The organism is Pseudomonas sp. AIG, from assembly GCF_977020205.1.
Map to the genome: position 1 here is coordinate 1 of NZ_CDROCK010000033.1, position 57,671 is coordinate 57,671.

51 protein-coding genes (1 of these 51 running past the window's edge) are annotated in these 57,671 nt (G+C 54.6%); 13 read left to right on the forward strand and 38 right to left on the reverse strand.

The genetic code is table 11. From position 1 onward, the window contains the following. From ACWR1S_RS18825 to kdpF, 6 genes are all read right to left on the reverse strand, one after another. Positions 1-666, reverse strand: a 666-nt coding sequence (locus ACWR1S_RS18825; RefSeq protein WP_454564540.1) for a response regulator, incomplete at its 3' end; no start/stop codon positions are given. Between the two features lie 48 nt (positions 667-714). Continuing rightward, positions 715-3,366, reverse strand: coding sequence for a DUF4118 domain-containing protein (locus ACWR1S_RS18830; protein WP_454564541.1), 2,652 nt, complete (start codon positions 3,364-3,366; stop codon positions 715-717). Between the two features lie 130 nt (positions 3,367-3,496). Then, complete coding sequence (kdpC, locus tag ACWR1S_RS18835; protein ID WP_454564542.1) at positions 3,497-4,042, reverse strand: potassium-transporting ATPase subunit KdpC; 546 nt, start codon at positions 4,040-4,042, stop codon at positions 3,497-3,499. Positions 4,043-4,386: 344 nt separating this feature from the next. Beyond that, positions 4,387-6,444 carry a potassium-transporting ATPase subunit KdpB gene (gene kdpB, locus ACWR1S_RS18840; protein WP_454564543.1) on the reverse strand — a complete coding sequence of 686 codons (2,058 nt, stop codon included), beginning with the start codon at positions 6,442-6,444 and terminating at the stop codon, positions 4,387-4,389. A 10-nt stretch (positions 6,445-6,454) separates the two neighbouring features. Then, entirely contained in the window at positions 6,455-8,149 is a 1,695-nt protein-coding gene (gene kdpA, locus ACWR1S_RS18845) for a potassium-transporting ATPase subunit KdpA (RefSeq protein ID WP_454564544.1), read from the reverse strand. Between the two features lie 8 nt (positions 8,150-8,157). Next, a complete protein-coding gene (gene kdpF / locus ACWR1S_RS18850) occupies positions 8,158-8,247 on the reverse strand; it encodes a K(+)-transporting ATPase subunit F (RefSeq protein ID WP_007899818.1) in 90 nt (29 codons plus the stop codon). A gap of 400 nt (positions 8,248-8,647) precedes the next feature. Here kdpF and eat point away from each other — a divergent pair, with 400 nt between their 5' ends. From eat to rffA, 6 genes are all read left to right on the forward strand, one after another. Then, the gene (gene eat, locus ACWR1S_RS18855) at positions 8,648-10,012 is read left to right on the forward strand and encodes an ethanolamine permease (protein WP_454564545.1); all 1,365 of its coding nucleotides are present in this window, start codon (positions 8,648-8,650) and stop codon (positions 10,010-10,012) included. A gap of 363 nt (positions 10,013-10,375) precedes the next feature. Further along, positions 10,376-11,326, forward strand: coding sequence for a glycosyltransferase family 2 protein (locus tag ACWR1S_RS18860; protein ID WP_454564546.1), 951 nt, complete (start codon positions 10,376-10,378; stop codon positions 11,324-11,326). Then, positions 11,310-12,197 carry a formyltransferase family protein gene (locus ACWR1S_RS18865; protein WP_454564547.1) on the forward strand — a complete coding sequence of 296 codons (888 nt, stop codon included), beginning with the start codon at positions 11,310-11,312 and terminating at the stop codon, positions 12,195-12,197. Before ACWR1S_RS18860 ends, ACWR1S_RS18865 begins: the two co-directional genes overlap by 17 nt. Before the next feature lie 29 nt (positions 12,198-12,226). After that, the gene (locus ACWR1S_RS18870; RefSeq protein ID WP_454564548.1) at positions 12,227-12,622 is read left to right on the forward strand and encodes a GtrA family protein; all 396 of its coding nucleotides are present in this window, start codon (positions 12,227-12,229) and stop codon (positions 12,620-12,622) included. Positions 12,623-12,718: 96 nt separating this feature from the next. Further along, positions 12,719-13,375 carry a class I SAM-dependent methyltransferase gene (locus ACWR1S_RS18875; protein ID WP_454564549.1) on the forward strand — a complete coding sequence of 219 codons (657 nt, stop codon included), beginning with the start codon at positions 12,719-12,721 and terminating at the stop codon, positions 13,373-13,375. A 36-nt stretch (positions 13,376-13,411) separates the two neighbouring features. Then, positions 13,412-14,551 (forward strand): dTDP-4-amino-4,6-dideoxygalactose transaminase, encoded by a 1,140-nt coding sequence (gene rffA, locus ACWR1S_RS18880; protein ID WP_454564550.1) that lies wholly within the window; start codon positions 13,412-13,414, stop codon positions 14,549-14,551. Between the two features lie 151 nt (positions 14,552-14,702). Here the strand turns inward: rffA and ACWR1S_RS18885 are convergent, their stop codons facing one another. Next, positions 14,703-15,839, reverse strand: coding sequence for a hypothetical protein (locus ACWR1S_RS18885; protein ID WP_454564551.1), 1,137 nt, complete (start codon positions 15,837-15,839; stop codon positions 14,703-14,705). 359 nt (positions 15,840-16,198) lie between these two features. On the opposite strand from ACWR1S_RS18885, the gene ACWR1S_RS18890 reads away from it, so the two are divergent. Together ACWR1S_RS18890 and ACWR1S_RS18895 are read left to right on the forward strand one after the other, a co-directional pair. After that, the gene (locus ACWR1S_RS18890) at positions 16,199-16,366 is read left to right on the forward strand and encodes a DUF2897 family protein (protein WP_007908505.1); all 168 of its coding nucleotides are present in this window, start codon (positions 16,199-16,201) and stop codon (positions 16,364-16,366) included. Positions 16,367-16,503: 137 nt separating this feature from the next. Beyond that, positions 16,504-17,058, forward strand: a complete 555-nt coding sequence (locus ACWR1S_RS18895) for a TetR/AcrR family transcriptional regulator (RefSeq protein WP_038364332.1) — start codon at positions 16,504-16,506, stop codon at positions 17,056-17,058. Here ACWR1S_RS18895 and fabF read toward each other — a convergent pair. The 29 genes from fabF to mtnA form a co-directional block, all read right to left on the reverse strand. Then, a complete protein-coding gene (fabF, locus tag ACWR1S_RS18900; protein ID WP_454564552.1) occupies positions 17,055-18,329 on the reverse strand; it encodes a beta-ketoacyl-ACP synthase II in 1,275 nt (424 codons plus the stop codon). The two genes, ACWR1S_RS18895 and fabF, sit on opposite strands and share 4 nt — an antisense overlap. 22 nt (positions 18,330-18,351) lie before the next feature. Beyond that, a complete protein-coding gene (locus tag ACWR1S_RS18905; protein WP_454564553.1) occupies positions 18,352-19,155 on the reverse strand; it encodes an SDR family NAD(P)-dependent oxidoreductase in 804 nt (267 codons plus the stop codon). A gap of 212 nt (positions 19,156-19,367) precedes the next feature. Further along, the gene (locus tag ACWR1S_RS18910) at positions 19,368-19,703 is read right to left on the reverse strand and encodes a ComEA family DNA-binding protein (RefSeq protein WP_454564554.1); all 336 of its coding nucleotides are present in this window, start codon (positions 19,701-19,703) and stop codon (positions 19,368-19,370) included. A gap of 110 nt (positions 19,704-19,813) precedes the next feature. Then, complete coding sequence (locus ACWR1S_RS18915) at positions 19,814-21,808, reverse strand: polysaccharide biosynthesis protein (RefSeq protein WP_454564590.1); 1,995 nt, start codon at positions 21,806-21,808, stop codon at positions 19,814-19,816. Positions 21,809-21,915: 107 nt separating this feature from the next. Next, positions 21,916-22,944: an MraY family glycosyltransferase gene (locus tag ACWR1S_RS18920; protein WP_454564555.1), complete on the reverse strand. Its 1,029-nt coding sequence runs from the start codon at positions 22,942-22,944 to the stop codon at positions 21,916-21,918. Then, the gene (locus tag ACWR1S_RS18925; RefSeq protein WP_454564556.1) at positions 22,941-23,909 is read right to left on the reverse strand and encodes a UDP-glucose 4-epimerase family protein; all 969 of its coding nucleotides are present in this window, start codon (positions 23,907-23,909) and stop codon (positions 22,941-22,943) included. The genes ACWR1S_RS18920 and ACWR1S_RS18925 overlap by 4 nt, the downstream gene beginning before the upstream one ends. 239 nt (positions 23,910-24,148) lie before the next feature. Then, positions 24,149-25,348 (reverse strand): hypothetical protein, encoded by a 1,200-nt coding sequence (locus ACWR1S_RS18930; protein WP_454564557.1) that lies wholly within the window; start codon positions 25,346-25,348, stop codon positions 24,149-24,151. Next, the gene (locus ACWR1S_RS18935; protein WP_454564558.1) at positions 25,338-26,582 is read right to left on the reverse strand and encodes a class I SAM-dependent methyltransferase; all 1,245 of its coding nucleotides are present in this window, start codon (positions 26,580-26,582) and stop codon (positions 25,338-25,340) included. Before ACWR1S_RS18935 ends, ACWR1S_RS18930 begins: the two co-directional genes overlap by 11 nt. Positions 26,583-26,591: 9 nt before the next feature. Next, entirely contained in the window at positions 26,592-29,162 is a 2,571-nt protein-coding gene (locus tag ACWR1S_RS18940) for a glycosyltransferase family 2 protein (protein ID WP_454564559.1), read from the reverse strand. Positions 29,163-29,172: 10 nt separating this feature from the next. Beyond that, complete coding sequence (locus ACWR1S_RS18945) at positions 29,173-29,922, reverse strand: ABC transporter ATP-binding protein (RefSeq protein ID WP_454564560.1); 750 nt, start codon at positions 29,920-29,922, stop codon at positions 29,173-29,175. Continuing rightward, on the reverse strand, positions 29,919-30,716 hold the full coding sequence (locus tag ACWR1S_RS18950) for an ABC transporter permease (protein ID WP_454564561.1): 798 nt from the start codon (positions 30,714-30,716) through the stop codon (positions 29,919-29,921). The genes ACWR1S_RS18945 and ACWR1S_RS18950 overlap by 4 nt, the downstream gene beginning before the upstream one ends. Further along, positions 30,717-31,211: a GNAT family N-acetyltransferase gene (locus tag ACWR1S_RS18955; RefSeq protein ID WP_454564562.1), complete on the reverse strand. Its 495-nt coding sequence runs from the start codon at positions 31,209-31,211 to the stop codon at positions 30,717-30,719. Beyond that, the gene (locus ACWR1S_RS18960) at positions 31,208-32,335 is read right to left on the reverse strand and encodes a DegT/DnrJ/EryC1/StrS family aminotransferase (RefSeq protein WP_454564563.1); all 1,128 of its coding nucleotides are present in this window, start codon (positions 32,333-32,335) and stop codon (positions 31,208-31,210) included. The genes ACWR1S_RS18955 and ACWR1S_RS18960 overlap by 4 nt, the downstream gene beginning before the upstream one ends. A gap of 103 nt (positions 32,336-32,438) precedes the next feature. Beyond that, complete coding sequence (gene rfbA / locus ACWR1S_RS18965) at positions 32,439-33,320, reverse strand: glucose-1-phosphate thymidylyltransferase RfbA (RefSeq protein ID WP_454564591.1); 882 nt, start codon at positions 33,318-33,320, stop codon at positions 32,439-32,441. A gap of 2 nt (positions 33,321-33,322) precedes the next feature. Next, on the reverse strand, positions 33,323-34,222 hold the full coding sequence (rfbD, locus tag ACWR1S_RS18970) for a dTDP-4-dehydrorhamnose reductase (RefSeq protein WP_454564564.1): 900 nt from the start codon (positions 34,220-34,222) through the stop codon (positions 33,323-33,325). After that, entirely contained in the window at positions 34,219-35,277 is a 1,059-nt protein-coding gene (gene rfbB / locus ACWR1S_RS18975; protein ID WP_454564565.1) for a dTDP-glucose 4,6-dehydratase, read from the reverse strand. Before rfbB ends, rfbD begins: the two co-directional genes overlap by 4 nt. Before the next feature lie 4 nt (positions 35,278-35,281). Beyond that, positions 35,282-36,361, reverse strand: a complete 1,080-nt coding sequence (locus ACWR1S_RS18980; RefSeq protein WP_454564566.1) for a glycosyltransferase family 2 protein — start codon at positions 36,359-36,361, stop codon at positions 35,282-35,284. A gap of 377 nt (positions 36,362-36,738) precedes the next feature. Next, complete coding sequence (locus tag ACWR1S_RS18985; protein ID WP_454564567.1) at positions 36,739-37,659, reverse strand: glycosyltransferase; 921 nt, start codon at positions 37,657-37,659, stop codon at positions 36,739-36,741. 221 nt (positions 37,660-37,880) lie between these two features. After that, the gene (locus tag ACWR1S_RS18990) at positions 37,881-38,120 is read right to left on the reverse strand and encodes a lipopolysaccharide assembly protein LapA domain-containing protein (RefSeq protein ID WP_454564568.1); all 240 of its coding nucleotides are present in this window, start codon (positions 38,118-38,120) and stop codon (positions 37,881-37,883) included. Between the two features lie 30 nt (positions 38,121-38,150). Then, entirely contained in the window at positions 38,151-38,447 is a 297-nt protein-coding gene (gene ihfB, locus ACWR1S_RS18995) for an integration host factor subunit beta (protein WP_003189779.1), read from the reverse strand. A 152-nt stretch (positions 38,448-38,599) separates the two neighbouring features. After that, positions 38,600-38,878, reverse strand: coding sequence for a hypothetical protein (locus tag ACWR1S_RS19000; RefSeq protein ID WP_454564569.1), 279 nt, complete (start codon positions 38,876-38,878; stop codon positions 38,600-38,602). 205 nt (positions 38,879-39,083) lie between these two features. After that, positions 39,084-40,769: a 30S ribosomal protein S1 gene (rpsA, locus tag ACWR1S_RS19005; protein ID WP_454564570.1), complete on the reverse strand. Its 1,686-nt coding sequence runs from the start codon at positions 40,767-40,769 to the stop codon at positions 39,084-39,086. A 119-nt stretch (positions 40,770-40,888) separates the two neighbouring features. Further along, complete coding sequence (gene cmk, locus ACWR1S_RS19010; protein WP_201237307.1) at positions 40,889-41,578, reverse strand: (d)CMP kinase; 690 nt, start codon at positions 41,576-41,578, stop codon at positions 40,889-40,891. Continuing rightward, positions 41,575-43,782, reverse strand: coding sequence for a bifunctional prephenate dehydrogenase/3-phosphoshikimate 1-carboxyvinyltransferase (locus tag ACWR1S_RS19015; RefSeq protein WP_454564571.1), 2,208 nt, complete (start codon positions 43,780-43,782; stop codon positions 41,575-41,577). The genes cmk and ACWR1S_RS19015 overlap by 4 nt, the downstream gene beginning before the upstream one ends. A 28-nt stretch (positions 43,783-43,810) precedes the next feature. Further along, positions 43,811-44,923, reverse strand: coding sequence for a histidinol-phosphate transaminase (gene hisC, locus ACWR1S_RS19020; protein ID WP_454564572.1), 1,113 nt, complete (start codon positions 44,921-44,923; stop codon positions 43,811-43,813). Between the two features lie 13 nt (positions 44,924-44,936). After that, positions 44,937-46,031, reverse strand: a complete 1,095-nt coding sequence (gene pheA, locus ACWR1S_RS19025; RefSeq protein ID WP_007908404.1) for a prephenate dehydratase — start codon at positions 46,029-46,031, stop codon at positions 44,937-44,939. After that, positions 46,031-47,116 carry a 3-phosphoserine/phosphohydroxythreonine transaminase gene (gene serC / locus ACWR1S_RS19030; RefSeq protein WP_454564573.1) on the reverse strand — a complete coding sequence of 362 codons (1,086 nt, stop codon included), beginning with the start codon at positions 47,114-47,116 and terminating at the stop codon, positions 46,031-46,033. The genes pheA and serC overlap by 1 nt, the downstream gene beginning before the upstream one ends. Positions 47,117-47,347: 231 nt before the next feature. After that, positions 47,348-50,122, reverse strand: a complete 2,775-nt coding sequence (gene gyrA / locus ACWR1S_RS19035; protein WP_454564574.1) for a DNA gyrase subunit A — start codon at positions 50,120-50,122, stop codon at positions 47,348-47,350. Positions 50,123-50,545: 423 nt separating this feature from the next. After that, positions 50,546-51,622 (reverse strand): S-methyl-5-thioribose-1-phosphate isomerase, encoded by a 1,077-nt coding sequence (gene mtnA, locus ACWR1S_RS19040; protein WP_454564575.1) that lies wholly within the window; start codon positions 51,620-51,622, stop codon positions 50,546-50,548. Between the two features lie 108 nt (positions 51,623-51,730). Here mtnA and ACWR1S_RS19045 point away from each other — a divergent pair, with 108 nt between their 5' ends. The 5 genes from ACWR1S_RS19045 (at position 51,731) to ACWR1S_RS19065 (ending at position 56,601) form a co-directional block, all read left to right on the forward strand. Beyond that, positions 51,731-53,065, forward strand: a complete 1,335-nt coding sequence (locus ACWR1S_RS19045) for a TRZ/ATZ family hydrolase (RefSeq protein ID WP_454564576.1) — start codon at positions 51,731-51,733, stop codon at positions 53,063-53,065. A gap of 58 nt (positions 53,066-53,123) precedes the next feature. After that, entirely contained in the window at positions 53,124-53,822 is a 699-nt protein-coding gene (gene ubiG, locus ACWR1S_RS19050) for a bifunctional 2-polyprenyl-6-hydroxyphenol methylase/3-demethylubiquinol 3-O-methyltransferase UbiG (RefSeq protein ID WP_007908399.1), read from the forward strand. 4 nt (positions 53,823-53,826) lie between these two features. After that, entirely contained in the window at positions 53,827-54,498 is a 672-nt protein-coding gene (gene mupP / locus ACWR1S_RS19055; protein WP_123453128.1) for an N-acetylmuramic acid 6-phosphate phosphatase MupP, read from the forward strand. Between the two features lie 74 nt (positions 54,499-54,572). Further along, positions 54,573-55,313, forward strand: coding sequence for a YciK family oxidoreductase (locus tag ACWR1S_RS19060; RefSeq protein WP_085710824.1), 741 nt, complete (start codon positions 54,573-54,575; stop codon positions 55,311-55,313). Positions 55,314-55,674: 361 nt separating this feature from the next. Then, positions 55,675-56,601: a GGDEF domain-containing protein gene (locus ACWR1S_RS19065; protein WP_454564577.1), complete on the forward strand. Its 927-nt coding sequence runs from the start codon at positions 55,675-55,677 to the stop codon at positions 56,599-56,601. 129 nt (positions 56,602-56,730) lie between these two features. Here the strand turns inward: ACWR1S_RS19065 and ACWR1S_RS19070 are convergent, their stop codons facing one another. Beyond that, a complete protein-coding gene (locus tag ACWR1S_RS19070) occupies positions 56,731-57,492 on the reverse strand; it encodes a TenA family transcriptional regulator (protein ID WP_439848452.1) in 762 nt (253 codons plus the stop codon). Positions 57,493-57,571: 79 nt separating this feature from the next. Further along, on the reverse strand, positions 57,572-57,671 hold the final stretch of the coding sequence (locus tag ACWR1S_RS19075; RefSeq protein ID WP_454564578.1) for an EAL domain-containing protein. 2,360 nt of this gene lie beyond the right edge of the window; the window shows 100 of its 2,460 coding nt (coding positions 2,361-2,460); the start codon falls outside the window, past its right edge; its stop codon occupies positions 57,572-57,574.

Below are 57,671 nucleotides of genomic sequence, written 5' to 3' on the forward strand. Positions count from 1 at the left end.
AACCCCTGCCTCGGTTACGATAAACCGCGGCCGCGTCGGGTCATCCGCCAGTTTCTGCCGTAAATGCCCCACCACAATCCGCAGATAATGGCTGTCCTCAGTGTGCGTCGGTCCCCAGATATCCTTGAGTAACTGCTGCTGGGTAATCACCCGCCCCGGATGCCGCGCCAGTTGCGCCAGCACCGCATACTCCTTGCGAGTCAGCGCGATTTCGACACCGTCGAGCAACACCCGCCGATAAGCCAGATCCACAGTCAACGGGCCAAAGCTCAGCGCCGCCTGCTGGGCCTCCCCCGCCGGCGCCTGACGCAACAAGGCGCGAACCCGCGCGAGAAATTCCTGTATGCCGAACGGCTTGGTCACGTAGTCATTGGCGCCGCCATCCAGCGCCTCGACCTTCTGCCCTTCGCTGGCGCGCACCGACAGCACCAGCACCGGCGCCGTGGCCCACTCGCGAAACTCGCGCAGCACTTGCTGGCCGTCCATGTCCGGCAAGCCGAGGTCGAGCACCAGCAAGTCCGGCTTGTTCAGCGCGGCCTGCGCCAACCCTTCCGCACCGGTGCCGGCCTCGAGCACTTTGTAGCCTTGGGAAGCGAGGCTGATGCGCAGGAACTTGCGGATCTGCGGTTCGTCGTCGATGACCAAAATGGTCGCGGTCTGGCTCATGAATTCACATCAACACAAAAGAGTGGCAAGAGAGTAGCGCAGTCGCCATCAGGCTTCATCGTCCATCCCCGGTTGCGTCTGCAACGGCAAGTGCAAGGTGATGCAAGTGCCGCGCCCGTCGATGCCGTCGGCGACACTGATGCGACCGCCGTGCGCACCGACCATGCCCTGACAGATCGCCAGGCCCAGGCCGGTGCCCTGGCCGCCGCGATCACCGCGGGCAGCGGTGTAGAACATGTCGAAAATCTTCGCCCGCTCGTCCTCGGGAATCCCCGGCCCCTCGTCGCTGACCGAGAAGAAAATCTCTTCATCATTCACTCCCGCGCTGAGTTGCAAACGACCGTGAACGGGTGAGAAACGCGCTGCGTTTTCCATCACGTTGACCAGCGCCTGTTCGATCAACGCGGCATGCACGAACAACAGCGGCAACTCGCTCGGCACATCGGTGCTGACCTGCAACGGCGCGAGCACCGCGCGCAGGCGATTGAGCGAACTGCCGACGATGTCGGCCGGCGACACCCAGTCGCGCGCCAGCTTCAGCGCACCGTGGCCGAGACGGGTCATGTCGAGCAGATTCTGAATGTAGCGATCGAGGCGTTCGGCTTCATCGCGGGTGCCTTCGAGCAGTTCACGACGATCCTCCAGCGGGATCGCTTCGCCGAGGGCCAACAGGCTGTCGATGCTGCCGCGCATGGCGGTCAGCGGCGTGCGCAAGTCGTGGGACACGGAGGCCAGCAAGGCACTGCGCAGTTGTTCGGTTTCACCGTGCAGACGCGCGGCTTCCAGATCATCGGCCAACTGCGCGCGCGCCAACGCTTGGGCGAGCGGTTGACTCAACGCGGTGAGCAAACGCCGACGCTGACCGCTCAAGGTCTGGCCTTCTTTGGCGCAGACACCGAGCAGCGCCAGCGGCCCGTCTTCGACTGACAGCGGCCACCACCACCAACGTCCGAACGGCAACGTGCCGGTGCCCATGCCCGCCGGTTGATCGTGTTGCCAGGCCCAATCGGCGGCGGCGCGCTCGGACTCGGTAAACTCCAGCGGCCCGCCGGTCTCGACCTTCCAGCCGCCCTGCCCGTCACGATTGAGCAGGCACAGTTGCAGATCGCTCCAGCCATTGAGGTGTTGCGCGGCGGCGCTGACGACGGCTTGGCGGTCGGTCGCGGCGGTGAGTTTGCGCGACAGGTCGAGCAGCTCGGTGGTTTCTTCCTGGGTGTCGCGCAAGGCTTGCAATTGTCGACGCTGACGCGCCGCCAGATTGCCGGTGAGCGCTGCCATCAGCAGGAAAAACAACAGGGTCAGCACGTCTTCTTCGCGCTGAATGCTGAAGGAAAAATTCGGTGGGATGAACAGAAAATCGTAGGTCAGAAACGACAGCGCCGCACAGGCCAGCGCCGGGCCGAGACTGCTGCGCACCGCGACCAGCAACACGGCCGCGAGGAACACCAGCGAGATATTCGGCAGTGGCAACACACTCGATACCGCCCACGCCAAAGCACTGGCCAACAGCGTGGCAACCAGCGCCAGCGCATAGTCGAACCACACCAGTGTCAGCGGGTTACGCGGGCGCGACTGCGGGTGTTCATGATCGTTGTCGAGGACGTTGATTTCCAGGCCATGGGCCTGACGCAACAGACGCGCGGCCAAGCCACCACCGAACAGTCGACGCCGCCAACTCGGCCGGGACTGGCCGACCAGCACCAGACTCGCACGACGCTCGGCGGCATGCTGGACCAAGGTTTTCGCGACTTCACCGGCGCGCAATAAAACCACTTCACCACCGAGGCGCTCCGCCAATTGCTGAGCGCTTTGCAGACGCAAGCGTGATTGCTCGTCGCGCACCGCACCGTTATCGACATGCACCAGACTCCACGGCAGATGCCGGCGCTGGGCAACGCGACTGGCATGCCGAACCAGGCGTTCGGCCTGCGCATCGCCATCGACGCCAACCAGCAATCGGCCACGCACCGCCGGGGCGGCCTGACCGAGTTGGCGATAGCCTTGGGCGAGATCATTGTCGACTTGCGCGGCGGCGGTTTGCATCGCCAGTTCGCGCAATGCGGTGAGGTTGGTCTGGGTGAAAAACGCATCGATCGCCGCGCGCGCCTGCTCCGGCACATAGACCTTGCCTTCGCGCAGACGCTCGAGCAATTCGCGTGGCGGCAGGTCGATCAGCAGCAGTTCGTAAGCCTCTTGCAGCACCCAGTCCGGCAGGGTTTCGCGCACCTGCACGCCGGTGATGCCGCGTACCTGATCGTTAAGACTTTCAAGGTGCTGGACGTTGACCGTGGTGAACACGTCGATGCCGGCGGCGAGCAGTTCCTGAATGTCTTGCCAGCGTTTATCGTGACGACTGCCGGGGGCGTTGCTGTGGGCCAGCTCATCGACCAGCACGAGCTTCGGTTTGGCCGCGAGAATGCCGTCGAGGTCCATTTCTTCGAGCATCACGCCACGGTATTCCGAGCGCACCAGCGGCTGTTGCGGCAAGCCGCCGAGCAACGCTTCGGTTTCGGCGCGACCGTGGGTTTCGACCACCCCGGCGAGGACTTTCACGCCCTGACGCAATTGCGTGTGGGCGGCCTGAAGCATGGCGTAGGTCTTGCCGACACCGGGGGCGGCGCCGAGGAAAACCTTGAGGCGGCCACGGCCGTCACGGGGCAGGTCTGCTAACAGCGCGTCGGCGCGGCCGGAGTCGCTCATGCTTGATGCTCTCTCTTCCTGATGTTTATGCGGTGTCTATGATGGCCCCTTCGCGAGCAAGCTCGCTCCCACATTTGGAACGCGTCCTCCTGTGGGAGCGAGCTTGCTCGCGAATGGCCGCGCCGCCGATCTACAATTTTTCCAGTGCCATGTTCAGCGCCAGCACATTCACCACTGGCGGTCCCACCAGCGGCTGTTCGATGTGCGCATCGAGCAGTTGCTGCAAGGTCGACACCGGCAGGTTTCGCGCTGCCGCGACTCGCGCCAGTTGATAGGCAATTGCCGCCGGTGGCAAGTGTGGATCGAGGCCGCTGCCGGAGGTGGTCAGCAGGGCCAATGGCACTGGGCCTTGGCCGGGAACCTGGAGTTTGTTGGCGTCGTCGATCACGCGGGTTGCCAGTGCCGGATTGCTCGGGGCCAGGTTGCTCGCGCTGCTGGAAACGGTCGCAAACGCACCGGCGGAGGGCCGTGGATGGAACCACGTATCGCCGACAAAATCCTGGGCGATCAGCGACGAGCCACGGACTTTGCCGTCGGCATCGTGGACCAGACTGCCATTGGCCTGCTCGGGGAATGCGACCTGCGCGATACCGGTCACTACCAGGGGATAGGCGACGCCGGTGACCAGGGTCATCAGCACCAGCAGGCTCAGGGCGGGACGTATCATTGTGGACATTTCATAATCCTCGAATTCGTTGGGCAAACTTGGGTGGGGTGTCAGGGAGATCTTTTCCCCCTCACCCCAGCCCTCTCCCCCAAGGGGGCGAGGGGGAAAGGGAGCCGATTTGTGTGCTTTTCAGAACTTGCGTTCGGCTCGGTATTTCAAGTCGGTGTAGCTCACGCAACCACCTCAATCAGTCCCCTCGCTATAAGTGCGCGAGGGGAAAGGGAGCTGATTTCTGCGCACTTCAGAACCTGAGTTCGGCTCGGTATCTCAAGTCGGTGTAGCTCTCCCAATCACTTCGGTCAGTCCCCTCTCCCTCTGGGAGAGGGTTAGGGTGAGGGGCTGCGATGTCAGCCTCACACCAGATGCAGCGCCGTGAGCAGCATGTCGATCGCCTTGATCCCTACAAACGGCACCAGAATCCCGCCCAATCCATAGATCAACAGATTGCGACGCAGCAACGCCGCCGCACTCGCCGCCTGCACGCGAACCCCGCGCAACGCCAGCGGAATCAGCACAACGATGATCAAGGCGTTGAAGACGATGGCCGAGAGGATCGCGCTCTGCGGACTGGTCAACTGCATGATGTTCAGCACGCCCAGTTGCGGGTAAATAGAAGCGAACAGCGCCGGCAGAATCGCGAAGTATTTGGCCACGTCGTTGGCGATGGAAAACGTCGTCAACGCACCACGGGTCACCAGCAATTCCTTGCCGATCTGCACCACGTCGAGCAGCTTGGTGGGGTCGCTGTCGAGGTCAACCATGTTCGCCGCTTCGCGCGCCGCTTGTGTGCCGTCGTTCATCGCCATGCCGACGTCAGCCTGAGCCAGCGCCGGGGCATCGTTGGCACCATCACCGCACATCGCGACCAAACGACCGTCGTTCTGCTCATGACGAATCCGTGCGAGTTTTTTCTCCGGGGTGGCTTCGGCTAGGACGTCATCAACGCCTGCTTCAGCAGCGATGGCGGCAGCGGTCAGCGGGTTGTCGCCGGTGACCATTACGGTGCGAATGCCGAGTTTGCGCAGTTCGGCGAAACGCTCGCGAATGCCCGGTTTGACCACGTCCTTGAGGTGAATCGCGCCGAGCAGTTTGCCATCGGCACAGACCAGCAATGGCGTGCCGCCGCTTTGGGCGATCTTGTCGATTTCCCGCGACAGGGCTGGGGCCAGATCCGAGCGTTTTTGCCCGAGGAAACTCAACAGCGAATCCACTGCACCTTTGCGGTAGACACGGCCCTGATAGTCGACACCGGACAAACGGGTTTCAGCGCTGAACGGCACGGCGGTCAGGGTTTCCAGCGCCGGCTCAGGCTGCGGATTCAAACCGCGCAAGTACTCAACGATGGATTTACCTTCAGCGGTTTCATCGGCCAGCGAGGCAAACAACGCACCTTCAGCCAGCTCGCGACCATTCACACCCGGCGCGGCATACACCGCGCTGCAACGACGGTTGCCGAAAGTGATGGTGCCGGTCTTGTCGAGCAACAGCACATGCACGTCACCCGCCGCTTCCACGGCGCGACCGGATTTGGCGATCACGTTCAGACGCACCAGACGATCCATGCCGGCAATACCAATCGCCGACAGCAGACCACCAATGGTGGTCGGAATCAGCGTAACCAGCAGTGCCACGAGGAACACCAGCGGCAGGCTGCCATTGGCGAAATGGGCGAACGGTTGCAGGGTCACCACCACCAGCAAAAAGATCAGGGTCAGGCCGATCAGCAGGATATCCAGCGCCACTTCGTTCGGGGTTTTCTGGCGGTTGGCGCCTTCGACCAACGCGATCATTCGGTCGAGGGTCGATTCACCGGGATTGACGGTGATCTTCACCAGCAACCAGTCGGACACCAGTCGCGTGTTGCCGGTGACGGCCGAGCGGTCGCCGCCGGATTCGCGAATCACTGGCGCCGATTCACCGGTGATCGCCGCTTCGTTGACTGCCGCGATACCTTCGATGACTTCGCCGTCACCGGGGATCATCTCCCCGGCTTCGACGCGCACCACGTCGCCTTTGCGCAGGCTCGCCGCGGGCACGACCTGAAAGCTGCCATTGGCCTGTTTGCGCCGTGCGCTGAGGCCTTCGCTGCCAGCCTTGAGGCTGTCGGCGCGGGCCTTGCCACGACCTTCGGCCAAGGCTTCGGCGAAGTTGGCGAACAGCACGGTGAACCACAGCCACAGGGCGATTTGTGCGGCAACAAACGTCGGCACATCGGCGTCGGGAATGAAGCACAGCACGGTGGTGAAAATCGCCGTCAGCTCAACCACCAGCATCACTGGCGAACGCTTCAGCTGCCGAGGGTCTAGCTTGACGAAAGCTTGCAGCAGCGCCGGCCGCCATAGGGCCGAGATCGCGGTTTTCGCTTGTTCCGGCGCCTTGACGGCGGCGGGTTTGATTGCGGGCATATTCATCGATAAGTCCTCAGAAACCCATGCTCAGATGTTCGGCGATAGGGCCGAGCGCCAGAGTCGGCAGGAAGGTCAGGCCGCCCACCAGCAAAATGGTCACGGTCAACAGCGTCACGAACAGCGGGCCGTGGGTCGGGAAACTGTTCTGGCCGATCGGCGCGGTTTTCTTCATCGCCAGACTGCCGGCCAAGGCCAGTACCGGAAGGATGTAACCGAAGCGACCGATCAACATGCCCAGGCCCAGCATCAGGTTGTGGAACGGCGTGTTCGCGCTCAGACCACCGAACGCCGAGCCGTTGTTGGCACTCGCCGAGGTGTACGCGTAAAGCAACTGGCTGAAACCGTGCGGGCCGGGGTTGCTGATGGTCGCCGCCGCACTGGGAACTGCGGCTGCAATTGCACCGAGCACCAGCACGCCAACCGGCATCACCAACAGGGTCACGACCAGCAGTTGCACCTCACGCGCTTGGAGTTTCTTGCCGAGGTATTCCGGCGTACGCCCGATCATCAGACCGGCGAGGAACACTGCGATCAGCACGTTGAGCAACATGCCGTAGAGCCCGGCACCGACGCCGCCGAAGATCACTTCGCCGACCATCATGTTGACCAGCGCGACCATGCCGCTGAGCGGATTAAGGCTGTCGTGCATGGCGTTGACCGAACCGTTCGAAGCCGCCGTCGTCGTCACCGACCACAGCACGGTGGCGGTGGTGCCGAAGCGCGCTTCTTTACCTTCCAGCGGTGCGGTCTGTTCAACCGCAGCGTTGTTCAGCGTCGGGTTCGGCTGATATTCAGCCCACAGCGAGGTCGCGCCGCCGATCAGGAACAGCGCGAGCATGCAGGCGATGATCGCGCGGCTCTGACGCAGGTCTTTGACGTAGTGGCCGAAAGTGAACACCAGCGCCACCGGGATCAGAATGATCGAAGCGACTTCAAACAAGTTGCTCCACGCGGTCGGGTTCTCGAACGGATGCGCCGAGTTGACGCCGAAGAAGCCGCCACCGTTGGTGCCCAGTTGCTTGATCGCAATCTGACTGGCGGCCGGACCGAGCGGGATCACTTGATCGACGCCCTGCATCGTCACCGCGTTCACATATTGCGCGAAGGTTTGCGGCACGCCCTGCCAGACCAGATACAGCGCCAACAACAGGCACAGCGGCAGCAGGCCGTAGAGGGTGGCGCGGGTCATGTCGACCCAGAAGTTGCCGAGGGTTTTCGTCGACTTGCGGCCGATGCCACGGCACAGCGCAACCAGCACCGCGAGGCCGGTGGCGGCGCTGACGAAGTTCTGCACGGTGAGGCCGACCATCTGGCTCAGGTAGCTGAGGGTCGCTTCACCGCTGTAGGACTGCCAGTTGGTGTTGGTCATGAAACTGACCGCGGTGTTGAACGCCTGGGTCCATTCCTGGCCCGGCAGATTCTGAGGATTCAGTGGCAAGTGATCCTGGAACAGCAGGATCGCGAACAGCAGCAGGAACCCGGCGAGGTTGAAGGCCAGCAGCGCCAGCGTGTACTTCTGCCAGCTCTGTTCCGCCTGCGGATCGACCCCGGCGATGCGATAGCAACCGCGTTCGACCGGGCCGAGAACCGGCGTCAGCCAGGTGCGCTGACCTTCCATCACCTTGTAGTAGAAGCGCCCGAGGAACGGCGCCGGCAGCAAGACCAGCGCAAAAAACGCGAGGATCAGCCAATAGTCATAACTGTGCATAGCCGCTCCTAGTTCCGATCCGCGCGCAACAGCGCAACCAACAGATAAATGAACAGCCCCACTGCCAATAGCAGTGACACCCCGTCCAGAACGCTCATGGAAGATCTCCGTGTTACGGCGTATTGCCGCGTGTGCAGGCATTGTCGGAAAGGAGGCTGTAAAGGAACGAGAGCGAGGGTGTTGGCTGTGCATAAAGAAAGCGTAAAGAGTGGGTTTATGCGGGCGTTACAGCAGGTTTTTGCGCCGTCAGGCCGGGCCTCTTCGCGAGCAAGCTCGCTCCCACATTTTGAAATGCATTCCCCCTGTGGGAGCGAGCCTGCTCGCGAAGACGGCATAACCGCCAACATCGCACCCAACTGGCGCACAAAAAACACCCATCCAGCGGCGAACATCCCCGATACGACAGCTTTCAACTCATTACGACTTGTTTCAGCGCACTGGCACGCCCACTGCAAACGCCCTCCCCCGAGCTTTCCAAACCGTTCAGGGAGCAACCGCATGAACACACAACTCAAACCCACACTGGGCACCTTGCACCTGTGGGGCATCGCCGTCGGGCTGGTGATTTCCGGGGAATATTTCGGCTGGAGCTACGGCTGGGGTGTGGCCGGAACACTAGGATTTCTGGTGACTTCATTCATGGTCGCGACGATGTACACCTGCTTTATCTTCAGTTTCACCGAACTGACCACTGCTATTCCCCATGCGGGTGGGCCGTTTGCCTACAGCCGACGCGCCTTCGGTGAAAAAGGTGGATTGATCGCAGGCCTGGCAACGCTGATCGAATTCGTCTTCGCGCCACCGGCCATTGCCCTGGCCATCGGCGCTTACCTGAATGTGCAGTTTCCGGCGCTTGATCCGAAACACGCAGCAGTCGGCGCCTATATCGTCTTTATGGGTTTGAACATTCTGGGCGTGAAGCTTGCGGCGACTTTCGAATTGATCGTCTGCGTACTGGCCGTCGCCGAATTGCTGGTGTTCATGGGTGTGGTCGCGCCGGCGTTCAGCTTCAGCAACTTCGCCCTCAATGGCTGGGCGGGGTCGGATGTATTTGGCGCGCCGGCAATTGCCGGGATGTTCGCAGCTATTCCGTTTGCGATCTGGTTCTTCCTCGCCATCGAAGGCGCGGCAATGGCCGCCGAAGAAGCCAAGGATCCGAAGCGCACGATTCCCAAGGCCTACATCAGCGGCATTCTGACCTTAGTGTTGCTGGCGATGGGCGTGATGTTCTTTGCCGGTGGCGTCGGCGACTGGCGCACTCTGGCCAATATCAACGACCCGCTGCCGCAAGCGATGAAAACCGTGGTTGGCGACAACTCCGGCTGGCTGCACATGCTGGTGTGGATCGGCCTGTTCGGTCTGGTTGCGAGTTTCCATGGGATCATCCTCGGCTACTCGCGTCAGTTCTTCGCTCTGGCCCGCGCCGGTTACCTGCCGGCGTCACTGGCGAAACTGTCGCGCTTCCAGACGCCGCACCGCGCCATTATTGTCGGCGGCATCATCGGCATCGCCGCGATTTACAGCGACGGCCTGATCAACCTCGGTGGCATGACCCTGACCGCCGCGATGATCACCATGGCCGTATTCGGCGCCATCGTGATGTACATCATGAGCATGCTCAGCCTGTTCAAACTGCGTAAATCGGAACCGAATCTGGAACGCACTTTCCGCGCGCCGTGCTATCCATTGATTCCAATCATTGCTTTGGTGCTGGCGGTGGTGTGTCTGGTGGCGATGGCGTGGTTCAACACGCTGATCGGGTTGATCTTCCTCGGTTTCATGGCGGTCGGTTTCGGCTACTTCCTGCTGACCGGGCAACTGCGTGCCAACGCACCGGCCGATGCGATGCTGACGGGCCTGTAGTACGGAGCAGCCGCACTTTGAGCTCCCGGTTCTCCAACTGCCGGGAGCACTCTGAATCAGCCAATTCCTGGAAATTGTGCTGATTTTTCAGAATTCGGCCACCCTAGCTCCTAGCGACGTACGCATACAGCAACACCGCTAATGTGCTCGCGACTAACGTCCCCTCCTTGAAATATGACCTCCCCGGTGAGACCACGCCCCCTACGAGAGAGCCGCGTTACTTAACATTTCCTGCGCCGCTACCGTTGAGCAAGCCCGGTAATATTCCCTTCTCTTTGATACACTCGGTCTCCGAAGATAACTACCCAGACACATCAATGTCCTATCAAATTTTTGAATATTAACTGATCAAGCAGAAGCCACATGCCCTCGATGCTCTCTCCTGAAATTTCAGTCGTCATTCCAGTTTATCAGGCAGCCGCGCTTGTAGATGAGCTACTCAAACAACTCACTATCGAGCTGAAATTGATCACGGATCGATATGAAATCATATTGGTTGAAGACCGAAGCCCTGATGACAGCTGGGCGGAAATCCAAAAAGCACAAAAGTTATACCCTCACGTCAAGGCAGTAAGACTAAGTCGTAACTTCGGCCAGCATCATGCAATTTCTGCCGGGCTGTCCCTCGCCAGAGGCGAGTGGACGGTTGTTATGGATTGTGACCTTCAAGATCAACCCAGCGAAATTTCAAAACTTTATCAAAAGGCCAAAAGCGGATTCGATATTGTTCTTGCGAGGCGAGCTTTACGTCAGGATAGCTGGATAAAAAGGTGCTCCTCAAGATTATTTTATGGTGCTCTGGGTTATTTGACCGGAGTTGAGCAAGATGCATCCGTGGCAAACTTCGGCATTTACAATCGAAAAGTAATTTCCGCCATCAACAAAATGTCAGAATCGATTCGATATTTTCCGACGATGGTTCGCTGGGTAGGTTTCAAGTCAACAAAACTTGATGTCACCCACGCCGCCCGCCCTGAGGGGAAGACCTCATACAACTTAAAAAAACTGCTGAATCTTTCACTGGATATATGCTTGGCCAACTCTGAGAAGCCCATCAGACTAACGATAAAACTTGGACTCTTGGTGGCCTTTACTGGTTTTATATACGCAGCTTTCATTGCCGCCCGAGCAATACTGGGAGAAATTCCGATTCTTGGCTATGCAAGTATATTGGTTTCAATATGGGTTCTGAGTGGTCTGATGATTTGCATTATGGGCGTCATCGGACTCTACGTCGGAAAGTCTTTCGAAGGAATAAAAAAACGCCCCCTTTACCTAATCGACGAAGTAGAAACCAATGATCCAGAACATTAAGTTCGGACTCTACTTGATGACAGCAAAAGGGCTCGCAGCATTGCAGGCTTTTGCATCTGAGACAAGTAGCAATCAAATTGAGTATATTGTTGCAGCTAGAGACGCTAATACATCCAATGATTATTACGACGAAATTATTGAGTTAGCAGCACAAATTCAAGTACCGGTTTTTGAACGTTCGCAATCCCTACCGCCCGCAACGCATCTGATTGCGGTGTCCTGGAGATGGCTGATCTCCGCCGGAGATGATCAGCAGCTCATCGTATTCCACGACTCTCTTCTGCCTCGATACCGAGGTTTTTCCCCGCTGCCCAGCGCACTCATTAATGGTGAAAGAGACATCGGCGTGACGGCACTTTTTGCGTCGGAAGAATATGATCGTGGCCCCGTCATCGCTCAACAATCGATCGAGATTGAATATCCCGTTAAAGTAGCTGAAGCCATCGAGCTTTTGCTTCCGTGTTACAGAAAACTTGTCACAAAAATAGCCAAATCTGTCACAACGGGGAATATAACAGGCATTGAACAAAACGAAGTAGATGCAAGTTACAGTCTCTGGCGCGATGAAAGGGATTATTTTATAGAATGGACGTGGGACGCCAATCGCATAAAGCGCTTTGTCGACGCCGTCGGTTACCCCTACAAAGGAGCTGCTACAACCATCGATGGAGAGGTCTTTCGTGTTCTTGATTGCACTGTATTACCTGATGTAAAAATCGAAAACCGAGCGCTTGGTAAAGTTATATTCATACACGGAGAAAGCCCTGTGGTAGTCTGTGGTAATGGCCTGATAAAAATACTGAAGATGATTAAAGATCCTTGTTCAACAAACGCATTGCCATTACAAAAATTTCGCACTCGATTTGTTTGACCGTACTGAACACGGAAATACATAACCCAATGAACCCCCAGCTGTTAACAAAACTGAAACAATTGATCACTTACATCACCATAGGAACAATTAGCAACATTGCTGGCTACATTACGTATTTATTATTGACGAAGCTTGGCCTCCCCTCAAAAATTGCAATGACAATACTGTACGCCTCAGTCACTGCAATTGGCTTTTATGGCAACCAAAAATTAACTTTCAAGTATGACGGCAACATGCTGGGGGCTGGGGCGCGTTATTTAATTGTTTATGTATTTGGTTATTCTATAAACCTTATAATCCTGGTGGTTTTTTCCGACCACCTTGGATATAATCACCAAATAGTCCAGGCAGCAGCAATTATCGTCGTTGCTATATATTTATTCATGACTTTGAAATTGTTCGTATTCCGGAGAGCTACATAAATGGTAGATACCCGTTCACCATTCCCTCCGTCCTATTTTGCGCAACTAGCCGAAATAGAATCATCCAATTGGTGGTTTCGCTCAAGGAACCGTTTATTGCTTTGGATTCTCCACCGTAAAATCGGAAAATTTGAGAACTTTCTCGAAGTAGGCTGCGGCACGGGTTTCGTTCTTGAGTGCATCGCCAAATCTTTTCCGTATGTTGAAATATCGGGCGCAGAATACTACGAGGAAGGCCTGGAGTTCGCCAAAACGAGAATACCTTCGGCGAATTTCAAGAAGCTCGACATTACCAAAATGTCCGACCGGGAATCCTATGACGTCATTGGTGCTTTCGACGTCATTGAGCATATTGAAGAAGACCAAAAATCCCTGATAAATCTCGCGCACGCATTAAAGCCAACAGGAAAACTCATTATCTCTGTGCCACAGCATCAATGGCTCTGGTCGGCCACAGATGAAGCTTCCTGCCATGTAAGAAGATACTCGAGCAAGGAACTTTCAGCCAAGCTACAGGCAGCCGGTTTGAAAATAGATTACCAATCGTCATTCATCAGTCTGCTGCTTCCATTGATGGTTGTTTCTCGGAAACGCTCCAGCAATGTTAAGGTGGACCCGATGGAGGAGCTTAAAATGTCGAAAGCATTGAATTTGGCACTGGAGACGATAATGTCGCTTGAACTCTTCCTGCTAAGAGTTGGCGTAAGATTCCCTTTCGGCGGATCATTGTTAATAGTTGCAAGCAAACATTAATATATAATCTCCCACCACCAAACGTGTGGAAAAATGATGAATAATGAAATAATTCACTTCAACCGCCCACACATGACGGGAAAAGAGCTCTACTATATTGCAGAGGCAAAGTTTGGTAACAAACTGGCGGGCGATGGAACATTTACCAAGCGTTGCCACACTTGGCTTGAAACACAAACAACGTGCTTCAAGGCATTACTTACCCATTCGTGTACAGCCGCACTCGAAATGACAGCCCTGCTGTTAAACATCGAACCCGGCGACGAAATTATATTGCCATCATATACATTCGTCTCAACCGCCAATGCATTTGTTCTGCGCGGAGCCATCCCTGTTTTTGTCGATATCCGTGAAGACACACTTAATATTGATGAAAGACTTATCGAAAGCGCCATTACTGTTAAAACCAAAGCTATTGTAGTTGTCCACTACGCAGGCGTTTCGTGCGAAATGGATTCCATAATGTCGATTGCAAAACGATACAACTTAAGAGTTATAGAAGATGCAGCCCAAGGCGTAATGTCCAAATACAAGGGACGAGCCTTGGGAAGTATCGGCGATCTTGGAGCATTCAGTTTTCACGAAACAAAGAACGTAATCTCAGGCGAGGGCGGAGCCATACTGGTTAACGATCCTCAACTAGCACTGAGGGCAGAAATTATTCGCGAGAAAGGTACGGATCGAAGTCGTTTCTTCAGAGGTGAATTAGATAAGTATACCTGGCAGGAGGTTGGTTCATCCTATCTTCCCGGAGAACTGATAGCGGCATTCCTGTGGGCACAACTAGAAGAAGCACAGTCTATTACCGACCAGAGAATTTCCAGCTGGAACTATTATAACAAAACGCTCGAAGGACTGGAAAAACAAGGGGCTCTTCGCCGCCCGGTTATTCCTGTTCATTGTGAGCATAATGCGCATATGTATTACATATTGCTTCCAGAAGGAATGGACAGACAACAAGTGTTGACTGATCTAAAAAAAGACAATGTCTTGTCTGTTTTTCATTATGTCCCTCTCCATTCTTCGCCTGCCGGCCAACGATACGGCAGGGTTCATGACTCGATGAATGTGACTGACAGACAGTCCGAGCGACTGCTCCGCCTTCCGCTTTGGGTCGGGTTGACCAGAGAGCAACAAGACAGAGTTGTAGAAGCCCTTTATCGTTCAATAGGCTAATACAGGATCGGCGATCAAAGCACGCACGTGATCATTTCTTCACCACTGCACCCCCCGGTGCAATGGTGAAGCGACTTTAACATTGCCTCAAACGCGACACTTCCAACTATTTACATCGTGATCAGTGTATAACCCGATCATCAACGATAATTCAAACCACCTCCCTTTTAGGGAAAAATCGATTGACCAACCTCACAAATAAAACCATTAGGACCAAAATCCAAAAAACCTTTGTCAGCAAATAATATCTGTTTTCTGTGTGCAGCATATAAGCAGTCAACAATGTAGACGCCGTCGTCATGAACACCACAACTGTTATCCATTTGTTTTTTAGCCAAAACGAGGCAAATGTCAGCAGCACAAAAACAAAGAGCAAAATTTGCATGCAAAGCAGTTTACCAGACTCAACGACCATCGTTACAGGTGTCACTTCAAATGGAGCCCGCCCCATATATACGGCCCAATAAAACTTGGAAAACCCTTCATAAAGCTTCAGCGCAGTAAACTGGAGAGCGGAAAGTTCAACTTGCAACTTCGAAACATAAGAACTCTTAAACGGTTCCGTATACGCAATTAACTCAACAAATGGCTGAGCATTGGTGGGTATGTACACCTCCATTGCCCGGGGATCATAGAACCAGAAAATTCCAGACTTACTATAAACAAGCGCCACTTGCAGCAAGCATACCGAGACACCACACAAGTAAAATGCCAAGTACTTGAATCGGCTTTGAAATTGCGCCTTGAAATCAAAGCAAAACCAGAACATCACTAGAAAAAATATTGACACAACATAATTCGGCTTCATCAGAACGGACATCGCTGCCATCAACCCGGCCGCTATGAGTGCCTTGGCGCTTCTCCTGTTTTTTTCGCTGGATAAAACTGCCAACGACCCAGTAAAGCAAGCAAAGCTCTGAATGTCCGACAACCGCACAGGAATATAGGCAACACAAAACACCAGTGTCGTGATGACTATGACGCCCCCCCCAAAGTAGTCAACCCAGCGCCTTTGCCCTAAGCGCGAGTCACTCAAGTTATAAAACATTATCAGCAGCGAACCAACCAACAACATCAGGCATGCCAAATTCAAAAAAACCGTAATATAATTCTGATCAATCAAATCGCCTGTCATCATGAACGGGATTGCTTGATAAACTGAGATACCTATTGGCCGAATCGGATCATAACAAGTTGAGCCTATATCTCCACGCCCCAATATATAGTCGGCGCAGGAAATCCCTAAAGCCGTATACTGATCAGCATCACCAAGCACCGGGAAGTCCATCTTTTTCCTTATTTGTAGATTGAAATATCCCTTGCACTATATCGTGTTTGATTTTTTTTCACACTCACCTCTCCGACCGATATCAAGCAGTAAATGCACCACCTATCGACTACAATTTCATGGCCCTGGCGTAAAAAAGCGTCTATGCCCACGACCTGAATCCTGGCACCAGCCGTTCAGGTCAGGGTAATTATCGGCGCTTATAGTCCCTGCCCCCCTCAACCAAAACTCTGGAGTTCACAGCAAACCAGAGAATCAGGCATAGAATGGAACCACTGGAGATCCCAGCTGCTCGAAAGCAGCGTGTATGTCGAGCGACGAAACTCTCGTTCGCCGACTTGTCTTGAAGGAGAGCCGTTATGCCCTGGTATGCCTGGTTGATTCTGGTGGTTGCAATCGGCTCGATCGTCGGCGGATTAATGATGCTGCGCGATACCGCCAACAAGGTCGATCTGACCGATGAAGAACGCCGACGCGTTGCCCAACGCAATGCCGAAGCGGACGCCAAAGACGCGCAAGACCGTTGAACACAACCCCGCCTGATCGGCGGGGTTTGTGTTTTTTATAGCCATTGGAGCTATCTGCACGCTTTTAAGAAGTAGATGTACAGTCACCATTTAATTTTCCGTGGTTAAGATGGGGACATTGTTGCGGAGAGTTCCAGATGCGTTACTCGCAGGATCATAAAGCCCAAACCCATCAGCGCATTATCAAGGAGGCTTCGGCACGCTTTCGCAAGGACGGCATCGGCGCTACAGGTCTGCAACCCTTGATGAAAGCGCTGGGGCTGACCCATGGCGGTTTTTATTCGCATTTCAAGTCCAAGGACGAATTGGTGGAGAAGGCCTTGCAGGAGGCCGGCAACCAGGTTGACGGGTTATGTGCCGAGATTTTTTCGCAGGATAATCCGCTTGATGCCTTTATCGAGACGTACCTGTCCGAATGGCATCAAACGTCGCCCCATGAAGGCTGCCCGTTGCTGACCATTTCTTCGGAGCTGGGCCTGCGCGGCCAACCGAGTCCCACCAGTGACGTGGTCCTCAACGCACGGCTGGAACAGATCGAAAACAGCCTCGAAGGCGAAAACAGCGCTGACCGCGCCATCGTCATCATGTCGACACTGGTCGGTGCGCTGCTGCTGTCACGCAGCGTCGCGGATGCCGAGTTTGCGCAACGCATCCTCGATGTCACCCGCGACCACCTCAAGAATCGCGACTAAACCTGCCAGCGCTTGAATAATACGCTGGCATTGACCCCGCCGAAGCCAAAACCGTTGGACAGTGCATATTCGATCGGAATTGACCGCGCCTCGCCATGGACGATATCCACACCGGCACTCGCCGGATCCGGATTGTCGAAGTTGAGCGTCGGAGGCACCACCTGGTCCCGAATCGCCAATAGCGTGAAAATCGCTTCAAGCCCACCGGCAGCGCCGAGCAGATGACCTGTGGCCGATTTTGTCGACGTCACCGCGATTTTATTCTCTTCGCCGAAAACACTTTTGATCGCCGCCAACTCCCCCAGATCCCCGACCGGGGTCGACGTGGCATGGGCGTTGAGGTGCTGCACCTGATCCGGCTTGATACCCGCCTGTGCCAGTGCCAGCGTCATCGCCCGCCGCGCACCGCTGCCGTCTTCAGGCCCGGCCGTGAGGTGGTAGGCGTCGGCGCTGGTCCCATAACCGACCAGCTCAGCCAAAGGCTTCGCGCCACGCGCCAAGGCATGTTCCAGGGATTCGATCACCAGCAGCCCCGCGCCCTCGCCCATCACGAAGCCGTCGCGACCGCTGTCGAAAGGACGCGAGGCCCGCTCGGGGGTGTCGTTGTAACCGCTCGACAATGCTCGAGCTGCCGCAAAACCGGCCAGACTGACGCGGTCGATACAAGCTTCCGCGCCGCCGCACACGGCAATATCTGCTTCACCGGCGCGGATCAATCGCGCCGCATCGCCGATTGCTTGAACACCTGCAGCGCACGCCGTCACAGGTGCGCCCAAAGGTCCCTTGAAGCCGTGTTGAATGGACACGTGCCCTGCTGCGAGATTGACTAGAAAGGAAGGAATGGTGAACGGCGACAGGCGCCGAGGGCCGCGGCTATCCGTTGTGCGTACGGCGTCGGCGATTGCACCGAAACCACCGACACCGGAACCGATGATCGTTGCGGTACGCTCCTGGCTTTTGTTTTCGGAAGGATGCCAGCCAGCTTGTTCCAGCGCCTGCCGCGCAGCCTCCATGGCGAACAGAATGAAGCGGTCCATCTTCTTCTGCTCCTTGGGCGGCGTGGCGCGATCCGGATCAAATCCTGCTTCAGCATCTTCTTCCAGCGTCGGCACTGCGCCACCGACTCGCGTGGGTAAATCAGCGACCGTTGCCTCAGGCAAGTTACGCAAACCAGACCGCCCGGCCAGCAAACGCTGCCATACGACTTCAAGATCGCTGCCCAAGGGTGAAACCAGGCCCATGCCCGTGACGACTATTCGACGCGAATCCATACCGTGGTGACCTCTGATCAATTCAATTGCCGGACTTGTAGCGTTGGGCTGCGGAACTGCGGGAAAGGTTCGGCGCCATGACATGGCGAGCCGCAACAAAGGCGTGCCATTCGCCCGAGTCAGGCAGCGAAGGAATGGTGATCAATTCGCCCTGATCCAGACCGGCCAGCGCCGCATCGACCATCTCGCCCGCGTCCATGACCATTTCTGCCGGAATGCCACTGACGTCAATACCGGAGCGCTCCCAGATTTCGGTGCGGGTTACACCAGGCAGCACGGCCTGGATCTGTACGCCGGTGCCTTCGAGTTCGGTATTCAATGATTGGGTCAGGCTCAGCACATAGGCCTTGCTAGCGCTGTAGGTGGCGTTGAAGCGCTCCGGAAACAACGCCACTACCGAGGCGATATTGATGATCGTGCCGCGACCAGCCTTGGCGAAACTGGCGGCGGCCGCCGATGCCAGGCGCGTGACGGCGGTGATGTTCAAATGGATCAGTCGCTCCAACTGGTCCATATCGGCGTTGGCCAGCAATCCGTCCGCCGCCACACCGGCGTTATTGACCAGCAAGCTGATGCTGGAATCGCTGCGCAGGCGTTGTTCGAGTTTGAGCACGTCATCCTTCTGCGTGAGATCGGCCTTGAGCACTTCAACCTGAACGCCATGGGTATCACGCAACTGGCTCGCAGCACCCTCCATACGGTCCTTGTCACGGGCAACCAGCAGCAGATCAAAACCACGCGCCGCAAGGCGCTGCGCGTAAATCGCACCAATACCGGACGATGCGCCGGTCACCAGAGCAGTACCTTGGGATTGTGCGGAATTCATGTGAGTGCTCCTGGAATGCTTGATGAAAGAAGTTACCGATGAGGCCCGTTGGCTCGACGCACCGGCAAATTATTATAGGCATAATCCAAACACAATATGATAGCCGTAATTTTAAATCGTCCGACGGGTGTCCTCTCCATCACTGCCGGCTATGCGCTGCGCAAGTAAAAAAGGCCGGTCAATGACCGGCCCCTTGGCGTTGAACACTCAGCTTAGTTGACTTCCAGCTTGTCGCGATTGCGATCCAGGATCGCCTTGCCAATCCCCTTCACTTCCAGCAACTCATCCACCGATGAAAACGGCCCGTTTGTTTCACGATACGCAACAATCGCTTTCGCCTTGGCCTCACCGACTCCAGCCAGTTCCTTTTGCAGCGTCGCCGCGTCGGCATCGTTGAGATCGACCTTTGCACTTTGGGAAGCTGCCGCTGTGTCCACCACCAACGGCGCTTTGGGCGACTCCGCCGGCCCAACAGGTGCAGCAATAGCGGCGATCGAGGCGCTGGTGAGGAAAGCAAAGATCAGAGAATAGAAGTAACCGGTACGCATTAGTGACGCTCCATCATCGTTTGAGAAAGCAGCTTTTCCGAAGCTGCTCTCCAAACGTAGGTCATGCTGGGTGTATGTCAAAAATGTGAGCGTTACAGAATGTGAAACAATCAGGGTTCGAGACGGCGTTGCTGATAGATCCAGTCGACAATTTCGCCATCGGGGGTGTAGCCGGAGACGGTGTCTCGCAGCAACTGGCGAACGCGCGAATAATCATCTTCCTCGACGGCAGCCAGCAAATCCGCCAAACGAAGCTTGAGCAAGTCCCATGGCAAATGATCTTCGCTGGCACTCATGATCATCGGGTGTTCAGTCGCCAATACGTTATCGCCAATCAACAACTCTTCATAAAGCTTCTCGCCGGGGCGTAACCCCGTGAACTCGATCGAAATGTCGCCTTGCAGATTTTTTTCCGAACGCACGCTCAAACCGGACAAATGAATCATCTTCTTCGCCAGTTCGACAATTCTTACCGGTTCCCCCATATCGAGTACGAACACATCGCCGCCCTGCCCCATGGAACCGGCCTGAATCACTAGTTGAGCGGCTTCAGGGATAGTCATGAAGTAACGGGTAATCTTCGGATGGGTAACCGTCAGTGGCCCACCGGATTTGATCTGACTGTGGAATAGCGGAATGACCGAACCAGAAGAGCCCAGCACATTCCCGAAGCGAACCATCGTGAAGCGAGTCTTGTTGACTCGGGATACGTTGGATTTGTCACCGAATAGAACGGGGGCGATTTCTCGACTCAAGGCCTGAAGCGTCAGTTCGGCAAGTCGCTTGGTACTGCCCATTACGTTAGTGGGGCGAACAGCCTTGTCTGTGGAAATCAATACGAAGTTGGACACCCCCGATTGCAAGGCAGCCTGGGCAGTATTAAGCGTCCCGATGACGTTGTTGAGTACCCCTTCTGCAATGTTGTGTTCAACCATGGGCACGTGTTTATACGCGGCAGCATGGTAAACAGTTTCAACGTCCCAAGTCTTCATGACATCCAGCAGTTTATGCGGATGTCGGATGGAACCGAGTATTGGCAAGAGCTTGACCGACGCCGACTCCCGGCTTCCCCTCTGCTCCAACTCCGAAAGTATGCTGTAAAGGTTGAACTCGCTGTGGTCAAACAACAGTAGCCTGGTGGGGCCAAGCGAGTAAATCTGTCGGCACAGCTCTGAGCCAATGGAGCCGCCAGCGCCAGTAACCATCACCGTCTTGCCCTTGATACAACGCTCAAGCAGCTCCGGTTGTGCAGGCACCGAATCACGACCCAACAAATCAGCGATATCCACTTCCTGAATATCCTCGACCTTGACTCGGCCACTGGCAAGGTCAGTGAAATTTGGAACGCTGCGGATGTGTAGCGGAAAACTCTCCAGAAGCGTGAGAATCTCCCGGCGACGTGCACGTGTCGACGACGGCAGCGCCAGAAGAATTTCCTGCGCACCTGTTTCATCGATCATCTGTTGAATGTGTTTAGGTTTGTAGACTTGCAGCCCGGCAATTACCCGATCCGCAATGCTCGGATCGTCATCGATAAATGCCACCGGGCGCATGGTTCGACCCATGCGTAACGCCGCGACCAATTGATTACCCGCGACACCCGCGCCATAGACTGCGACTTTTATAAGGCTATCGTCACGACTGGAAAACGGAACGTGCTGAGCGCCAGCGAACCAGTCCCCCATGAAATACTGACGCATGCATAACCGCAAGCCGCCGATGATGACAAGGCTCAGCCACCAATAGTTGAAGACAATCGAACGCGGGACTACCGCCTCGTGGTTGCTATACCAATAGACGACGAGCGCCAGAATCAATGCGGACAGACTGACCGCTTTGATAATAGCGACCAGTGCATCGTTGCCGAAATAGCGCATGACCGCACGGTACATTCCAAAACGAATGAACAAGGGAATCGCAACAATAGGTGCACATACGAAAAGCCAGAAATGCACCTTGAAAGGGTTGTACATATCGTCCAGGCCCAGGCGAACGATAAAGGCCAGCCACAACGCGGCCCAGACGAGCACGATGTCTGTGGCAACCTGAAGCAGTCTCTTGCGGCGCCGGGGAAGGCCTAACAGGTACTCTCTGATTTTATCCATAAACCCTTCAATTACCTTGATCACTCCTTTGAGCAGCACTCTCCATCGTGCCGGCTCAAACGGCATTTCGTGATCACTCTAAACCTAAATGACCTGGCAATTACTGCTTAGTTCTTGACCACCGGAATCTCGAGATCTCCGGCGTGAAACTTTATGGCCAAAGCGATCAATGGAATGTAAGCCAAAAGCACACCCGAAGCACCGTCCAAACCGAGGCTCGTGACACAAAAGGCAATGGGCAACAGCCAGAACAGATTGATCACTCCGACCGCAACAGTGACCGGTAAGTGTTTGCCAAAGCGACGTGAAGCGAACTGGTAGGCATGACTACGATGTGCTTCATAGATCTTTTCTCCTCTCAGCATGCGATGAAACAGCGTGTACGTAGCGTCGACAATGAACACACCAAGCAAAATCATCCAGGCCCAGAGCATCGGTGCGCTCCCCCATGCCGCCTGCAGAGACAATCCGCCAAGGACGATGCCCAGAAACCCACTGCCAGCGTCGCCCATGAATATCCGTGCCGGAGGGAAGTTCCAGTATAGAAAGCCGCTAACGGCAGCAGCGAGCAACAAAGGCGCCCAGATCAGATTCTCCAATCCCGACAACCAGTAAAGCAGACACGCACCGACGCAGGCACAAATCGCTTCTACACTGGCGATTCCGTCAATGCCATCCATGAAGTTGTAAAGATTGAGTAGCCACACAAGATAAAAAGCACCCAGCACAAAGCCCAGCCAACCCAGCTCGATCGAGGTACCGAACAACTCAACGGGTGGTATGCCCCCTATCCACCCCAACAACCACAAAGCTGAAGCAAAATGACCCAACAATCGCCATCGCGCGGCGATATGCCCGTGATCATCCATGAATCCAATCAGGGCAATGGCAGCACCGCCCCCTGCCATCGCGAAAAAAAACCGGGCGGAAATCAAATCCGTGAAAAACAGAGCGCTCAGGGACAAGATAAATGCAACAACAATCGCTACACCGCCACCACGTGGCGTAGCCACAACATGAGAGCTGCGTGCATTGGGAACATCCATCAGACTTCGAGATATCGCGTACCGGCGCAAAACAGCAGTCAGCAAAAAAGAAATACCGAAAACCAATGGAATGAAATATCCGTAACTCATCTTTTGCGAGACTCCAGAAAATGCTCAGCCGTCGCCTTCAAACCCTCATCCAGGGTGAAGGGTGGACGCCAGCCTAACAACTCTCGATTCTTCTTGATATCGACCTGTAGCGAGCCGAAAAGCCGTTGAGCGACTGCACCTCGCCCCACCAGGCTAGCGAAGAACTTCAGTAGCGAAACAGGAATAGGGACGAGCCAGGTTTTTCTACCCAAGAAAGTCAGAAGACGTTGCATCAATTGGGTTGTAGAAACATCTTCATCATCACTGACCAGAAACACCTGGTTTGCGGCACGAGGATGATCGACACACGTACTGACCAAATCAACGACGTTATCCAGTGAAACGAGACTTCGCAGGTTGTGAACATATCCGAAAGGCATTGGAATACCCTTCGTGAGCCAGTGCATCATTTGACGAAAGTTCGCACCTACACCTGGACCATAAATTAGTACAGGGCGGATGATTACAACTTCTATTGCGCCTGTCTGGGCAAGCTGCATTAGTTGCTGCTCTGCTTCGTATTTGGAGATCCCATAAGCATCTGATGGGAGCGGAGTGTCGCTGGCACTAAAGGCATGGCCAAGCAGAGTAGCTTCGCCATTGACCTTGATAGAACTAATATAGATGAACCTTTTGGCACCGGCCGCGACTGCCTGCCGTGCCAGACAAAGTGTTCCTTTGACATTAACCGCGCGAAACTCTTCAATCGATTGTGCCGAGTCTTCCTGCATGACATGCACTCGCGCCGCAGCATGTACAACAACATCCACACCAGTTAGAGACTCGCCCCAGTCGGTATTGTCACCGATATCTGATACAAGGGTCACCGTTACTATTTCTGGTAACTTAGCACTGACATTACGGAGTGGAGCCACAACGGAAACATCTGAAAAAGTGGCAAAATGCTGAACCAAGGACCTTCCAAGAAATCCCGTCGCACCGGTGACAAGTATTTTTTTTGGCATTTTTAACCGATTCGGGGGGAGCAGAGGCTCAATTTATCACGAAAAGCGTGCAGGAGACATTACTGTAAAGCGTGCTAAAAAGATTCTGACAGCTGATAAAGTAGGGATTTTGAGGCCGACACGCGCAACATCATACTGTGTGCGTGCGACCATGATGAACTGTGCAGCATCAAACGAAGCGAAGACTACTTGTGATGTAGACGCGCTCCATTAATCCTGACGGGATATTCCACCAACAATTAAAGCTTTTTGTTCGGAGTAAAACCCCGAAATATCTTTTTGAGGGCACGGGAAAGGGTGAGTTTTATGCCACCCTCATACATGGAGATCTCAACCAACAACCAATAATGCGTCAAGCTTCTGACAAATCTATCCCAGAAAGAACTATGAATAGGCAATGTTTTACTATTGCTCAAGAGTCGTGCACCCTGCTGAAAAAGAGTAGCCCATTGAGCTGCAACAACAACGATATCAAATCTGCTATGCACGTCGTTGTACGCCCGATCAGCAATAGCCAGCCTTTGCTGATCATCATCCAAATAAAGCTTGATCGCAGCTATCCAACATTCGGCGACATTGTCATTTATTAGCAAGCCGGTAACTCCATCTACGACCGAATCAACGTAGCTTTCAGAGTCAGTATATATTCCTGCACAACGAAATGCGGAATATTCCCGGTACTTGTTGTTTGTTTTATACCTGTTGGATGTTTTGTCCCCCAGAGGCGCCAAACCGATTTTCCAACCCCGCTGCTCCTGAAACGCAATATACTCAGCATAGCTGCTCATATGCCCAAAAAACCTTACCCTGGAACATTGCTCCAACCACTTCGGAAGACAGCCGACAAACTCAAAAACCACGTCACTCCTTTTCGCAAGAAAATATGGAATGACATCCTTGAGCACCTCCAAATCGGCATCACGTGATGGGCTTCCCGCAAAACCGATCCGATACTCGGAGGTTGCCTCGATATCATCAGATCGCAGTAATGAGAAGTCAAAAAAAGCGGGGAGAAGTACCGTATTACGATTTTTCGGAAGTATAAATTCCCTAAGTGCAACTGAATTAGTAATTACAACATTTGCTTTTTCAACTGCGAATTTTAGCGATCGTCGGATAATCGGATGCTGATAGTATTTTGCAAGAGGCGTATCGCCGTCTATCAACCAGAAATTATCGTCAATATAATAGAAATAAGGAATATTACTGCGTCTTAGGCACTGCATCCATGAGATAGCAACCGGATCCACCGTTCTCACGAATAAAGGCAGTGCATTACTCGAGAGAACCTGTTCATCAAGTTCAGTAAGATAGACCTTCTTATATCTAACGCCTAGGTTGGAGCATTCGGATAGTAGCTGTTCGGTTAACTGAGTTGTCGCGATATCCGCTTCGACAATCAGTAGAACATCAATACTGAAATCAGCGTCAATCTTCATTGGAAAAACATACGTATGGAACTAATTTAGTAGCACGCAAGGGCCAACGGGATGCAACTGAACACTCCAGGACCTTGACACCAACACTCAAATTTCGCCCAAAAAAACGGATAAAGGCAATATCTTCCTGCTTGAATTTCTTACCAATAGAAAAATCCACCACTCCAACGATACTGACTCCGGAAAGCATTTCTAACGAATTCCATAAAACATTATTATCTTTGCCCACCAGTTCGACGCCCAGTTGCGCGTCCTGAGTGTCTGCAGACAAATACACACATACAGAAACAGAGTTGCACTCGCCAGTACCGCCTACCTGATACTCAACATATCCGTCACTTGGTATGTCTCTACCAATTCGATAATCTCTCGGCTCATGGGAAGAAAAGTTAGCGATGAGATACTCGTCAAAACGCTTTAAATCCGAATCAGATAAATCAGGCCCAGACATCAGCAACCCAATCAACTTTTCGTTTCTAAGTAACTTGCGCTCACATTCAGCAACATAGTCTCGTTGCTCTTTCAGCCTCTCACCTAAAACATTCTCAGCATAGGAAACAGTAGAGAATTTCTCCTCTTCATGTGCCTCGGTATCAACCCTGGATTTCTGCAACGCTGGAGTATCCAAAAATGGATAGCTACCCAGATTTTCAGTCAAAGCGACGTAATCAGCTTCATTATCCTCCTTCCAAACAACCAGATGATATGCAATCTGATGGCAAACATCAGTCAAATGTTGACGCAGTTCTATTCGACATGAAGGATCCATCTTGCTGAATCTTGGAAAATAAAAAAACTCCATCCGCAACAGTCGAATTTCCAATCCGGGATTCGAATTGTCGGATTGCGACAGCCCCCACGTGACTGCGTGAGGATGGTAGTACTCTTTTTTATCTATAGGCGCCCAAGAGCAACTCGACCAAAATCTTGGTGTATGCTCGTTAAACACTTGAAGATGATAAGGATTTGCCAAGTTGAGCTTTTGCTCGTAATAAGGCACGACAATACAAATCTGAGCTTTATGCTTACATACGCGATAAAGCTCCCTCATTGTAAACATCAGATCTGAGACGTGTTCCAAACTATGAGCCGCGTGCACAAGCTCAATAGAGTCGTCTTCAAAAGGCAACGGTTTATCAAGATCCGCTACCACTTGAACACCCGGCAGCGGGAATCTGTCGACACCGACAAATCCCGGAAGGCATTTTGGCCCACAGCCTACATCTAACTTCATCGGCAATACCTATACAGTCGATATTTCCACGAATGGATATACAGGCAGACGCTTCAAACCCGCATAACGATATTTAACCAGCTCAAACATATAAACTGGATGAGAAGCCCGTGCAAAAACACGAAGCTTATAGTCAGTCAATGAACCAACACTGACATAATCCACAGAAAACTCAACCGGCAACGATAGATCTACGGAGTTGAGCGGTATGAATTTATTGAGGATAATTTCACCGGACGGACCAACCAACTCGATACCAATGAGTCCATCTTGAAGCCCGTCAGTAGCAAAGGCGAGTAAAATGGACCTGATGTTTGCTGAAGCATTAATTGCATACTCCAGATATGGAACATCATGTAATGACTTGGACATTTCAAGAATGATATCCGTGCCACCATTTTTAGCGGAAAGAGAAAACTCTTTCAAACGACGGAATTCCGGCATCAGGCTCGCCCACAAATCGTGTTTGCGAGCCATAAACCCCAAACGTTTGGAGACCGAAGCTCCGTGCCTCCATCTAGCCAGTTCTTCAAGGCTGGCAATCAACTTCTGCGGGCTTTTTATCGAGTCATTACTCGCAATAGGAACGCCCACACATTGATTTCGAGCAAGAAGTTTCAACCTGCTCTCGACAGTAGTGAAACCGTTGAATGCCGCCCCCTTGGATATCGAATCCAAAACCTGACAACTGGTCGAACCAGAAAAAAACTCCGCACAGAACTTTCTATTGTTTTCTTTGAATTTGGAAATGGTCGACTCATCCAAACTTTCCAACATCTCTGACCAAGAGCGCGCGCTAAACGGTGAAGACACGACATAGCCGATGCCGAGATCTTTCACCTGGGAATACGGAAAATAATCAGGAACCACGAGCGCTGCACCAACAACATCAGCAGACTTTGCAACGTTCATTGTTTTATATATATTATTCGAAGAACTACTTGGCGCATGAACCAGTATATCCGGACTGTGTTTGGCAATCTGCAAAAGTGCGGACTCCCAATTAAGCTCATGCGGTATTGCCACCAACTCCATTCGATCGTGCTGTTTAAATTCTTCAGCTAGTGCCGGACTAGCGCCGCCGACAACCAATTTAATTCTTCTACCCGACTCAACGTACTTGAGAAGCGCCGGCATTACGACATCCTTGAGCGCAGAAAGCCGATGCCCCCCTCCCGCGAAGGCGATAACCAAACTATCGAGTTCTACTGCACGTTCACTGGCAACTATCTTAAGATCGCAAAACGCTGGTGGAAACAGCATTACGTTAGAGTGTAGCAAATGCTCTTCAAAATAATCCTGAAGGGTCCGAGTGCTCGTCAATACGCCCGAATAATCACTAAGCTTGCGTCGTAATGTCGGCTTACTGACATCTTCAAAACCAATAACCTCTTTATCTTCCTGAAGAAGAGTAAGATTATCATCGATAAAATAATAGCAGGGAATCTGCATCTTCTTTGCAGCTTCGACCCACTCTGAAAATGGTTCCAACTGTCGAACAACTATTAAACAACTCGCATGTGCGATTTCTGCGATTGGCCAGTTCCATGGACGAATAATCCGAATTCGGCTCTTCCAATGCTCCGGCAAGTAGTCGAAGGTTACAGTTGTGCTCGCATCGTAATGACACGAAAGCACCAAAATTTTCCGGCTGTCATTCGAATTTAGTTGTGAACTTTCGACACTTATACGTTTTCTAGTACGTGCATGAGCAACTGCCATTTCTCTCGCAGTGACAGCTGTGCAGTACGACGTAAACTCCGGCAAACTAAAAATATCATATTCGCCGATATTTTCTGGGCGTAGTGAAACATTACGCTCCTGTTTGATTCGTTCTTCCGACGCCCAACTGTCTAACGCATAAGTTTTACCCAGACTATCATCCGTTGCGGGCCCCCCCACTTCTCCAACACTTACATCTACATAACGGAGAATATACTTTCTTGCAATCCTTCTCCATAGATCCCAATCACATACGCGAGTCATGAGAATGTGCGGATCGTACAGGCCTATGTCGTCAAAAATAAATCGAGGTACCAATACGGCGTTATTGGCAATGAAATTCCAGCAATTAATATTATTAGTCGACAAGCTGGCACCTAAATGCTCAACTTTATCCTCGCCTGATCCTAACTCGTTGACCCTCATAGCAACCGATCCATAAACAACTTGATCAGGAGTCATCTGAGCGTGGGCGTAAAGCTCTCGCAATGCGTCAGGAAAGAAAATATCGTCATCAAACGCGAAGGCAATATAGCTCCCACGAGACTTCGAATATGCTTCATATTCAGAAATCGCAGGTAACCCGATATTTTCAGGGTGACGAAGGCAACTAACCCGCCCGTCCTTCGCCATAAATTCCGCTATAATATCAGCACTGCCATCGGTACTAGCGTCGTCAACAATAATCAACTCGAGTTCAGCCAATGTCTGACTCAATACTGATTCTATTGCCTTACGAAACTTTCCACTTTTTGCTCGCCGAAATGTGGGTAACAAAACCGAAATAATCGGTTTACTGTCACCGTAGGAGCTTCCTGGCAGCCATTGGGTTTCGCGAATGAGATCTTTAACTTTCATGTGCGAAACCCTAGGCAGTTGTCGAGTAATTTTCGGAGTAAGCTTTCAGTACTTGGTCAGTTTTTCCATCCATGCGAAGCTTTCCTTTTTCCAACCAGATGGTGCGTTCGCAAAAGTCACTGACCAAATCTGGAGAGTGGCTCGAGAAAACCAAAATCTTGCCCTGAGTCATGAATTTTTTCATGCGTTCTTGAGCTTTGTGAGCAAAGTTAATATCACCCGCCCCCATAACCTCATCAAGCAGGAGAACTTCGGGGTTAATCGCCGTAGAAACGGAGAATGCCAAACGAATGAACATACCCGCGGAGTAAGTGCGCACCGGGTAGTTCAAAAACTCACCCAGCTCCGAAAATTCAGCAATTTCTTGCATTTTTGCGTTGATTTCTTTTGGCTTAAGCCCCAACAGCAACGCGCGGATTTTTATATTGTCCCAACCGGACTGGTTCATCTCAAAACCTGTCGCGAACTCAAACATTGGGCATACATGGCCCTGTGTTTGAGCAACCCCTGTAGTGGTAGGGTAAATGCGAGCCATTACTTTCAGCAGCGTACTTTTGCCAGCACCATTCAGACCAATCAAGCCGACGCGCTCTCCTTTTTCAATAGAGAGATTAATATTGGAAAGCGCGTTGATTTTGTACTCTTTTGTATTAGTAGTCGCCGGCCGACGCAGTATCTTATTTTTTACCCGACCTAGAAGATCAGTCTGGCCAGTAAAGACGACACTTGCATCTCGCAAAACTATTGAAATATCGCTCATAGCATATAAACCAGTTTCTTATCCATTTTAGAACCAAGGACTATGCAGACAACCCATAGAAGCGTTAGATAAGCAGCACAAAACATGTAGTCCTGCTTGACTGCAAACGTCCCCTCCAAAATTGGAAATCTTATGACGTCTACCAAGTAGTACAATGGATTGTACTTATAGACAAAATCAAAACCTCGGTCTTTAAGCATAGCGACAGGAAACAAGACAGGTGTAATAAAAAACAGAACCTGAAAAATACCGGTCAATGCATGCGGCAAATCTCTGAAACGAGCAGAGAGATATGCACTCAGAGTAATGTGCCCCAACCCTGCTACTAAAAGTATCCCAAGACCTGGCAAAGCGTACAACCATCCCATTGGGTTAAAGCGATCAAAAAACAACAACGTACCGATTAAGGCCACAACCCCGATCAACATTACCGCAAATAAGGTGACCAGCACTCGAAATAGATAAATTTGTTTCGGAAAGGAGAACTGCTTGATATAGCCTTCCGAACTTATAAATGCGTAACCGCCTTCTACAAAGGAGGCAACCAGAAAGCCCCAAATTATTAAACCACATGTGAGGTAAGGAAGAAATTCCGCCATAGGTTGTTTAAGGAGAACTCCATAAACCATACCCGCGCCCAAAACCATCATCGCGAGGTTTATAAGTATCCAAAAAGGACCTATCGCCGAGCGGCGAAAGCGGGCCTTGATATCCTGAAGCCCCATAAACAACCACACACGCCACTCAAGAAGCGACTTTAATGCATTGGGTAAAAAACTATTCTGACTGATCATCTAAAGCCTATTTAGCTCAAGCACTATTAATTTACCGTTACGGGAAACTTCGTTGAAGCCCAGCTTTTCGTATAACTTAATCGCCCGGACGTTTTCTTCCAGAACTTCTAGAAATACACTCTCAAGCGCAAGCTGCTGCCAACACGTTTCAATCAACAGTTGGCAGCCTCGCTTGATATAACCTTTACCCGCGTTGTCTGGCGCTGCAAGAAAGCGTCCGACTTCGGCGCGCTTTCTCTGCAGATCCACGCCATAAACAGCGCATTGCCCAACCAACTCACCATCTGCCGCGATGACGAACACAAAATCATCAGACTTTTTTGAATAGGACTCGAACCACTTTACGTGATTGTCCCATTCAATGATGTTTGAGTTAATAAACCACCGGCGGTTTTCGTCTCGGTTTCGCCAGTCCAGGGTCGACTGTAAATCAGCCACCTCCAGTAGACGGATCTCGACGACTTCATCAGATGTTGAGTGGAGGGTAGGTTTCATTTTGCGTACTTGGCTACCAATTGAGATACGGTGTCTACATCGGCCTTACTGAGGCCCATGTGTACCGGGAGCGAGATAATTTCCTGGGATGCCAATGCTGCCTTAGGGCAGGTGCCATTACCATGCGCATACATACGATACTCCGTGTTATCACGGTAATGTACGCCTGGGTATACCTGGTGCTCATTGAGGGCCAGCATCAGCTCTTCACGGTTTTTGACACGAATTTGCACAAGGTGAGTCGACGACTCACATTCTGGATTAATTTCAATAAAGCGTACTTTATCGTTACCTTCCAGGTTTTCGCGATACCACTTGGCGAGCTGGCGACGGTAAGCGTTATCACGATCCAGGTACTTCAACGCAACCAGGCCCATGACAGCCATGATCGAGTTGCCGTGGTATTTGAAGCCGACTTCTTCAACATCGTACATCCACTTGTACGCGCCCTGAGCGGCAGTACGAGCGTAAGTATCCTTGTTGATACCCAACCAGCTCATCTTGCGCACGCGCTCGTCATCTTCAGCATTTTTGAAGCAGATCATGCCCGAATCGGCTGTTGCCAGGTTTTTTACCGCCTGGAAGCTGAACACCACTACGTCCGCTTCTGGGCATACATGACGCCCATTGATGCGAGTACCCGACATGTGGGCAGCGTCTAGAATCAAAGCAATGTTACGTGCTTTGCAGATTTCCAGGATTTTCGAGTATTGACCGACGTTGCCACCAATACCTACGAAAATCAGCGCCTTGGTCTTGTCGGTGATGCGCTGCTCTACGCTGGCAGGGTCCAGACACAGCGACTCGTCAACATCTGCGAATACTGGTGTCAGGCCTGCGCAGAGAATGGCGTGGTTGGTCGATACGAAAGTCAGTGGAGTCGTAATGACTTCTGCATCATCGCCCCATCCATTTTTTGTCTTGAGCAAGCGGAAAGCCAGTTCCAGACCTACGGTGTTCGACGAAAGAAAATGCGCGTGCGGCAGTCCGGTATAGGACTTCCATGCTTCTTCCATCTCAACAGTTTTAAAACCTAACCCAGTCCAGCCTTTCTCAAGACATTCACGAATACCTTCAAGGCATTCGTCGACACGAAATTTAGGTACAAACAGTTGAATTGACATGTATTTAGCCTCGAATCACAAGTGCTGTGCGGTTTAAATTTTTATCCAATTACATCTTTTTTGCAGAAAGGCCCGACGTTAAACTGGCCAACTGCGTACAAAGTCAATGACTCTCGTGTTCCAAGAGGCGCTTGAGGTACTTTCCGTAGCCGTTTTTGATTAATGGCATGGCTAACGCGAGCAACTGCTCGTCCGATATCCATCCTTTTCGCCATGCCAACTCTTCAGGGCATGCGACCTTAAGGCCTTGTCGGTTTTCCAGGGTTGCAATGAAATGACTCGCCTCTAGCAGAGACTCATGAGTCCCTGTATCCAGCCAGGCATAACCCCTTCCCATGATTTCAACAGAGAGCTCGTTACGCTCCAGATAGACACGGTTCACATCCGTGATTTCCAACTCGCCACGCTCAGAGGGTTTAATACTTTTGGCAATTTCGACGACGTTTGCATCGTAAAAATAAAGGCCGGTCACGGCATAGCTGGATTTAGGCTCTGCCGGTTTTTCCTCCAGACTGATTGCTTTGCCCGACTTGTCAAACTCAACCACGCCATAGCGCTCAGGGTCATTCACGTGATATGCAAAGACACTTGCACCGCCGTCACGCTGCATGGCATTTGCCAAAAGTTCCTGGAAGTCGTGGCCATGATAGATGTTGTCGCCCAGCACCAAAGCACACGCATTACCGTCGAGAAATTCCTCGCCAATAATAAATGCCTGGGCTAAGCCATCCGGTGACGGCTGAACCGCATAACTTAGATTGATTCCCCACTTGGCACCGTCCCCCAAAAGCTGCTCGAAGCGTGGGGTATCCTGTGGCGTGGAGATAATCAATATATCTCTGATCCCTGCCAGCATTAATGTGCTGAGAGGATAATAAATCATCGGCTTATCAAAAACCGGAAGCAACTGCTTCGATATTGCGAGTGTTGCTGGATGCAGACGCGTACCAGAACCACCCGCTAGAATTATACCTTTACGATACATAATCATCCCTGCCTAGCCATATCAGAAAGCGTTCTTTTTACATAAGTCTTCCAATCTGGAATATTTATATTGAACGCATTTTGAATTTTACTATTGTCCAGTCTTGAGCTTTTCGGCCGGACTGCTTTCGTAGGATACTCAGAACCACTCACAGCACGTATATCGTGCTCTGTACAGTTAAGAGGAATTCCTAGATTTAATGCCTCTGAAACCAAATAGCGGGCGTACTCGTACCAGCTCGCATAGCCCGAAGAAACCAAATGGTACGTACCACTAAGAGCCTCGGCCCCCGTACCATTCAGAATTCGATATAGGCAAAGCACGGTAGTATCCGCAACGAGCGAAGCACTCGTCGGCGCACCGGCTTGATCATCCACGACCGAGAATTCTGACTTGGATGCCGCGAGGTTCAAAATTGTTTTTGCAAAATTGCGCCCCCGCGTGGAATAAACCCAGCTGGTTCTAAGTAAAAGATGATTGCAGCCACTACTGACAACTGCACGCTCGCCCAATGCTTTTGACCTGCCATATGCATTCAACGGATCAGGGGAATCAGTCTCTCCGTATGGAAGTTCGGAGGCGCCGTTAAAAACATAATCGGTTGAATAATGTACAAGCCACGCATCATTCTCCGCCGCGTAGTCAGCCAGCACTTTCACCAAATGAAAGTTAATTGCCTGTGCGTCATCTTCGCAGGTCTCTGCCAGCTCAACGGCGTTATAGGCAGCCGCATTGACAATAACGTCGGGGCGTTCTTGACGAAGATAATCCGACACAGCATTTAAGTCAGCAAGGTCAAGTTTACTTCGATCGCTAGCCACAACGTTCCCAAGCAAAGGTAGGGAGCGCTGTAACTCCCAGCCTACTTGCCCATTACTTCCAAATAAAACAATTTTCTTCATGTGTACTGCCTGCTTACCCAATCACGATAAGCTCCGCTAGTGACATTACCTACCCACACCTGATTATCGAGATACCACTCGACAGTCTTCCGGATACCGGTCTCGAATGTTTCCGCTGGTTTCCAACCCAACTCACGCTCAAGTTTCCGAGCGTCAATGGCATAACGACGGTCGTGACCCGGGCGATCGGTAACAAAAGCGATCTGCTGGTGGTAAGGTTGGCCATCACTGCGAGGGCGCAACTCGTCGAGCAAACCGCAAACAGTGTGAACGATGTCGAGATTAGGCTTCTCGTTCCAGCCGCCTACGTTATAGGTCTCTCCGAGCAATCCGGCTTCGAGTACACGGCGAATAGCACTGCAGTGGTCTTTGACGTATAGCCAGTCGCGAATTTGCTGGCCGTCGCCATACACAGGCAAAGACTTACCGGCAAGGGCGTTGACGATGATCAACGGAATAAGCTTTTCCGGAAAATGGTACGGGCCGTAGTTGTTCGAGCAGTTGGTCGTCAGAACAGGCAAGCCATAGGTATGGTGGTAAGCACGCACCAAGTGGTCACTTGCAGCCTTGCTCGCCGAATAGGGACTGTTCGGCTCATACTGATGGGTCTCGGTGAACGCAGGATCATCTTTTGCCAGCGACCCATAAACCTCATCCGTGGAAACGTGCAGGAAGCGGAACGCCTCTTTTGCACCCAGCTCGAGTCCGCCCCAATAAGCTCGCACTGCTTCCAATAGTCGGAACGTCCCGACAATATTGGTTTCGATGAAATCTTCCGGACCGTGAATTGACCGATCGACGTGGGATTCAGCGGCGAAATTGAGGATCGCACGAGGCTGGTGCTCGTTTAGCAAGCGCGTTGCCAGCGCACTATCACCGATATCACCTTGCACAAACACATGCCGCGCATCTCCGTCCAGACTTGCCAGGCTTTCCAGGTTCCCGGCATAGGTCAGCTTGTCCAGGTTGATCACCTGTTCATCCGACTGCGCCAGCCAGTCCAGTACAAAGTTCGCCCCGATAAAACCGGCACCGCCGGTGACTAAGATGGTCATAAATTTAGATCTTTTTCAGTAGAACCACGAGAATAAGCCCCAGGTTTCCAAACAACGTCTGCCGGTATATACCGGCCCGCTGAAAACCCAGGATTCTTGAAAAGAGTTTCTGAGTACGTGCTTTTTTGAATCGAGTCAGAGTCACCTGATGCTCAGGGCTCAAGCGATGATACATCGCTTCTAGCGCATTGATGATCTGATCATTCCACCTGCAGAATAGGCCTTGAAAAATCAGTGGCAAACGCTTGAGGCGCGCAGACCAACCTGAGTTCCCACCGATCAGGTTTTCCTCATGCTGGCGATAAAGGAGCATAGGCTCAGGATCGTAATGAACCTCGCCACCCGCTCCGGAAACAAGAAGGTAAGCCCACCAATCGTGGCATGGAACATCGACGCGATCACCCGCCTCTAACAACAGGTCGCGCGCAGCCCGGTTAAAGACCATGGTGTTGCCACCACCAATACTCTGAACCAGTGCATTTGAGAAATGGGGAGGAAGACTAAAACGTGGCGAATACCCGCACGAGGCACCCGACTCGCCAATCAGCTCTGTACGTCCACAGTAGAGAGCCGGGACCTGATCGGGTACTCCCTGTAACCAAGCAAGCGCCTTCTCGAGCTTTGCATCCTTCCATATATCGTCCTGATCCGACCAGGCAAAAAAATCTGCCTCGATATCAGCTCGACTGGCCAAGGACAGGAAATTGGCTACAAACCCTCTTTTGGGACCTTTCGATACCTGGACGCGATCCGCCCCCATTTCAGTTCGAAATGTTTCCAAAATTTCCAGAGTTTGGTCTTGAGAGCCGTCGTCGGAAACATAAAGCGTCCAATTGCGATACGTTTGACGTTCAAGTGAGTCGAGTTGCTCAGCAAGAAATGATGCACCGTTGTATGTACACATAAGAATTGCGACATTCGCAATGTGCTCGCCAGCTACCTGGACGGCATTATCTGTACCAAAACACTGGCTGGAAACCGTCACAAAATCCCTCTTTGCACGAACCGTCGCCTCAAGAAGGCGCCCATCACTAATAAAAAAACAACAGATCTTTGCTTTTGCTCTTACCGCCCGATTGCGCATTCTACATCAATTGACGCGCCTCACACCCAAAAAAGCGACGACAGCCACGGCGGCTCTAGCCTGTCGCCGAGCTAGGCATAGCTGTATCCAAGAGATGTAAAACGGAAGATGGAGACGTGATGACATCGCAGGATTCCCCAGGTGAAGAAACGGGTAATCTGCGAGAAAAAGACATCCCCGGGATACCATATAGCCATCAGCGAGGAAAACAGAGCTACTGGCACGATAAGCGCAAACGATTACCGAGCAGCTAAACCTGCGCCATCAATGCGCCCTTTGAAAAGCCCTAAAACAGAAGAGCCCACACTTGCACAGATGTCTGCACGAGGCGAAATAGAACAGGTCCCGATCGTCAACAGCAATGATAGAACAAACTATCAGGTTTTACTCATCACCAACATCATTACCCAACAGACAATGAAAAATAACACTTTATCGCGAACACGACGTCGACAATGCCACGCACTAAAAGAAAGCTTAAACAATTGCGAGCGACTCAACGTAAACCAACTTGATACAAAGGGACTAGTATCACTCCCAACTACCCGGGCGATTAACTGCACTTGACCAAACCACCAGCCATTATTAATGGTTTTATAACGAGCAACCAAAGAGCGCAATCCGGTATTGGCGCCTACTTGATTACTATCATGCTGACGATAATCCATGGAAGGTATCGAATCAATGAACCATCGATATCCATGACTACGCGCATACGCGTAGAAAAACCAATCATGCAGACTTACGCCTTGCAAGGCATCCCAATTGGTCAGTACTGACAGCTTAATCGATTCTAACAATCGCTTGGTCAAAACATAAGTACAACCCGGGCCAGCCGCTTCGAACAGATAATCCCATGCAACTTGGGGTTGCGCCTTATCCAGCAACCTTGTCTTACCATCCAGCCAGAAGGCCGTGACATTACTGGAGTATGCATCAGACCGCTGCTGCTCAAGCATAGACACCGCACGCTGAAGCTTATCTAGGTACCAGATATCATCCTGATCAGCGAAAGCAAAAAACTCAAAATTGCCAACATCAACATCGCGGATCAATCGAAAGAAATTGCGAGATGCACCACCAAATCGCCCTACGGATGGCAACAGGATGACATTAGATAGGTTAGTTGCAAGCCTCGCACACCAGTCTTCAGTTCCGTCTGTCGAGGTATCCACACTGATATATATGGTAACTTCAACCCCAGACTGCTCAAGAATCGAAGCCACCTGATCCTCAATCCACCGCATTCCATTATAAGCTGCTAGCAAAACCGCAACTTTTGGTAATTTCACATTCATGCCATCCCACTTGTAGCGTTCAGCTCGGAAACCAAAAAAATTAAACTGCAGTCAACCGAGAGGACCTACAGCCTGCCTGCCTTAGCCCGCCAAAAACGGCCCGTCTAGATCGAGTGGCACAGCTCTACAAATGAAATGCTTGAACTCTTAAACGACACCATGAACCTTGGAGATAGCCAGTGGTACGCTGTACATGGCGGCCCTCTACCACAGAGTAACAATCAAACAATATGCTTACGTGACCGCCGGGAAAAACGCCCGAGAAACCAGCCGAGCACGGGACCGACAAGCATTCCGATCAGCAGCGCTAGGACCACGACTAGCGAGACCGGTAGCTGAGGCATCGACCACCCCAGAAACAACAAAGACACTGACTGCTGATTCTCCAGCACAAAAGCCAAAATCACTAACACCAGCAAAAGGACGAAAATACCAAGAAGCACGCGCTTGAGGTTACGCATTTGCGCCTCCCTGATAATAAGTAGCGAAGATCAAACCCCCTCCTCCTCTTCCTCATTCACCCGATCACGCAGCTCTTTACCCGGCTTGAAATGCGGAACGAATTTACCGTCAAGACTGACGGACTGACCTGTCTTTGGATTGCGGCCAACACGAGGCGCACGGTAGTGCAGAGAGAAGCTGCCAAACCCACGGATCTCGATACGATCGCCGGTGGCGAGGCACTGGGACATTTGTTCGAGCATGGTCTTGATGGCCAGCTCCACATCCTTGGATGAGAGTAGCCCTTGATGGGTGACAATTCGTTCGATCAACTCCGACTTCGTCATATTTTTCCCTTCTTTTTCAAGCAGCTAGATCAGCGCTTGAAAGGTTTTAGCACGCCCGGAAGATTTTGAACAGCCCAGGGATTGACATATCTTCATCGGCGCCGAAACGCCCATTTTCAGGGCATCAAAGCAACAAACTGAGCAATGCATGCTTATCGACAGATCACCAGCATGGTGCGCGTCACGTAGCCCGCCGGATTGAAGCCAAAAGGAAACTCGTCATCATCCTTGGCATCATCTGATCGCGTGATCACTTTGTAGCCCGCGCCCTTGCACTCCTTTGCTGCGCGCTTCTGGCATTTCTCCCAGCCAGAGCCCAACCCGGAGCAATCGACCTCTATACCACTGACGCCACGCACCGCATGGGTTTTGGCACTGGTCGTACAGCCAGCCAAAACCAAGACAGCCATGAGGACAATAAACTTGTTCATCCACTTCCTTATGCCAGGCAACTGCCCGACGACTACACACTTAAGACCAAGCTTAGTCGTGAATAGGCGATTGATCCGATTAAAGAAACAGACCACCCAGGAGCTAGATTGGTTTCACCAAAATCCTCACACAAGCCACGGAGCACCAAATCGCAGGCACAAAAAAGGGCGACCGAAGTCGCCCTTTTTCATGATCAAGCAGAACTTAGTTCTGTTTGGCCATTGCTTGCTTCAGCAGCGCAGCCATAGTGGTATCGGCTTTGTCTTCCGGAGCAGTTTCTTTCAGGCTCTGGATAGCTTCTTTCTCTTCAGCATCGTCTTTCGATTTGATCGACAGCTGAATGACGCGGCTCTTGCGATCAACGCTGATGATCTTGGCTTCTACTTCCTGGCCTTCTTTCAGAACGTTACGCGCGTCTTCAACGCGGTCACGGCTGATTTCGGAGGCTTTCAGAGTCGCTTCGATATCGTCGGCCAGAACGATGATGGCGCCTTTGGCGTCAACTTCTTTCACGGTGCCAGTAACGATTGCGCCTTTGTCGTTAACCGAGACGTACTCGGAGAACGGATCGCTTTCCAGTTGCTTGATACCCAGGGAGATACGCTCGCGCTCTGGGTCAACCGACAGGATAACGGTGTCCAGCTCGTCGCCCTTCTTGAAACGACGAACAGCTTCTTCGCCCACTTCGTTCCAGGAGATGTCGGACAGGTGAACCAGACCGTCGATGCCGCCGTCCAGACCAATGAAGATACCGAAATCGGTGATCGACTTGATGGTGCCGGAGATTTTATCGCCCTTGTTGAACTGGCCAGAGAAATCTTCCCATGGGTTAGATTTGCACTGCTTGATGCCCAGGGAGATACGACGACGCTCTTCGTCGATGTCCAGAACCATAACTTCCACTTCGTCGCCGACTTGTACGACTTTCGAAGGGTGGATGTTCTTGTTGGTCCAGTCCATTTCCGAAACGTGTACCAGACCTTCAACGCCTTCTTCCAGCTCAGCGAAGCAGCCGTAGTCGGTCAGGTTGGTTACACGAGCGGTAACGCGAGTGCTTTCTGGGTAACGGGCTTTGATAGCAACCCATGGATCTTCGCCCAGTTGCTTCAGGCCCAGGGAAACACGGTTGCGTTCGCGATCGTATTTCAGAACCTTAACGTCGATTTCGTCACCAACGTTGACGATCTCGGAAGGATGTTTGATGCGCTTCCAGGCCATGTCGGTGATGTGCAGCAGGCCGTCCACGCCACCCAGATCGACGAATGCGCCGTAATCGGTGAGGTTTTTGACGATACCTTTGACTTGCTGGCCTTCCTGCAGGGATTCCAGCAGAGCTTCACGCTCGGCGGAGTTCTCGGCTTCCAGGACGCTGCGACGGGAAACGACAACGTTGTTGCGCTTCTGGTCCAGCTTGATGACCTTGAATTCCAGCTCTTTGCCTTCCAGGTGCGTGGTGTCGCGCACTGGACGGACGTCAACCAGGGAACCTGGCAGGAACGCACGGATGCCGTTAACGTCGACAGTGAAGCCGCCTTTAACCTTACCGTTGATAACGCCCTTGACCACTTCCTCAGCTGCGAAGGCTGCTTCCAGAACGATCCAGCACTCAGCGCGCTTGGCTTTTTCACGGGACAGCTTGGTTTCACCGAAACCGTCTTCAACCGAGTCCAGAGCAACGTGAACTTCGTCACCGACATTGATAGTCAGATCGCCAGCGTCGTTGTAGAACTGCTCAAGCGGGATGAGTGCTTCAGACTTCAGGCCAGCGTGAACGGTTACCCAGCGAGCTTGGTAATCGATATCAACGATAACACCGGTGATGATGGAGCCTGCCTGAAGGTTCAGGGTTTTTAGGCTTTCTTCAAAGAGTTCCGCAAAGCTTTCGCTCATTTTAATTCCTGTAAATGAGGGCGAAGGATACGCCCATCTCCACACCCCAGACGGTGTGGGTTAGTTTCATATAGAAGAAGCGCCGCAGGACTATGACTGGTCCCCTGTGGCATTCTTGGTCACCCGGCGATATCGCGAATGGCGATCTCGCTCATGATGCGTTCAAGCACCTGATCGATGGACAACTCCGTGGAATCCAGCTGTATGGCGTCAGCCGCCGGCTTAAGCGGGGCTACCGCTCGCTGGGTGTCACGCTCGTCGCGCGCACGGATCTCATCTAGCAGACTCGACAGACTAACACCCTCGACTTTGCCCTTCAACTGCAAATATCGACGGCGCGCTCTCTCCTCGGCACTGGCGGTCAGGAAAATCTTCAGCGGCGCGCCTGGAAAAACCACGGTACCCATGTCGCGACCATCCGCGACAAGGCCCGGCGCTTCCTGGAAAGCCCGCTGGCGCTGCAGCAGCGCCTCGCGTACGGCCGGCAATGCCGCCACTTGAGAAGCACCGGAACCGACGCTTTCAGTGCGGATGACATCGCTGACTTCGTCGCCTTCCAGAATGATTCGTTGCAACTGACCGTCGGTCGCCGCAATGAACTGAACATCCAGATGAGCGGCGAGTTTCTTCAGCAGCTCTTCATTGGTCAGATCAACACCATGGTTGTGCGCAGCAAATGCCAGCAAACGGTACAGCGCACCGGAATCCAGCAGATTCCAGCCTAAACGTTTGGCCAGAATCCCGGCTACGGTGCCTTTGCCCGAGCCGCTTGGCCCGTCAATGGTGATGACCGGTGCAATGTTTTTCACGACTGAGCCTCTTGTGCCACACGAATACCGACCTGCCCGCACAGCGCGAGGAAGTTGGGGAACGACGTCGCGACGTTGGCGCAATCATGGATGCGGATCGGTGCAGTGGCGCGCAACGAGGCAACGCTGAACGCCATGGCGATACGGTGATCGCCGTGACCATGCACTTCGCCGCCGCCAATCTGGCCGCCGTCGATGATGATGCCGTCCGGGGTCGGCTGGCATTTGACGCCCAGCGCCAGCAAACCATCCGCCATGACCTGGATGCGATCCGACTCCTTGACCCGCAGCTCTTCGGCGCCGGTCAGCACGGTGCGCCCTTCGGCACAAGCAGCAGCCACGAACAACACAGGGAATTCGTCGATCGCCAACGGGACCAGCTCTTCCGGAATATCGATACCTTTGAGTTTAGCTGCCCGCACGCGCAGATCAGCCACAGGCTCGCCGCCGACTTCACGCTGATTTTCCAGAGTGATGTCCGCGCCCATGAGACGCAGGATGTCGATCACGCCAGTGCGGGTCGGGTTGATGCCGACGTGCTCAAGCACCAGCTCCGAGCCTTCGGCGATCGAGGCCGCGACCAGGAAGAACGCCGACGACGAGATGTCACCCGGAACTTCGATGTGAGTGGCAGTCAGTTTGCCGCCGGACTCAACCGAAGCCGTAGCGCCGTCAACGCTCACCGGGTAGCCGAAACCGCGCAGCATGCGCTCGGTATGGTCACGCGTCGGAGCCGGTTCAGTAACAGTGGTTTTACCTTCAGCGTACAAACCGGCGAGCAGCAGGCAGGATTTCACCTGCGCACTGGCCATCGGCATGGTGTAAGTCAGGCCTTTGAGTTTATGCCCGCCACGAATGGTCATCGGCGGACGGCCTTCGGCAGCAGTTTCGATCACGGCACCCATCTCACGCAGTGGATTGGCCACGCGATTCATCGGACGCTTGGACAGCGACGCATCGCCAGTCAAAACGCTGTCGAAGTTCTGCGCCGCCAACAGGCCGGACAGCAGACGCATCGAGGTACCGGAGTTGCCCAGATAGATCGGGCCCGGCGCCGGTTTGAGGCCGTGCAGGCCAACACCGTGGATGGTCACGCGGCCGTGGTGCGGGCCTTCGATGACCACGCCCATGTCGCGGAATGCCTGCAAGGTCGCCAGAGCATCTTCGCCCTCAAGGAAGCCTTCGACTTCGGTGACGCCTTCGGCCAGTGGGCCGAGCATGATCGAGCGGTGGGAAATCGATTTGTCACCCGGTACGCGAATCCGACCGGACAGGCGGCCACCAGGTTGAGCCAGGAAGATCAGATCGTTGGAATTCATAGCGTCCACATAGGCCCTGCGGGCCAGGATTTTACTGAAATGCTCGCGGGCAACCCGGGCGCGCGTGAAAACGCCCAACAATTGGTGCCCATCCCCTGCATCGACCGCGTCGCGCAAGGCGTCGAGGTCGCTGCGAAATGTATCGAGTGTGCGCAGGACAGCCTCGCGGTTGGCGAGGAAGATGTCGTGCCACATCACCGGGTCGCTTCCGGCGATTCTTGTGAAATCGCGAAAACCACCGGCAGCGTAACGGAAGATCTCAAGATTTTCATTGCGCTTGGCCAACGAATCAACCAGACCAAAGGCCAGCAGGTGCGGCAAATGACTGGTCGCAGCGAGCACCTCATCGTGACGCTCGACCTGCATGTGCTCGACATCGGCACCCAATTCGCGCCACAGACGATCGACCACAGCCAACGCGGCCGGGTCGGTTTGCTCAAGCGGCGTGAGGATCACTTTATGGCGACGGAACAGCTCGGCATTGGAGGCTTCCACCCCGCTCTGCTCGGAACCGGCAATCGGATGCCCCGGCACAAAACGCGGCGGCATGGCGCCAAACGCTTCGGTGGCTGCGCGCACCACATTGCCTTTGGCACTGCCGACATCAGTCAGAATCGCCTGCCCCAGATCCATGCTCGCCAACCGCGCGAGCACTTTTTCCATGGCCAGGATCGGCACTGCCAGCTGAATCACGTCAGCGCCCTGGCATGCCGCAGCCAGGTCATCCTCACAGCGATCAACCACACCCAATTCGACCGCGAGCTTGCGCGATTGCGGATCGAGATCGACCCCGACCACTTCGCGGCATATGCCGCTTTCACGCAAGCCTTTGGCAAACGAACCACCGATCAACCCCAGACCGACCACCACAAGGCGACCGATCATAGGTGCAGCAGATTGCAGTGCAGTGACATCACCCACGAGCCAGAACCTTGCGCAGCGCTTCGAGGAAACGGCTGTTTTCCGCTGGCAGACCGATGGTCACTCTCAGGTGATTCGGCATGCCGTAGTTGGCCACCGGACGCACGATCACACCTTCGCGCAGCAAACCCTGGAATACCGGGGCTGCAACTTGTGCGAGATCGACGCAGATGAAATTGCCTTTCGACTCGATCCAGCTCAGACCCAGCTCACGGAAACCGGCCTGCAGCTGCTGCATGCCCGCCTCGTTGAGCTGACGGCTTTGCGCCAGATACTCCTCGTCTTTCAGCGCTGCGCAGGCTGCTGCCAACGCGAGGCTGTTGACGTTGAACGGCTGGCGAACGCGGTTCAGCACGTCAGCAACAACCGGGGTCGACAGGCCGTAGCCAACGCGCAATGCCGCCAGACCATAAGCCTTGGAGAAAGTGCGCGACACCAGCAGGTTCGGGTAAGCGGCGAGGAAGTCCAGGCCGTCCGGCAGATCACTGCCTTCGGCGTACTCGATGTACGCCTCGTCCAGCACCACCAGCACGTGCTCCGGAACATCCTGCAGGAACTCATCCAGCGCTTCAGCGCCGAACCAGGTACCGGTCGGGTTGTTCGGGTTGGCAATGAACACCACACGGGTATTGGCATCGATGGCCGCGAGCATCGCCGGCAGGTCATGCCCCCATTCCTTGGCCGGTACCACTTTGGCCTGAGCACCAACCGCTTGAGTAGCAATCGGATACACCGCGAAAGCGTGCTCGCTGAACACGGCATTCAGACCCGGCGCCAGATAGGCACGCGCCACCAGCTCAAGAATGTCGTTGGAACCGTTGCCCAACGTGACCTGATTCAGGTCTACGCGGCACTGCTCGGCCAGCAGTGATTTCAACGCGAAACCGTTGCCGTCCGGATAACGGGTCAGCTCGGCCAACTCTTCACGGATTGCCGCCAAGGCTTTCGGGCTGGCACCCAACGGGTTTTCATTGCTGGCCAGTTTGACGATTTTTGCCGGATCCAGATCCAGCTCGCGCGCCAGTTCGTCCACAGGCTTGCCCGGAACGTACGGCGAAAGTTGTTGCACGCCCGGCTGTGCCAGAGCGAGGAAGTTGCCACTCATTTGCTACCGCCCCTTAAAGAACTGCTTTCGGGTAGGAACCCAGCACTTTGAGTGCTACTGCTTCCTGACTGATCTTTTCCAATACACCTTTGATCAACGGATCACGGTGGTGGCCGACGAAGTCGATGAAGAACACGTAGGTCCATTTGCCGCTGCGCGAAGGACGCGTTTCGATACGGGTCAGGTCGATCCCGTTGTCGTGGAACGGCACCAGCAGCTCGTGGAGCGCGCCGGGCTTGTTACTCATCGACACGATGATCGAAGTCTTGTCGTCGCCAGTCGGCGGCACTTCCTGGTTACCGATCATCAGGAAGCGCGTCGAGTTGTCCGGACGATCTTCGATCTTCTCGGCCAGACGGGTCAGGCCATACAGCCCTGCCGCCATGTCGCCGGCAATCGCCGCCGAGTTCCACTCGCCCTTGACCCGCTTGGCCGCTTCGGCGTTGCTGGAAACCGCCACGCGCTCGACATTCGGGTAGTGCGCGTCCAGCCACTTGCGGCACTGGGCCAGCGACTGCGCGTGGGAATAGATACGGCTGATGCTGTCGGTCTTGGTGTTTTCACCGACCAACAGGTGATGGTGAATACGCAGCTCGACTTCGCCACAGATGACCATGTCGTGCTCAAGGAAGCTGTCCAGCGTGTGGTTGACCGCGCCTTCGGTGGAGTTTTCCACCGGGACCACGCCAAAATTCACCGCACCGGCCGCCACCTCACGGAACACTTCGTCGATCGCCGCCATTGGCTTGCTGATGACAGCGTGACCGAAGTGTTTCATCGCTGCGGCTTGGGTGAAGGTGCCTTCAGGACCGAGGTAAGCCACTTTCAACGGCTGCTCCAGCGCCAGGCACGACGACATGATTTCGCGGAACAACCGCGCCATCTCTTCGTTGCCCAGCGGCCCCTGATTGCGCTCCATCACACGCTTGAGCACCTGAGCCTCACGCTCAGGACGATAGAACACCGGCACTTCGCCTTCGGCCAGCGAGGCCATCTTTACGCGCGCGACTTCCTGGGCGCAACGCGCACGCTCACTGATCAGCTCCATGACTTTGGTGTCCAGAGCGTCAATGCGAACGCGCAGTGCCTTGAGTTCTTGCTCGGACATCAGCCGTGTTCCTTCTCGAATTCAGCCATGTACGCCACCAGCGCGTTGACCGCGGTGATGTCGACGGCGTTGTAGATGGAGGCGCGCATGCCGCCCACGGAGCGGTGGCCCTTGAGGTTGAGCAGACCGCGCGCTTCGGCACCGACCAGGAACGGCTTGTCCAGACGATCATCGGCCAGACGGAATGGCACGTTCATCCACGAGCGGTCCGACTTGTTGATCGGGTTGCTGTAGAGGCCGCTGGCGTCAATGAAGTCGTACAGCGTGCGCTGCTTGACGTCGTTGAGCCTGGCGATCGCTTCAACGCCACCCTGCTCCTTCAGCCACTGGAACACCAGCCCCGACAGATACCAGGCCAGGGTCGGCGGGGTGTTGTACATCGAGCCGTTATCCGCCGCGACTTTATAGTCGAGCATGGTCGGGCACAGCGCGCGCGCCTTGCCCAGCAAGTCTTCGCGGATGATGTTGACGACGATGCCGCTCGGGCCGATGTTCTTCTGTGCGCCGGCGTAGATCATGCCGAAACGCGAGATATCGACTGGACGCGAAAGGATGTCCGAAGACATGTCGGCCACCAGCGGCACGTCACCGACTTCCGGGATCCACTGGAATTCCAGACCGCCGATGGTTTCGTTCGGCGCGTAGTGAACGTAAGCGGCGTCTTTCGACAGGTTCCACTCGTTCTGGCCCGGGATGGCGAAATAGTCGTAAGGCTTGGCGGTGGCGGCGACGTTGACGTGGCCGTAGCGCGAGGCTTCTTCGATGGCTTTCTGCGACCAGATACCGGTGTCGATGTAGTCGGCAGAACCGCCTTCAGGCAGCAGGTTCAGTGGGATCTGCGCGAATTGCTGGCTGGCGCCACCTTGCAGAAACAGCACTTTATAGTTCGACGGGATATTCAGCAGGTCACGCAGATCCTGCTCGGCCTGAGTGGCGATGGACACGAACTCATCGCTGCGATGGCTCATTTCCATGACCGAAAGACCCTTGCCGTGCCAATCAAGGAGTTCACCTTGAGCACGTTGCAGGACAGCTTCAGGAAGCGCCGCAGGACCGGCGCAGAAGTTAAAGGCTCGCTTGCTCACATCCAATCTCGCTCTGATTTGGTGGTATCACGCAATAAATCACACTACCGATCAACACGGCCCTGTGGGAGCGAGCCTGCTCGCGAATGCATCACCGCGGTGCGTCAGAGGTACCGCAGCGCCTGCATTCGCGAGCAGGCTCGCTCCCACAGGGGATCTCCATGATGTCGAAATTTCATACCGGACAAATAACAAGGGGGCGAATTCTCATCCGCCCCCTCGTTTGTCCGCTTATTCTTGCGGTTCTTCGTCTGCTGCGGCGTCGAGTTGCTGGTCTTCGCCAGCATCGTCGATCACGACGCGGCCTTCGAATTCCTCGCCCTCTTCACCTTCAAGCTCATCACCTTCGACTTCCGAAGGCTCCTGAACCCGCTCCAGCCCGACCAGGGTTTCATCCTTGGCCAGCTTGATCAGCGTCACACCTTGAGTGTTACGGCCCAGGCTCGATACTTCGTCGACACGGGTACGCACCAGGGTGCCCTGATCGGAGATCAGCATAATCTCTTCACCGTCCTGCACCTGAACCGCGCCGACCAGACGGCCGTTACGCTCGTTGCTGACCATGGCGATCACGCCCTGACCGCCACGCTTGTATTCAGGGAACTCGGTGATCGCCGTGCGCTTGCCGTAGCCGCGCTCGGAAGCGGTGAGAATCTCACTGCCCTCTTCCGGAATCAGCATGGAGATCAGCTTCTGCCCTTCCGGCAGACGCATACCACGCACACCGCGAGCAGTACGACCCATGGCGCGAACTTCGGATTCCTTGAAGCGCGTCACTTTGCCGCCGTCGGAGAACAGCATGATTTCCTGCTCGCCGTCGGTGACAGCTGCAGAGATCAGGATGTCGCCTTCGTCCAGTTCCAGCGCGATCAGACCCACGCTGCGCTGACGGCTGAAGGCCACCAGCGGAGTTTTCTTCACGGTGCCGTTGGCGGTCGACATGAAGATGAACGGCGCCTTCTTGCGGTCAGCAGCTTTGATACGGGCACGACGTTCTTCGTCGGTCTCGTTGCTGTTTTCGATTTCTTCTACATCAGCCTCGGCGCCTTCGGCTTCTTCTTCATCAGCCTGACGCTTCATGGCTTCGAGATCGACCGGCAGCATGGTGGTGATGTACTCGCCTTCGCTCAATGGCAGAAGGTTGACCAGCGGACGACCACGGGCGGCGCGGGAGGCCTCCGGAATCTCGTAGGTCTTGAGCCAGTACACCTTGCCTTTGCTGGAGAACAGCAGCAGCGTGGTATGGCTGTTGGCAACCAGCAGGTGAGCGATGTAGTCCTCATCCTTGACGCCGGTCGCCGATTTGCCTTTACCGCCACGACGCTGAGCCTGGTACGCAGCCAATGGCTGGGTCTTGGCGTAGCCACCGTGGGAGATAGTCACGACGCGCTCTTCTTCCGGGATCATGTCACCCAGGGTCAGGTCGAGACGGGCATCGAGAATTTCGGTGCGGCGCACGTCGCCATATTCGGCGCGGATCACTTCCAGCTCTTCGCGGATCACTTCCATCAGGCGCACGGCGCTGTTGAGGATGCGGATCAGCTCGCCAATCTGGTTGAGGATCTCTTGATACTCGGCCAGCAGTTTTTCGTGTTCCAGACCGGTCAGACGGTGCAGACGCAGTTCCAGAATGGCTTGCGCCTGTTCTGGCGACAGGAAGTACTTGCCTTCGCGCAGACCGTATTGCGGATCGAGGTTTTCCGGACGGCACGAATCGGCACCGGCACGCTCAACCATCGCCACTACCGCCGAGGATTCCCACGGCGTGCTGATCAGCGCTTCTTTCGCTTCCGACGGGGTCGGCGAGGCTTTGATCAGGGCGATAACCGGGTCGATGTTCGACAGGGCAACGGCCTGGCCTTCGAGGATGTGACCACGCTCGCGCGCCTTGCGCAGTTCGAACACGGTGCGACGGGTGACGACTTCGCGACGGTGACGGACGAAGGCTTCCAGCAGATCCTTGAGGTTAAGGATGCGTGGACGGCCGTCGATCAGCGCAACGATGTTGATGCCGAATACCGATTGCAGCTGGGTCTGCGCGTAGAGGTTGTTGAGGATCACCTCAGGCACTTCGCCGCGACGCAGTTCGATCACGACGCGCATACCGTCCTTGTCGGACTCGTCGCGCAGTTCGGTGATGCCTTCCAGCTTCTTCTCTTTGACCAGCTCGGCGATCTTCTCGATCAGACGCGCCTTGTTCAACTGGTAAGGGAGTTCGGTGATGACGATCTGCTGACGACCACCGACCTTGTCGATGTCTTCAATGATCGAGCGGGCGCGCATGTAAATGCGCCCGCGACCGGTGCGGTAGGCTTCGATGATGCCAGCGCGACCGTTGATGATCGCCGCGGTCGGGAAGTCCGGACCGGGGATGTATTGCATCAGCTCGTCGACGGTCAGCTCGGGGTTGTCGATGAGCGCCAGGCAACCGTCGATGACTTCACCGAGGTTGTGCGGCGGAATGTTGGTCGCCATACCCACGGCGATACCGCTGGAGCCGTTGACCAGCAGGTTGGGGATACGGGTCGGCATGACCGCCGGGATCATTTCGGTGCCGTCGTAGTTCGGCACCCAGTCCACGGTTTCTTTGTGCAGGTCAGCCAACAGTTCGTGCGCCAGCTTGGTCATGCGCACTTCGGTGTATCGCATGGCCGCAGCGTTGTCGCCGTCGACCGAACCGAAGTTGCCCTGACCGTCGACCAGCAGGTAGCGCAGGGAGAAAGGCTGAGCCATACGAACGATGGTGTCGTACACCGCAGTATCACCGTGCGGGTGATACTTACCGATCACGTCGCCGACAACACGGGCAGATTTCTTGTACGGCTTGTTGTAGTCGTTGCCCAGCTCGCTCATCGCGAACAGTACGCGACGGTGCACGGGCTTGAGGCCATCGCGCGCATCCGGCAGTGCACGGCCGACGATTACGCTCATCGCGTAGTCGAGGTAGGACTGCTTCAGCTCGTCTTCGATATTGACCGGGAGGATTTCTTTGGCCAGTTCGCCCATGAGAAGCCTGATTCCTTTTTCTGGTGAAACTTCGTCATATCCATATGGGACCAACGAAGCTCGTCGGGGCAGGCCGAGTGCCATGCGCCGACTTACGACAAATCAACATTGGATCGTGGATTTGCGCAGTAAAGACAGCTCCGTGGAGCTGCCTCGGAAAACGCCGGATGTTATCACAAAGGCCGCCACGCACCTATCCCCCAGATGCGCATGGAGCATAGTTAGTTGACCGGTGACAGGCTTAACGGGGACGAGAGAAGCTCAGAGCTTCTTTGAATGCAGATTTGTGGTGTGGATTAGCGATGTTTATTGACTTTTAGGGCCCCTTCGCGAGCAAGCTCGCTCCCACATTATTCTGTGGTGATCACAAAACCTGTGGGAGCGAGCTTGCTCGCGAAGGGGTCGACGCAGGATTCAAGCCTGTTAATGCAGGCGTTTGCGGCACATCAACTGGGCCATTTTCGCGGTGTCCGGGCGCTCGACGATGCCTTTCTCGGTGACGATCGCGTCAATCAGGTCCGCCGGGGTCACGTCAAACACCGGGTTGAACGCGTCAACGTCCGCGCCGACACGTTTGCCGCCGACTTCCAGCAACTCGGCGCCGTCACGCTCCTCGATCGGAATGTCGTCACCGCTGGCCAGATTCATGTCGATGGTCGAACTCGGCGCTACCACCATGAACCGTACGCCGTGGTGCATGGCGTTGACCGCCAGTTGATAGGTGCCGATCTTGTTGGCCACGTCGCCGTTAGCGGTGATGCGGTCAGCGCCGACAATCACCCAGGTCACGCCTTTGGTTTTCATGATGTGCGCGGCGGCGGAGTCGGCATTCAGCGTCACCGGGATGCCCTCATTGGCCAGTTCCCACGCAGTCAAGCGCGAGCCCTGCAGCCATGGACGGGTTTCATCGGCGTAAACACGCTCGACCATGCCTTCCAGATAAGCCGCACGAATCACCCCCAGCGCCGTGCCGAAACCGCCAGTGGCCAGCGCGCCAGTATTGCAGTGGGTGAGAATCGCCTGGGCATTGCCCTGATGCTTGCGGATCAGATCAACGCCGAGTTGCGCCATGGTCAGGTTGGCTTCGCGGTCGCTTTCGTGAATGGCGATGGCTTCAGCTTCCAGCGCCGCCAGCGGATCGGCGTTTTCCTTCAGGCGATCGAGCCGATCATGCATGCGGCCAAGGGCCCAGAACAGATTGACCGCCGTCGGACGGGAATCGGCCAGCAGGGCAAAATCCTCTTCCAGTGCCGCATACCAGTCGCCACCTTCGGCGATCCGCGCACGGGCCGCGAGGACAATGCCATACGCCGCACTGATGCCAATGGCCGGCGCGCCACGCACCACCATCGAGCGAATCGCTTCAGCCACGCCGGCGGCGCTGGTGTAGGCAATCCACGTTTCTTCGAACGGCAAAATACGCTGATCCAGCAGGTGGAGCGCGCCATCTCGCCAATCGATGGCCTTTACTTTCTCCGCAGCCAACAGTCGATCGCGCATCCCTCACCCCGCACTCATGAACAAAAGCCGCCGATTATAGCGATCCCCCCGCGAAGACGCTCGGGTATACTTCGCCATCCTTTACAAAAGCACTGGAACCGACCCTCGATGCCGAAACCTGCCATTGCGCTCGACTTATTATTGCTGCCGACCTGGCTGGTACCCGTCGAACCTGCAGGCGTTGTGCTCAAGGAGCACGGCCTGGGCATCCGCGACGGTCGCATCGTGTTTATCGGCCCGCGCGCCGAAGCATTGAAGTGTAACGCCACGGAAGTTCGCGAACTGCCGGATGTGCTGCTCGCCCCCGGCCTGATCAACGCGCATGGCCATGCGGCGATGACGCTGTTCCGTGGCCTGGCCGATGATCTGCCGCTGATGACCTGGCTGGAAAACCACATCTGGCCGGCCGAGGCCAAGTGGGTCGATGAAGATTTCGTCCGTGACGGCACCGACCTGGCCATCGCCGAGCAGATCAAGGGCGGCATCACCTGCTTCTCGGACATGTATTTCTTTCCGAAAGTCGCCAGCGAGCGCGTGCACAACAGCGGCATTCGCGCGCAGATCGCCATTCCGATCCTTGATTTCCCGATCCCGGGCGCCAGCAGTGCCGATGAAGCCATCCGTCAGGGCGTCGAGTTGTTCGGCGACTTGAAGCATCACGAACGGATCAAGATCACCTTTGGCCCTCATGCACCGTACACCGTCGGCGACGAGAACCTGGAAAAAATCCGCGTAATCGCCGAGGAGCTGGACGCCTCGATCCACATGCACGTTCACGAAACCGCGTTCGAAGTTCAGCAATCATTGGAACAGCTCGGCGAACGTCCGTTGGCGCGCCTCGGCCGCCTCGGCTTGCTCGGCCCGCGCTTCCAGGCCGTGCACATGACCCAGATCAGCGAGGATGACCTGGCGTTGCTGGTAGAAAGTAACACCAGCGTGATCCATTGCCCGGAATCCAACCTCAAACTGGCCAGCGGCTTCTGCCCGGTCGAGCGCTTGTGGCAGGCCGGGGTGAATGTTGCGATCGGCACCGATGGCGCGGCGAGCAATAACGATCTGGATCTGCTGGGCGAAACCCGCACCGCCGCGCTGCTGGCCAAAGCCGTTGCCGGTTCGGCTACCGCGCTGGACGCCCATCGAGCGCTGCGCATGGCCACACTGAATGGCGCGCGCGCACTGGGCATCGAAGCACAGGTTGGCTCGCTGGAAATCGGCAAAGCCGCCGACATCGTCGCTTTTGACCTGTCCGGCCTGGCGCAGCAACCGGTGTATGACCCGGTTTCGCAGCTTATCTATGCCACCGGTCGCGACTGCGTGAAACACCTGTGGGTCGCCGGCAAACAACTGCTCGACGACCGGCGTCTGACCCGACTCGACGAAGAACAATTGGGCGCCACCGCCCGGGCCTGGGGCCAGCGCATCAGCGGCCACACCGAATCGTAAACACCTCGGCACAAACGCCGGGGCTACAACCCTTTTTAAAGCTTTAGAGGAATTGAACATGAGTAACGTCGACCACGCCGAAATCGCCAAATTCGAAGCCCTGGCCCATCGCTGGTGGGACCGCGAAAGCGAATTCAAACCGCTGCACGACATCAACCCGCTGCGGGTCAACTGGATTGACGAGCGGGTCAATCTGGCCGGCAAGAAAGTCCTCGACGTCGGTTGCGGCGGCGGCATCCTCAGCGAAGCCATGGCCCAACGCGGCGCCACCGTGATGGGCATCGACATGGGCGAGGCGCCACTGGCGGTCGCGCAACTGCATCAGCTGGAATCCGGCGTCAGCGTCGAATACCGCCAGATCACCGCCGAAGCCCTGGCCGAAGAAATGCCCGAGCAGTTCGACGTAGTGACCTGCCTGGAAATGCTCGAGCACGTACCGGATCCATCGTCGGTGATCCGCGCCTGCTTCCGCATGGTCAAACCGGGCGGCCAGGTGTTCTTCTCGACCATCAACCGCAACCCGAAGGCGTACCTGTTCGCCATCATCGGCGCTGAATACATCATGAAGTTGCTGCCGCGCGGCACCCACGACTTCAAGAAATTCATCCGCCCGTCCGAGCTCGGTGCCTGGAGCCGCATGGCCGGCCTGACCGTCAAGGACATCATCGGCCTGACCTACAACCCGCTGACCAAGCACTACAAGCTGGCCAACGACGTTGACGTCAACTACATGATCCAGACCCTGCGCGAGGAGTAAGCCGATGGCCATCAGAGCAGTTCTCTTCGACATGGACGGCACCCTGCTCGACACGGCGCCGGACTTCATCGCCATCTGCCAGGCAATGCGCGCCGATCGCGGCCTGCCGCCGATGAACGACAAGCACATTCGCGACGAGATTTCCGGCGGCGCGAAAGCCATGGTCGCGGTGACGTTCTCGATGGACCCGGAATCGCCGGGCTTCGAAGAACTGCGTCTGGAGTTCCTTGAGCGCTATCTGGTCGGCTGCGCGGTGCACAGCAAGCTGTTCGACGGCATGGGCGAACTGCTCGCCGACATCGAGAAGGCCAACCTGATCTGGGGCGTGGTGACCAACAAGCCGTTGCGCTTTGCCGAGCCGATCATGCAACAACTGGGACTGGCCGAGCGTTCGGCACTGCTGATCTGCCCGGATCACGTGAAGAACAGCAAGCCGGATCCGGAACCGTTGATCCTTGCGTGCAAGATGCTTGATCTGGATCCGTCGACGGTGCTGTTTGTCGGCGATGATCTGCGTGATATCGAATCCGGGCGCGATGCCGGGACTAAAACGGCTGCGGTGACTTTCGGCTACATCCACCCGGACGATAACCCTCGCCACTGGGGCGCGGATGTCGTCGTGGATCATCCGTCGGAGTTGCGCAAGGTGCTCGATAGCGCGCTTTGCAGCTGCTGAGACCTGACGCAGAGCGTCATTGGCCGCATTCCCACGCGGAGCGTGGGAACGATCTGACTCTTGATGAGGTTTTTATGTTTGATTATTCCGCTCGTCCCGAATTACTCAAGGATCGGGTCATTCTGGTCACCGGTGCCGGTCGTGGCATTGGTGCGGCTGCGGCGAAAACCTACGCCGCCCACGGCGCCACCGTATTGCTGCTGGGCAAGACCGAAGCGAACCTGACGCAGGTCTACGACGAGATCGAAGCGGCAGGCCACCCGCAGCCGGCGGTGATTCCGTTCAACCTCGAAACCGCCCTGCCCCACCAGTACGACGAGCTGGCCGCGATGATCGAGAGCGAATTCGGTCACCTCGACGGATTGCTGCACAACGCTTCGATCATCGGCCCACGCACGCCGATCGAGCAGTTGTCCGGGGAAAACTTCATGCGCGTCATGCAGGTCAACGTCAACGCCATGTTCATGCTGACCAGCACCCTGCTGCCGCTGCTCAAGCTGTCACAAGACGCGTCGGTGGTGTTCACCTCCAGCAGCGTCGGGCGTAAGGGCCGGGCGTACTGGGGTGCTTATGGCGTATCGAAATTCGCCACTGAAGGTTTGATGCAAACCCTGGCCGATGAAGTCGATGGTGTGGCGCCAGTCCGCTCGAACAGCATCAACCCCGGCGGTACGCGCACCAGCATGCGTGCTCAGGCCTACCCGGGCGAAAACCCGCTGAACAACCCGACGCCCGAGGAGATCATGCCGGTCTACCTGTACCTGATGGGCCCGGACAGTACCGGCATCAATGGCCAGGCCTTCAACGCGCAATAACTGCCATACGTCGCATTTGTTGCCGCGGCAGATTCCTGTCGCGGCATGCATTTGCCGCTGACGACCGTCACAATTCAGTCAATTTTCCAGCGCACCCCTCTCACCCCCATAGCCAAACCATTGATTCCAAACGGTTTAAAAAAATACGAACCGAATGGCACGACTTTCGCTCTAATTTCCCTCAAAGCAAGCCACGTGAAGGCAATGGGGCGAGGCCGATTTCGATAGCTTACTAATCGTCATCCGGCAGACTAAACTTACGCCAAACGTCCTACGGGACTGATGGATCAGTATGACGCGCAGCCCATAGCCGCTCTCACCCAGCCTGTAAGACAGACTTACTGCTAAGGGTTCACGCCATATGAAATCACCCTCCCAGACCAATGCAATTGACTTTGACAGTGCCAAATTGCAACGCCTGGGCTTTGGTCAACTGCCTCCCCTTCTGGAGCGACCGACCAGCCTGGCGCAATTGCGCCAGCAAATGAGCCTGCAACTGCAGACCAGCCTTGAGCCGCAACGCATCCTCGGTCTGTTTTTCCGCGAAGTTCAGCGCCTTGTGCCGCTGGACGCGCTTAGCTATGTGCACCAGGGCAGCGATTTGCGCCTGGAGTTCGGCACCCGCGGTCATCACTCGATCAGCTATAGCCTCAGCCACGAAGGCGAGCACATGGGCGAACTGATATTCCGCCGCAACCAGCGCTTCAACGAACTGGATCAGGGCAACCTTGAATCGCTGTTGTCGTCGCTGCTGTACCCGATGCGCAATGCCCTGCTCTACCGCGCCGCCACGCAGAGCGCCCTGCGTGATCCGTTGACCGGCGCCGGTAACCGCATCGCCATGGAGCAGACCTTGCAGCGCGAGATCGACATGTCGCGTCGCCATGTGCAGCCGCTCTCGGTGCTGATGCTCGACATCGATCATTTCAAACGGGTCAACGACAGCCATGGCCACAGCGCCGGCGATGACGTACTTAAAGCCATCGCGGCGACCATCAAGGCGCAGCTGCGCAACGTCGACATGGTATTTCGTTACGGTGGCGAAGAGTTTCTGGTGCTGCTGTCCAATACCAGCCGGGATGCGGCCGCAATGGTCGGCGAACGTTTGCGTTATGCGACGCAGGCAGCTGAATACTATGCGGACGGGCAGTTGATCGAACTGACCGTGAGCCTGGGATGTTCGACGTTGTTGCCGGGCGAATCGGCCGATAGCTTGCTGCGCCGCGCCGACAGTGCGTTGTACGTGGCCAAGCGTGAAGGACGTAACCGGTTGGCCATGGCCGGCTGACTTTTCCAGACACCCCAAAACCACTGTAGGAGTGAGCCTGCTCGCGATGACGATCTGCCATTCAACACTGATGTTGACTGACAGTCCGCTATCGCGAGCAGGCTCACTCCTACATTTTTACGCGGTGTATCAGCTCTCGACTACCGCCCTGCGCTCCCGGTTGACCAATAGGCGTTCCGACGTCTCCAGTTGCATGCAGCGCTCCAGAAACAGGTACATGTAGTCGTAGCTCTTGCACACCGCCTGACGCAGTTCAGCCTGCAAGGCCTTGCTCGGGTTCATCCCGGCCAGGGTGCAGATGATTTCCAGCGCTTCCCAGGGATGGGCATCGTCGTACTGGGCATGCATCTTCAGCCACTTCATGGCCCGTTTGCGATCCTCTTCGGGAAACGCTGCGGCATATACGCCGGTGGAGCAGACCAGCGCCGACCACTCCCCGGTCGCGCCTTCAATCGCATAGTTGGTCGCGGCGATGGCCACAATCAGCGAATCAGCCGAACTGGTGTGCCAGCACCAGTGACTCAGCGCATGCAGTTCCGGCGGCACATGCTGGGCCTGAAGGTCCTCCAGACTGACGCCATGGGCACGACTCCAATGCACCCAGTAATCGGCGTGATTGAGTTCGACGCGGATATTGCGCATCAGCCAGCGCCGCGCCATGTCTTCGCCCGGGTGACGGGCAAACCTGGTTTTGGTGAGATTCTGCGCCATGTACAACGCAAACTGCTCAACCACCGGCCAGCCCCCGATCAGGTACTGACGCATGGTTCTGGCGCTGAGCTTGTTATCACGCATGCGCAGGTAAAGTTCATGTTCGACAACCCGGCGCTTGCTCTCGCTGCAATCCTGAATGAGCTGTTGCGCCCAGGCTGGATAACTTGCAGCTTCCATGAGTGGTCCGGTTCGGTTGAATGTGTCGATCACTGTTCGGCTCCTTTTGATTTGTGATTATAAGGATCGGCGAGAGACTTCAACGGAACGTGCCAGGCGCTTTGAATAACAGCGGTTGCGGTCTGGCGGGCCGACTTTGCAAACTGTCACAGGTAAACAACTGTGGACGCTCGATGACA

Excerpts from the sequence above, each read along its gene's own strand:
- ACWR1S_RS19065 (WP_454564577.1), top strand. The coding sequence starts at position 55,675 with ATGAAATCACCCTCCCAGACCAATGCAATTGACTTTGACAGTGCCAAA.
- ACWR1S_RS19045 (WP_454564576.1), top strand. The coding sequence starts at position 51,731 with ATGCCGAAACCTGCCATTGCGCTCGACTTATTATTGCTGCCGACCTGG.
- ACWR1S_RS18865 (WP_454564547.1), top strand. The coding sequence starts at position 11,310 with ATGATCCAGAACATTAAGTTCGGACTCTACTTGATGACAGCAAAAGGG.
- kdpA (WP_454564544.1), bottom strand. The coding sequence starts at position 8,149 with ATGCACAGTTATGACTATTGGCTGATCCTCGCGTTTTTTGCGCTGGTC.
- ACWR1S_RS18940 (WP_454564559.1), bottom strand. The coding sequence starts at position 29,162 with ATGAAAGTTAAAGATCTCATTCGCGAAACCCAATGGCTGCCAGGAAGC.
- ACWR1S_RS18915 (WP_454564590.1), bottom strand. The coding sequence starts at position 21,808 with ATGGATAAAATCAGAGAGTACCTGTTAGGCCTTCCCCGGCGCCGCAAG.
- ACWR1S_RS18920 (WP_454564555.1), bottom strand. The coding sequence starts at position 22,944 with ATGAGTTACGGATATTTCATTCCATTGGTTTTCGGTATTTCTTTTTTG.
- ACWR1S_RS18860 (WP_454564546.1), top strand. The coding sequence starts at position 10,376 with ATGCCCTCGATGCTCTCTCCTGAAATTTCAGTCGTCATTCCAGTTTAT.
- ACWR1S_RS18905 (WP_454564553.1), bottom strand. The coding sequence starts at position 19,155 with ATGAATTCCGCACAATCCCAAGGTACTGCTCTGGTGACCGGCGCATCG.
- rfbA (WP_454564591.1), bottom strand. The coding sequence starts at position 33,320 with ATGTATCGTAAAGGTATAATTCTAGCGGGTGGTTCTGGTACGCGTCTG.
- ACWR1S_RS18985 (WP_454564567.1), bottom strand. The coding sequence starts at position 37,659 with ATGAATGTGAAATTACCAAAAGTTGCGGTTTTGCTAGCAGCTTATAAT.
- ACWR1S_RS18925 (WP_454564556.1), bottom strand. The coding sequence starts at position 23,909 with ATGCCAAAAAAAATACTTGTCACCGGTGCGACGGGATTTCTTGGAAGG.
- ACWR1S_RS18990 (WP_454564568.1), bottom strand. The coding sequence starts at position 38,120 with ATGCGTAACCTCAAGCGCGTGCTTCTTGGTATTTTCGTCCTTTTGCTG.
- ACWR1S_RS18945 (WP_454564560.1), bottom strand. The coding sequence starts at position 29,922 with ATGAGCGATATTTCAATAGTTTTGCGAGATGCAAGTGTCGTCTTTACT.
- rfbD (WP_454564564.1), bottom strand. The coding sequence starts at position 34,222 with ATGAAGAAAATTGTTTTATTTGGAAGTAATGGGCAAGTAGGCTGGGAG.
- ACWR1S_RS18930 (WP_454564557.1), bottom strand. The coding sequence starts at position 25,348 with ATGAAGATTGACGCTGATTTCAGTATTGATGTTCTACTGATTGTCGAA.
- ACWR1S_RS19000 (WP_454564569.1), bottom strand. The coding sequence starts at position 38,878 with ATGAACAAGTTTATTGTCCTCATGGCTGTCTTGGTTTTGGCTGGCTGT.
- mtnA (WP_454564575.1), bottom strand. The coding sequence starts at position 51,622 with ATGCGCGATCGACTGTTGGCTGCGGAGAAAGTAAAGGCCATCGATTGG.
- ACWR1S_RS18870 (WP_454564548.1), top strand. The coding sequence starts at position 12,227 with ATGAACCCCCAGCTGTTAACAAAACTGAAACAATTGATCACTTACATC.
- rffA (WP_454564550.1), top strand. The coding sequence starts at position 13,412 with ATGAATAATGAAATAATTCACTTCAACCGCCCACACATGACGGGAAAA.
- pheA (WP_007908404.1), bottom strand. The coding sequence starts at position 46,031 with ATGTCCGAGCAAGAACTCAAGGCACTGCGCGTTCGCATTGACGCTCTG.
- mupP (WP_123453128.1), top strand. The coding sequence starts at position 53,827 with ATGGCCATCAGAGCAGTTCTCTTCGACATGGACGGCACCCTGCTCGAC.
- ACWR1S_RS19060 (WP_085710824.1), top strand. The coding sequence starts at position 54,573 with ATGTTTGATTATTCCGCTCGTCCCGAATTACTCAAGGATCGGGTCATT.
- rpsA (WP_454564570.1), bottom strand. The coding sequence starts at position 40,769 with ATGAGCGAAAGCTTTGCGGAACTCTTTGAAGAAAGCCTAAAAACCCTG.
- ACWR1S_RS18980 (WP_454564566.1), bottom strand. The coding sequence starts at position 36,361 with ATGCGCAATCGGGCGGTAAGAGCAAAAGCAAAGATCTGTTGTTTTTTT.
- ubiG (WP_007908399.1), top strand. The coding sequence starts at position 53,124 with ATGAGTAACGTCGACCACGCCGAAATCGCCAAATTCGAAGCCCTGGCC.
- ihfB (WP_003189779.1), bottom strand. The coding sequence starts at position 38,447 with ATGACGAAGTCGGAGTTGATCGAACGAATTGTCACCCATCAAGGGCTA.
- ACWR1S_RS18935 (WP_454564558.1), bottom strand. The coding sequence starts at position 26,582 with ATGAAGTTAGATGTAGGCTGTGGGCCAAAATGCCTTCCGGGATTTGTC.
- ACWR1S_RS18830 (WP_454564541.1), bottom strand. The coding sequence starts at position 3,366 with ATGAGCGACTCCGGCCGCGCCGACGCGCTGTTAGCAGACCTGCCCCGT.
- fabF (WP_454564552.1), bottom strand. The coding sequence starts at position 18,329 with ATGGATTCGCGTCGAATAGTCGTCACGGGCATGGGCCTGGTTTCACCC.
- kdpC (WP_454564542.1), bottom strand. The coding sequence starts at position 4,042 with ATGTCCACAATGATACGTCCCGCCCTGAGCCTGCTGGTGCTGATGACC.
- ACWR1S_RS18960 (WP_454564563.1), bottom strand. The coding sequence starts at position 32,335 with ATGTCAATTCAACTGTTTGTACCTAAATTTCGTGTCGACGAATGCCTT.
- ACWR1S_RS18955 (WP_454564562.1), bottom strand. The coding sequence starts at position 31,211 with ATGAAACCTACCCTCCACTCAACATCTGATGAAGTCGTCGAGATCCGT.
- kdpF (WP_007899818.1), bottom strand. The coding sequence starts at position 8,247 with ATGAGCGTTCTGGACGGGGTGTCACTGCTATTGGCAGTGGGGCTGTTC.
- rfbB (WP_454564565.1), bottom strand. The coding sequence starts at position 35,277 with ATGACCATCTTAGTCACCGGCGGTGCCGGTTTTATCGGGGCGAACTTT.
- ACWR1S_RS18890 (WP_007908505.1), top strand. The coding sequence starts at position 16,199 with ATGCCCTGGTATGCCTGGTTGATTCTGGTGGTTGCAATCGGCTCGATC.
- kdpB (WP_454564543.1), bottom strand. The coding sequence starts at position 6,444 with ATGAATATGCCCGCAATCAAACCCGCCGCCGTCAAGGCGCCGGAACAA.
- ACWR1S_RS19070 (WP_439848452.1), bottom strand. The coding sequence starts at position 57,492 with ATGGAAGCTGCAAGTTATCCAGCCTGGGCGCAACAGCTCATTCAGGAT.
- gyrA (WP_454564574.1), bottom strand. The coding sequence starts at position 50,122 with ATGGGCGAACTGGCCAAAGAAATCCTCCCGGTCAATATCGAAGACGAG.
- ACWR1S_RS18895 (WP_038364332.1), top strand. The coding sequence starts at position 16,504 with ATGCGTTACTCGCAGGATCATAAAGCCCAAACCCATCAGCGCATTATC.
- hisC (WP_454564572.1), bottom strand. The coding sequence starts at position 44,923 with ATGAGTGGCAACTTCCTCGCTCTGGCACAGCCGGGCGTGCAACAACTT.
- ACWR1S_RS18950 (WP_454564561.1), bottom strand. The coding sequence starts at position 30,716 with ATGATCAGTCAGAATAGTTTTTTACCCAATGCATTAAAGTCGCTTCTT.
- eat (WP_454564545.1), top strand. The coding sequence starts at position 8,648 with ATGAACACACAACTCAAACCCACACTGGGCACCTTGCACCTGTGGGGC.
- ACWR1S_RS18910 (WP_454564554.1), bottom strand. The coding sequence starts at position 19,703 with ATGCGTACCGGTTACTTCTATTCTCTGATCTTTGCTTTCCTCACCAGC.
- ACWR1S_RS18885 (WP_454564551.1), bottom strand. The coding sequence starts at position 15,839 with ATGGACTTCCCGGTGCTTGGTGATGCTGATCAGTATACGGCTTTAGGG.
- ACWR1S_RS19015 (WP_454564571.1), bottom strand. The coding sequence starts at position 43,782 with ATGATCGGTCGCCTTGTGGTGGTCGGTCTGGGGTTGATCGGTGGTTCG.